Origin of the sequence: Streptomyces sp. NPDC005722 (genome assembly GCF_040630935.1) — a bacterium.
Taxonomy (GTDB): Bacteria; Actinomycetota; Actinomycetes; order Streptomycetales; family Streptomycetaceae; genus Actinacidiphila.
Genome location: NZ_JBEXYN010000022.1, coordinates 1 through 54,810 on the forward strand (window position 1 = coordinate 1; position 54,810 = coordinate 54,810).

The 54,810-nt window shown below is 73.3% G+C and carries 51 protein-coding genes, 7 tRNA genes and 1 pseudogene; 19 read left to right on the forward strand and 40 right to left on the reverse strand.

Annotated elements, in window-relative coordinates; all coding sequences use genetic code 11:
• Positions 1-115: 115 nt before the first annotated feature.
• From ABZ479_RS23890 to pgsA, 14 genes are all read right to left on the reverse strand, one after another.
• A complete protein-coding gene (locus ABZ479_RS23890; RefSeq protein ID WP_499603368.1) occupies positions 116-676 on the reverse strand; it encodes an adenine phosphoribosyltransferase in 561 nt (186 codons plus the stop codon).
• 55 nt (positions 677-731) lie between these two features.
• On the reverse strand, positions 732-1,868 hold the full coding sequence (gene secF, locus ABZ479_RS23895) for a protein translocase subunit SecF (RefSeq protein ID WP_500463479.1): 1,137 nt from the start codon (positions 1,866-1,868) through the stop codon (positions 732-734).
• Positions 1,868-3,640, reverse strand: a complete 1,773-nt coding sequence (secD, locus tag ABZ479_RS23900) for a protein translocase subunit SecD (RefSeq protein WP_500463480.1) — start codon at positions 3,638-3,640, stop codon at positions 1,868-1,870. The genes secF and secD overlap by 1 nt, the downstream gene beginning before the upstream one ends.
• Positions 3,641-3,743: 103 nt before the next feature.
• Positions 3,744-4,169: a preprotein translocase subunit YajC gene (gene yajC / locus ABZ479_RS23905; RefSeq protein ID WP_500463481.1), complete on the reverse strand. Its 426-nt coding sequence runs from the start codon at positions 4,167-4,169 to the stop codon at positions 3,744-3,746.
• A 161-nt stretch (positions 4,170-4,330) separates the two neighbouring features.
• On the reverse strand, positions 4,331-5,395 hold the full coding sequence (gene ruvB, locus ABZ479_RS23910) for a Holliday junction branch migration DNA helicase RuvB (protein WP_500463482.1): 1,065 nt from the start codon (positions 5,393-5,395) through the stop codon (positions 4,331-4,333).
• Between the two features lie 30 nt (positions 5,396-5,425).
• Positions 5,426-6,040: a Holliday junction branch migration protein RuvA gene (ruvA, locus tag ABZ479_RS23915; RefSeq protein ID WP_500463483.1), complete on the reverse strand. Its 615-nt coding sequence runs from the start codon at positions 6,038-6,040 to the stop codon at positions 5,426-5,428.
• On the reverse strand, positions 6,037-6,567 hold the full coding sequence (ruvC, locus tag ABZ479_RS23920) for a crossover junction endodeoxyribonuclease RuvC (protein ID WP_499603374.1): 531 nt from the start codon (positions 6,565-6,567) through the stop codon (positions 6,037-6,039). Before ruvC ends, ruvA begins: the two co-directional genes overlap by 4 nt.
• Before the next feature lie 132 nt (positions 6,568-6,699).
• Positions 6,700-7,452, reverse strand: a complete 753-nt coding sequence (locus tag ABZ479_RS23925; RefSeq protein WP_500463484.1) for a YebC/PmpR family DNA-binding transcriptional regulator — start codon at positions 7,450-7,452, stop codon at positions 6,700-6,702.
• A 61-nt stretch (positions 7,453-7,513) separates the two neighbouring features.
• A complete protein-coding gene (gene pdxT / locus ABZ479_RS23930) occupies positions 7,514-8,113 on the reverse strand; it encodes a pyridoxal 5'-phosphate synthase glutaminase subunit PdxT (protein WP_499603376.1) in 600 nt (199 codons plus the stop codon).
• A 102-nt stretch (positions 8,114-8,215) separates the two neighbouring features.
• Positions 8,216-9,130: a pyridoxal 5'-phosphate synthase lyase subunit PdxS gene (pdxS, locus tag ABZ479_RS23935; protein WP_500463485.1), complete on the reverse strand. Its 915-nt coding sequence runs from the start codon at positions 9,128-9,130 to the stop codon at positions 8,216-8,218.
• A 148-nt stretch (positions 9,131-9,278) separates the two neighbouring features.
• Positions 9,279-9,827, reverse strand: coding sequence for a LemA family protein (locus tag ABZ479_RS23940; RefSeq protein WP_499603378.1), 549 nt, complete (start codon positions 9,825-9,827; stop codon positions 9,279-9,281).
• A gap of 630 nt (positions 9,828-10,457) precedes the next feature.
• The gene (locus ABZ479_RS23945) at positions 10,458-11,648 is read right to left on the reverse strand and encodes a glycosyltransferase family 4 protein (RefSeq protein ID WP_500463486.1); all 1,191 of its coding nucleotides are present in this window, start codon (positions 11,646-11,648) and stop codon (positions 10,458-10,460) included.
• Positions 11,645-12,628, reverse strand: coding sequence for a phosphatidylinositol mannoside acyltransferase (locus tag ABZ479_RS23950; RefSeq protein WP_500463487.1), 984 nt, complete (start codon positions 12,626-12,628; stop codon positions 11,645-11,647). The genes ABZ479_RS23945 and ABZ479_RS23950 overlap by 4 nt, the downstream gene beginning before the upstream one ends.
• Positions 12,625-13,284, reverse strand: a complete 660-nt coding sequence (gene pgsA / locus ABZ479_RS23955) for a phosphatidylinositol phosphate synthase (protein WP_499510809.1) — start codon at positions 13,282-13,284, stop codon at positions 12,625-12,627. Before pgsA ends, ABZ479_RS23950 begins: the two co-directional genes overlap by 4 nt.
• A gap of 250 nt (positions 13,285-13,534) precedes the next feature.
• Here pgsA and ABZ479_RS23960 point away from each other — a divergent pair, with 250 nt between their 5' ends.
• Together ABZ479_RS23960 and ABZ479_RS23965 are read left to right on the forward strand one after the other, a co-directional pair.
• Positions 13,535-15,739, forward strand: coding sequence for an elongation factor G-like protein EF-G2 (locus tag ABZ479_RS23960; protein WP_500463488.1), 2,205 nt, complete (start codon positions 13,535-13,537; stop codon positions 15,737-15,739).
• Positions 15,740-15,917: 178 nt separating this feature from the next.
• Positions 15,918-17,561, forward strand: a complete 1,644-nt coding sequence (locus ABZ479_RS23965; RefSeq protein ID WP_500463489.1) for an AbeC-like domain-containing protein — start codon at positions 15,918-15,920, stop codon at positions 17,559-17,561.
• A 25-nt stretch (positions 17,562-17,586) separates the two neighbouring features.
• Here the strand turns inward: ABZ479_RS23965 and ABZ479_RS23970 are convergent, their stop codons facing one another.
• Positions 17,587-18,147, reverse strand: a complete 561-nt coding sequence (locus tag ABZ479_RS23970; protein ID WP_499603387.1) for an HIT family protein — start codon at positions 18,145-18,147, stop codon at positions 17,587-17,589.
• Positions 18,148-18,213: 66 nt separating this feature from the next.
• Here ABZ479_RS23970 and ABZ479_RS23975 point away from each other — a divergent pair, with 66 nt between their 5' ends.
• Positions 18,214-18,888 carry a potassium channel family protein gene (locus ABZ479_RS23975; RefSeq protein ID WP_500463490.1) on the forward strand — a complete coding sequence of 225 codons (675 nt, stop codon included), beginning with the start codon at positions 18,214-18,216 and terminating at the stop codon, positions 18,886-18,888.
• A gap of 37 nt (positions 18,889-18,925) precedes the next feature.
• Here the strand turns inward: ABZ479_RS23975 and thrS are convergent, their stop codons facing one another.
• The 3 genes from thrS to ABZ479_RS23990 form a co-directional block, all read right to left on the reverse strand.
• Positions 18,926-20,908: a threonine--tRNA ligase gene (gene thrS / locus ABZ479_RS23980; RefSeq protein WP_500463491.1), complete on the reverse strand. Its 1,983-nt coding sequence runs from the start codon at positions 20,906-20,908 to the stop codon at positions 18,926-18,928.
• A gap of 131 nt (positions 20,909-21,039) precedes the next feature.
• Positions 21,040-22,227, reverse strand: coding sequence for a hypothetical protein (locus ABZ479_RS23985; protein ID WP_500463492.1), 1,188 nt, complete (start codon positions 22,225-22,227; stop codon positions 21,040-21,042).
• Positions 22,227-22,793, reverse strand: a complete 567-nt coding sequence (locus ABZ479_RS23990) for a DUF4365 domain-containing protein (protein WP_499603391.1) — start codon at positions 22,791-22,793, stop codon at positions 22,227-22,229. Before ABZ479_RS23990 ends, ABZ479_RS23985 begins: the two co-directional genes overlap by 1 nt.
• A 171-nt stretch (positions 22,794-22,964) precedes the next feature.
• Here ABZ479_RS23990 and ABZ479_RS23995 point away from each other — a divergent pair, with 171 nt between their 5' ends.
• Complete coding sequence (locus ABZ479_RS23995; protein ID WP_500463493.1) at positions 22,965-23,705, forward strand: exonuclease domain-containing protein; 741 nt, start codon at positions 22,965-22,967, stop codon at positions 23,703-23,705.
• Positions 23,706-23,766: 61 nt separating this feature from the next.
• Here the strand turns inward: ABZ479_RS23995 and ABZ479_RS24000 are convergent.
• Positions 23,767-23,838, reverse strand: a tRNA-Val gene (locus ABZ479_RS24000).
• A gap of 37 nt (positions 23,839-23,875) precedes the next feature.
• Positions 23,876-24,361, reverse strand: a complete 486-nt coding sequence (locus ABZ479_RS24005) for an SRPBCC family protein (protein ID WP_500463494.1) — start codon at positions 24,359-24,361, stop codon at positions 23,876-23,878.
• Positions 24,362-24,441: 80 nt separating this feature from the next.
• Here ABZ479_RS24005 and ABZ479_RS24010 point away from each other — a divergent pair, with 80 nt between their 5' ends.
• The gene (locus ABZ479_RS24010) at positions 24,442-26,799 is read left to right on the forward strand and encodes an SCO7613 C-terminal domain-containing membrane protein (protein ID WP_500463495.1); all 2,358 of its coding nucleotides are present in this window, start codon (positions 24,442-24,444) and stop codon (positions 26,797-26,799) included.
• A gap of 55 nt (positions 26,800-26,854) precedes the next feature.
• Complete coding sequence (locus ABZ479_RS24015) at positions 26,855-27,607, forward strand: HAD family hydrolase (RefSeq protein WP_500463496.1); 753 nt, start codon at positions 26,855-26,857, stop codon at positions 27,605-27,607.
• Here ABZ479_RS24015 and ABZ479_RS24020 read toward each other — a convergent pair.
• The 3 genes and pseudogenes from ABZ479_RS24020 to ABZ479_RS24030 all read right to left on the reverse strand — a co-directional run.
• Positions 27,594-27,746, reverse strand: a pseudogene (locus ABZ479_RS24020) (carbohydrate ABC transporter permease); the annotation flags it as partial. The gene ABZ479_RS24015 and the pseudogene ABZ479_RS24020 overlap by 14 nt on opposite strands.
• 243 nt (positions 27,747-27,989) lie before the next feature.
• Positions 27,990-28,061, reverse strand: a tRNA-Val gene (locus ABZ479_RS24025).
• A gap of 49 nt (positions 28,062-28,110) precedes the next feature.
• Entirely contained in the window at positions 28,111-28,584 is a 474-nt protein-coding gene (locus ABZ479_RS24030) for a TIGR02611 family protein (protein WP_500463497.1), read from the reverse strand.
• Positions 28,585-28,774: 190 nt separating this feature from the next.
• Here ABZ479_RS24030 and ABZ479_RS24035 point away from each other — a divergent pair, with 190 nt between their 5' ends.
• Together ABZ479_RS24035 and ABZ479_RS24040 are read left to right on the forward strand one after the other, a co-directional pair.
• On the forward strand, positions 28,775-29,188 hold the full coding sequence (locus tag ABZ479_RS24035) for an SsgA family sporulation/cell division regulator (RefSeq protein ID WP_003959770.1): 414 nt from the start codon (positions 28,775-28,777) through the stop codon (positions 29,186-29,188).
• Between the two features lie 156 nt (positions 29,189-29,344).
• A complete protein-coding gene (locus ABZ479_RS24040; protein WP_499603398.1) occupies positions 29,345-29,929 on the forward strand; it encodes a CGNR zinc finger domain-containing protein in 585 nt (194 codons plus the stop codon).
• Here ABZ479_RS24040 and ABZ479_RS24045 read toward each other — a convergent pair.
• Positions 29,908-30,042 carry a hypothetical protein gene (locus ABZ479_RS24045; protein ID WP_499603399.1) on the reverse strand — a complete coding sequence of 45 codons (135 nt, stop codon included), beginning with the start codon at positions 30,040-30,042 and terminating at the stop codon, positions 29,908-29,910. The genes ABZ479_RS24040 and ABZ479_RS24045 overlap by 22 nt on opposite strands.
• Positions 30,043-30,185: 143 nt before the next feature.
• Positions 30,186-30,650 carry a hypothetical protein gene (locus ABZ479_RS24050; RefSeq protein WP_500463498.1) on the reverse strand — a complete coding sequence of 155 codons (465 nt, stop codon included), beginning with the start codon at positions 30,648-30,650 and terminating at the stop codon, positions 30,186-30,188.
• 126 nt (positions 30,651-30,776) lie between these two features.
• Here ABZ479_RS24050 and ABZ479_RS24055 point away from each other — a divergent pair, with 126 nt between their 5' ends.
• Positions 30,777-31,283 (forward strand): DsbA family protein, encoded by a 507-nt coding sequence (locus ABZ479_RS24055; RefSeq protein WP_499603402.1) that lies wholly within the window; start codon positions 30,777-30,779, stop codon positions 31,281-31,283.
• A 148-nt stretch (positions 31,284-31,431) separates the two neighbouring features.
• Here the strand turns inward: ABZ479_RS24055 and ABZ479_RS24060 are convergent, their stop codons facing one another.
• The 3 genes from ABZ479_RS24060 to ABZ479_RS24070 form a co-directional block, all read right to left on the reverse strand.
• Positions 31,432-32,265 (reverse strand): GNAT family N-acetyltransferase, encoded by an 834-nt coding sequence (locus tag ABZ479_RS24060; RefSeq protein ID WP_500463499.1) that lies wholly within the window; start codon positions 32,263-32,265, stop codon positions 31,432-31,434.
• Positions 32,266-32,326: 61 nt separating this feature from the next.
• Positions 32,327-33,190 (reverse strand): aminotransferase class IV, encoded by an 864-nt coding sequence (locus tag ABZ479_RS24065; RefSeq protein WP_500463500.1) that lies wholly within the window; start codon positions 33,188-33,190, stop codon positions 32,327-32,329.
• Positions 33,177-34,244 carry a chorismate-binding protein gene (locus tag ABZ479_RS24070; RefSeq protein WP_500463501.1) on the reverse strand — a complete coding sequence of 356 codons (1,068 nt, stop codon included), beginning with the start codon at positions 34,242-34,244 and terminating at the stop codon, positions 33,177-33,179. Before ABZ479_RS24070 ends, ABZ479_RS24065 begins: the two co-directional genes overlap by 14 nt.
• A gap of 202 nt (positions 34,245-34,446) precedes the next feature.
• Between ABZ479_RS24070 and ABZ479_RS24075 the strand changes: the two genes are divergently transcribed.
• From ABZ479_RS24075 to ABZ479_RS24095, 5 genes are all read left to right on the forward strand, one after another.
• A tRNA-Gly gene (locus tag ABZ479_RS24075) sits at positions 34,447-34,519 on the forward strand.
• Positions 34,520-34,546: 27 nt separating this feature from the next.
• Positions 34,547-34,617, forward strand: a tRNA-Cys gene (locus tag ABZ479_RS24080).
• 4 nt (positions 34,618-34,621) lie between these two features.
• Positions 34,622-34,693, forward strand: a tRNA-Val gene (locus ABZ479_RS24085).
• Between the two features lie 46 nt (positions 34,694-34,739).
• Positions 34,740-34,811 (forward strand) — tRNA-Val (locus ABZ479_RS24090).
• Between the two features lie 29 nt (positions 34,812-34,840).
• A tRNA-Val gene (locus ABZ479_RS24095) sits at positions 34,841-34,915 on the forward strand.
• 41 nt (positions 34,916-34,956) lie between these two features.
• Here the strand turns inward: ABZ479_RS24095 and ABZ479_RS24100 are convergent.
• From ABZ479_RS24100 to ABZ479_RS24115, 4 genes are all read right to left on the reverse strand, one after another.
• Positions 34,957-35,250 (reverse strand): TFIIB-type zinc ribbon-containing protein, encoded by a 294-nt coding sequence (locus ABZ479_RS24100; protein ID WP_500463502.1) that lies wholly within the window; start codon positions 35,248-35,250, stop codon positions 34,957-34,959.
• Positions 35,251-35,257: 7 nt separating this feature from the next.
• The gene (locus ABZ479_RS24105; RefSeq protein ID WP_500463503.1) at positions 35,258-36,265 is read right to left on the reverse strand and encodes a phosphotransferase enzyme family protein; all 1,008 of its coding nucleotides are present in this window, start codon (positions 36,263-36,265) and stop codon (positions 35,258-35,260) included.
• A 192-nt stretch (positions 36,266-36,457) separates the two neighbouring features.
• The gene (locus ABZ479_RS24110; RefSeq protein WP_499603408.1) at positions 36,458-36,661 is read right to left on the reverse strand and encodes a hypothetical protein; all 204 of its coding nucleotides are present in this window, start codon (positions 36,659-36,661) and stop codon (positions 36,458-36,460) included.
• A 264-nt stretch (positions 36,662-36,925) separates the two neighbouring features.
• Positions 36,926-37,168: a DUF8836 family protein gene (locus tag ABZ479_RS24115; RefSeq protein ID WP_037733380.1), complete on the reverse strand. Its 243-nt coding sequence runs from the start codon at positions 37,166-37,168 to the stop codon at positions 36,926-36,928.
• A gap of 207 nt (positions 37,169-37,375) precedes the next feature.
• On the opposite strand from ABZ479_RS24115, the gene ABZ479_RS24120 reads away from it, so the two are divergent.
• From ABZ479_RS24120 to ABZ479_RS24130, 3 genes are all read left to right on the forward strand, one after another.
• The gene (locus tag ABZ479_RS24120) at positions 37,376-38,614 is read left to right on the forward strand and encodes a serine/threonine-protein kinase (protein ID WP_500463573.1); all 1,239 of its coding nucleotides are present in this window, start codon (positions 37,376-37,378) and stop codon (positions 38,612-38,614) included.
• A gap of 984 nt (positions 38,615-39,598) precedes the next feature.
• Positions 39,599-40,783: an acyl-CoA dehydrogenase family protein gene (locus ABZ479_RS24125; protein ID WP_500463504.1), complete on the forward strand. Its 1,185-nt coding sequence runs from the start codon at positions 39,599-39,601 to the stop codon at positions 40,781-40,783.
• The gene (locus ABZ479_RS24130) at positions 40,780-41,904 is read left to right on the forward strand and encodes an acyl-CoA dehydrogenase family protein (protein ID WP_500463505.1); all 1,125 of its coding nucleotides are present in this window, start codon (positions 40,780-40,782) and stop codon (positions 41,902-41,904) included. Before ABZ479_RS24125 ends, ABZ479_RS24130 begins: the two co-directional genes overlap by 4 nt.
• 1 nt (position 41,905) lies before the next feature.
• Here ABZ479_RS24130 and ABZ479_RS24135 read toward each other — a convergent pair whose 3' ends face one another.
• The 5 genes from ABZ479_RS24135 to ABZ479_RS24155 all read right to left on the reverse strand — a co-directional run bounded on the left by ABZ479_RS24135 (position 41,906) and on the right by ABZ479_RS24155 (position 50,668).
• Positions 41,906-42,724 (reverse strand): TrmH family RNA methyltransferase, encoded by an 819-nt coding sequence (locus tag ABZ479_RS24135; RefSeq protein WP_499603411.1) that lies wholly within the window; start codon positions 42,722-42,724, stop codon positions 41,906-41,908.
• Between the two features lie 46 nt (positions 42,725-42,770).
• Positions 42,771-44,024: a uroporphyrinogen-III C-methyltransferase gene (gene cobA, locus ABZ479_RS24140; RefSeq protein ID WP_500463506.1), complete on the reverse strand. Its 1,254-nt coding sequence runs from the start codon at positions 44,022-44,024 to the stop codon at positions 42,771-42,773.
• A 1,242-nt stretch (positions 44,025-45,266) separates the two neighbouring features.
• Positions 45,267-48,458, reverse strand: coding sequence for a nicotinate-nucleotide--dimethylbenzimidazole phosphoribosyltransferase (cobT, locus tag ABZ479_RS24145; RefSeq protein WP_500463507.1), 3,192 nt, complete (start codon positions 48,456-48,458; stop codon positions 45,267-45,269).
• Between the two features lie 251 nt (positions 48,459-48,709).
• Positions 48,710-49,924 (reverse strand): precorrin-6y C5,15-methyltransferase (decarboxylating) subunit CbiE, encoded by a 1,215-nt coding sequence (cbiE, locus tag ABZ479_RS24150; protein WP_500463508.1) that lies wholly within the window; start codon positions 49,922-49,924, stop codon positions 48,710-48,712.
• Positions 49,925-50,023: 99 nt separating this feature from the next.
• Positions 50,024-50,668 (reverse strand): GNAT family N-acetyltransferase, encoded by a 645-nt coding sequence (locus ABZ479_RS24155; protein WP_500463509.1) that lies wholly within the window; start codon positions 50,666-50,668, stop codon positions 50,024-50,026.
• Positions 50,669-50,881: 213 nt separating this feature from the next.
• On the opposite strand from ABZ479_RS24155, the gene ABZ479_RS24160 reads away from it, so the two are divergent.
• Both ABZ479_RS24160 and ABZ479_RS24165 read left to right on the forward strand, forming a co-directional pair.
• Entirely contained in the window at positions 50,882-51,649 is a 768-nt protein-coding gene (locus tag ABZ479_RS24160) for a class I SAM-dependent methyltransferase (RefSeq protein WP_499603416.1), read from the forward strand.
• 42 nt (positions 51,650-51,691) lie between these two features.
• Positions 51,692-52,078: an MmcQ/YjbR family DNA-binding protein gene (locus ABZ479_RS24165; protein WP_500463510.1), complete on the forward strand. Its 387-nt coding sequence runs from the start codon at positions 51,692-51,694 to the stop codon at positions 52,076-52,078.
• A gap of 34 nt (positions 52,079-52,112) precedes the next feature.
• On the opposite strand, the gene ABZ479_RS24170 is transcribed toward ABZ479_RS24165, so the two are convergent.
• Genes ABZ479_RS24170 through ABZ479_RS24180 form a run of 3 tightly spaced genes read right to left on the reverse strand, consistent with a single transcriptional unit; the run spans position 52,113 to position 54,731 of the window.
• Positions 52,113-52,940, reverse strand: coding sequence for a MetQ/NlpA family ABC transporter substrate-binding protein (locus ABZ479_RS24170; RefSeq protein ID WP_500463511.1), 828 nt, complete (start codon positions 52,938-52,940; stop codon positions 52,113-52,115).
• 37 nt (positions 52,941-52,977) lie between these two features.
• Positions 52,978-53,697, reverse strand: coding sequence for a methionine ABC transporter permease (locus ABZ479_RS24175; RefSeq protein ID WP_499603421.1), 720 nt, complete (start codon positions 53,695-53,697; stop codon positions 52,978-52,980).
• Complete coding sequence (locus ABZ479_RS24180; protein WP_499603423.1) at positions 53,694-54,731, reverse strand: methionine ABC transporter ATP-binding protein; 1,038 nt, start codon at positions 54,729-54,731, stop codon at positions 53,694-53,696. Before ABZ479_RS24180 ends, ABZ479_RS24175 begins: the two co-directional genes overlap by 4 nt.
• Between the last annotated feature and the right edge of the window lie 79 nt (positions 54,732-54,810).

The window sequence follows — 54,810 nt, forward strand, 5'->3', positions numbered from 1 at the left end:
CACACCACCACCCAACAGCATTTTCAACCACAAAACTGCATACGAGATGGTTGGGTGTGTGTCTGGAGTTCAGAGGTGTGCTATTCCGATCTCCCGCCTCCGGCGAGCCAGGGGCTCAGACGGCGATCAGCGCCTCCAGGGGGGCGCCGGCGAGGGACGGGGCGAGGCGGGCGCGCCCGCCGAGGAAGCCCAGCTCCAGCAGGACCGCGAGGCCCGCGACCTCGGCCCCGGTCCGGCGGATCAGCTCCATGGACGCCTCGGCCGTGCCGCCGGTGGCGAGCACGTCGTCGATGACCAGGACCCGGTCGCCGGCCGAGAAGGCGTCCTGGTGGACCTCGATCTCGGCGGTGCCGTACTCCAGCTCGTACGCCTGTCCCAGCGTGGCGCCGGGCAGCTTGCCCGCCTTGCGGACGGGCACGAACCCGAGCCCGGCGCGGGCGGCGGCCGGGGCGGCGAGGATGAACCCGCGCGCCTCGAGGCCGACGACCTTGTCGGCGCCGTGCCGGGCGCAGAGCCCGGCCAGTGCGTCGATCAGCGCGTTGAACGCCGCGGGGTCGGCCAGCAGCGGGGTGATGTCCTTGAACACCACACCCGGCCTCGGGTGGTCGGGCACGTCCCGGATGCGGCTGAGCAGCAGGCTGCGCAGCCCCTCCGGGGTGGCGTCCGTCGTGGTCATCGGCTGTGTTCCTCGGTGCTTCGTCGCTGTGTCTCGTCCGCCGTCCGCGCCGTCCTCAGCGGCGCTTGCCGGAGGGACGGTTGCGGCCGCGGTTGTTGCGGGCCGGCTGGGTGCGCTGGCTGCCGACGACGGCGCCCGCGTGGGCGTCCTCCTCCGGCTCGCCGTCCGCGTCCTCGGGGGACGCGTCCTGCGCCTCGTCCGCGGCGTCGCCGCCGCGGCGGGCGTCGGCGGCGCGCTTGGCGAGCACGCGCTTGCGCAGCGCCTTCATCTGCGGGTCGCGCTCCTTGAGGTCCGCGACCAGCGGGGTCGCGATGAAGATCGAGGAGTACGCACCGGCGGTGAGGCCGACGAAGAGCGACAGGGCGATGTCGTTGAGCATGCCCGCGCCGAGCAGGCCGCCACCGACGAAGAGCAGGCCGCCGACCGGCAGCAGCGCCACGACCGTGGTGTTGATCGAACGCACCAGGGTCTGGTTGAGGCTGCGGTTGGCCAGCTCGCTGTAGGTGTAGCGGTTCTGCTTGGTGATGTCCTTGGTGGACTCCTTCAGACCGTCGAAGACGACGACGGTGTCGTAGAGGGAGTAGCCGAGGACGGTCAGCAGACCGATCACCGTGCCCGGGGTGACCTCGAAGCCCACGATCGCGTACACGCCGATGGTGATCGTGAGGTCGTGGATGAGGGCGATCAGGGCGGCCACGGCCTTGCGCCACTCGAAGGCGATCGCCAGGTAGATCGTCACCAGGACCATGAAGATCACCAGGCCCTGGAAGGCCTTCTTGGAGATCTCGTCGCCCCAGCTCGGACCGATGATCTGCGGGTCGATGTCGTTCGCCTTGACGTTGAGGTCCGTGGCGATCTCGCCCTGGATCTCCTTCGCCTCGTTGAGCGAGATGTCGCTGATCTGGATGCGGACGGCGCCGGAGCCGAGCTTCTGCACGATGGCCTGGTGGCCGCCGGTGTTGTCGGCGACCTTCTCCTGGACCTGGCTGACCGACATCTCGGTCTTCGGGGTGGTGAAGACCGCGCCGCCGGAGAACTCGATGCCGAGCTTGAGGCCGTTCACGGCGAGACCGACGATCGCCGCGATGGTGATGAGGACCGAGACCCCGTACCAGAGCTTGCGGTGACCCACGAAGTCGTAGGAAATCTCGCCTCGGTGCAGGCGGTGCCCGAGGTTGCCGAGCCGGGACATCAGGCCTCCTTGACGTCGGTACGGGCCGCGGGGCGGCGGGTGCGGCGCAGCGGGGGGTTGACGCCCAGGGCGCGCGGGTCGAGCCCGGACCAGGGGTGACCGCCGGCGTAGAACTTCTTGCGGGCCAGGATCGTCATCAGCGGCTTGGTGAAGAGGAACACCACGGCCACGTCGAGGAGCGTCGTCAGACCCAGGGTGAACGCGAAGCCCTGCACCTTGCCGACCGAGACGACGAACAGCACGGCGGCGGACAGGAACGACACGAAGTCCGAGACGAGGATCGTGCGGCGGGCGCGCGGCCAGCCGCGGGCGACGGCCGGCTGCAGGGAGCGGCCCTCGCGCAGTTCGTCACGGATGCGTTCGAAGAACACGATGAACGAGTCGGCGGTGATGCCGATGGCGACGATGGCACCGCAGACCGCCGGCAGGTTCAGCGCGAAGCCGATGGCCGGGCCGAGCAGCGTCATGATCGCGTAGGTGAGGATCGCCGAGACGATGAGGCTCAGGATCGCCACGAAGCTCAGGCCGCGGTAGTACGCGACCAGGTAGAGCACGACCAGGGCGAGGCCGACGCCGCCGGCGATGAGGCCGCCGTGCAGCTGCTCGCCACCGACCGCCGCCGACACCTTGGTGACGTCCGACTTGTCGAAGGTCAGCGGCAGCGAGCCGTAGGACAGGACGTTCGCCAGCTCCTCCGAGCTCTCCTGGGTGAAGCTGCCGTAGATCTCGGCGCTGCCGCTCAGGGTCTGGTTCACCGAGGGGGCGGAGACGACCTCGTTGTCCAGCACGATCGCGAACTGGTTGTTCGGCGGCTGCTGCTGCGAGAGCTGCGAGGTGATCTTCGAGAAGGCCTTCGAGCCGGTGCCGTCGAAGTTCAGGGTGACGACCCAGCCGTTGCCGCCCTGGGTGTCGAACTGCGCGGCGGCCTTGCTGACGTTCTTGCCGTCGACCGCGGCGGGACCGAGGGCGTACTTGGCGCCGCCGTCCTGGCTGCACGCGACGATCTTGTCGGTCGGCTTGGCCTTGAGGTTGAGGTTGGCGCGCGTCTTCGCGTCGGAGCAGTCCAGCGCGGCGAGCTTCGCCTGGAGGTCCTCGGGGATGGAGGTGTCCAGCGTGCTGCCGGGCGCCGCGTTCGCCGGGGCCGACGGGGTCGGCACGGGCGCGTTCGAGGCGGGGGCGTCCGAGGCCGGTGCGGACGGCGTCGAGGAGGCCTTCAGCGCGTCGGTGACGGCGCGGCCCTGCGTCGAGGCGCTCGCGGACGGGGTGCCGGAGACCTTGGCACCGGTCGACGCGGTCGCGGACGGCGAGGCCGGGGACGAGGGCGAGCCGGAGGGGCTGCCGCTCGGCGAGGCCGGGGTCGGCGGGGTGTTGGCCACCTCGGCGAGCACGGGCCGGAAGTAGAGCTGGGCGGTGGTGCCGACCTGCTGCTCGGCCTGCGCGGCGTTGGTGCCCTTGGGGATGTTGACGATGATGTTCCGGTCGCCCTGGATCTGGCTTTCGGCTTCCGAGACACCAAGACCGTTGACGCGCCGGTCGATGATCGACTTGGCGGTCTCCATGTTGGTCTTGTTGATCGCGCCGGCCTGGTCGCTCTTCGCCGTCAGCGTGATGCTCGTACCGCCGGCGAGGTCGATGCCCAGCCGGGGGGTGGTGTGGCCGGAGAGGAACATCCCTCCGGTGAGCGCCACGATGGCCAGCAGGATCACTGCCAGCGCCCGCCCGGGGTATCCCTGGCTCCCCGAGGGCCTACGGCCCCTCTTCGGTGCTGCCACCTTCTCGATTCTCCCTGTCCAACCGCCCTGCGACCTGCGCGCAGCGGGGCGGCACGATGAGTAGTACGAACTTGCCGACCGTGCAAAAGTACCGGGCGGGCCGTTACTTCTTGTCGGTGCCGTCCGTCTTGGGGGCGTCCTCGGTCACGGGCTCGTCGGCGGACTTGCTCAGCTGGACGGGCTCGTCGGCCTTCTCGGCCTCGTCCGCGTCCTCGGCGTCGTGCGCCTCGAGCTCCGGCTCCGGGTCGATGCCGTGGACGATGCGGTCGAACTCGGCCTGGTCGAGGACCGCGGCGATGGCGTTCTTCGCGAAGTGCGCGTGGACACCGTCGGCCAGCTCCAGCAGGACCGTGTCCTCGTTGACCTCCTTGACGACGGCGTACATGCCCCCGATCGTCCGGATGCCCGAACCGGGAGCCATCTGGTCACGCATCTGCGTGGCCTGGCGCTGCCGGTTCTTCGCGGAGCGGGTCATCAGCAGCATGACACCGATGATCAGGACGAAAGGCAGGATTTGAACCAGATTCATGGTGTCTTGACGATCCTTCGCACGGCCGCAGGGGCCTGGTCTACGGGATTGTGGGTGTCGGTCCCGGAGGCACGACGTCGGCGGAGTCTAAGCGTTCGTTCGCCGGTGGAACAACGCCAAGCATTACACCGAGGTTCCTGCGGCGGCGAGTCTCCCCGCCGTCAAGGGCCGAACAGCCCGTCTTGCCCGGGTCCGGCGCCCTGTGGCGGCACGAGTCCGAGGTGTGCCCATGCGGCGGGTGTGGCGACCCGGCCACGGGGGGTGCGCGCCAGCAGTCCCTCGCGCACCAGGAACGGCTCGGCCACCTCCTCCACCGTCTCCCGCTCCTCCCCCACGGCCACCGCCAGTGTCGACAGCCCCACCGGGCCGCCGCCGAAGAGCTTCAGCAGGGCCTGCAGCACGGCGCGGTCCAGCCGGTCCAGGCCGCGGCCGTCGACCTCGTACACGTGCAGCGCCTGCGCGGCGACCTCGCGGGTGATCACGCCGTCGGCCTTCACCTGCGCGAAGTCCCGTACGCGGCGCAGGAGTCGGTTGGCGATGCGCGGGGTGCCGCGGGAGCGTCCGGCGATCTCGGCGGCGCCCTCGGCGTCGATGCCGACGTCGAGCAGGCGCGCGGAGCGGTGGATGACCCGCTCCAGTTCGGCCGGGGCGTAGAACTCCATGTGGCCGGTGAAGCCGAAGCGGTCGCGCAGCGGCGGCGGCAGCAGACCGGCCCGGGTGGTGGCGCCGACCAGGGTGAACGGCGGGAGTTCCAGGGGGATCGCGGTGGCGCCGGGGCCCTTGCCGACGATGACGTCGACCCGGAAGTCCTCCATCGCCATGTAGAGCATCTCCTCGGCGGGCCGGGACATCCGGTGGATCTCGTCGAGGAAGAGCACCTCGCCCTCGGCCAGGGAGGAGAGGATCGCGGCCAGGTCGCCGGCGTGCTGGATGGCGGGCCCGGAGGTGATGCGGATGGGGGCGCCCATCTCCGCCGCGATGATCATCGACAGGGTGGTCTTGCCGAGCCCGGGGGCGCCGGAGAGCAGGACGTGGTCCGCGGTGCCGCCGCGCTGCCGGGCCGCCTTCAGCACCAGGTCGAGCTGCTCACGGACCCGCTCCTGGCCGACGAACTCCTCCAGCGCCTTGGGCCGTAGCGCCGCCTCGACGGCCTGGTCCTCACCGTCGGCGGCGGCGCCGACGAGACGGTCGGCGGTGGTCGGTTCGGACTCGTCGTCCCAGTTCACTTCGGTGCGCCTTACGCTCGGCGGGCTAGGTCAGCGGGCTCGGTTCAGGGTCTGCAGGGCGGCCCGCAGGAGGGCCCCGACCTGCGGATCGGCGCTCGCCTCGGCCTGCGGGGTGACGGCGGCCACGGCCTCCTCCGCCTCGCGCGGCTGGTAGCCGAGGCCGATCAGCGCGGCGTGCAGCTGCTCGCGCCACGAGGCGGGCCCGGCGGCGACCGCGGGGCGGGCGCCTCCCGCCGTGCCCACGGGGGCGCCGAGGCGGTCCTTGAGCTCGAGCAACAGCCGCTGGGCGCCCTTCTTGCCGATGCCCGGGACGGCGGTGAGGGCCTTCTCGTCACCGGTGGCGACGGCCATGCGCAGCGCGTCCGGGCTGTGCACGGCGAGCATGGCCTGGGCCAGCCGGGGGCCGACGCCACTGGCGGTCTGCAGCAGTTCGAAGACCTGGCGCTCGTCGTCGTCGGCGAAGCCGTACAGGGTGAGCGAGTCCTCGCGGACGACGAGCGAGGTGGCGAGGCGGGCCGGCTCGCCCACGCGCAGTGCGGCGAGGGTGCCCGGGGAGCACTGGACGGCCATCCCGATGCCGCCGACCTCGATCACGGCCGTGTCGGGGGCGAGGGCGGCGACCGGCCCGCTGACGAAGGCGATCATGTGCTGGGCTCCTGGGTTCGTGCTCGGGCGACGGCCTGCTGGAGGCGGTTGGTCGCGGTGCCGCGCCAGATGTGGCAGATGGCGAGCGCCAGCGCGTCCGCGGCGTCGGCGGGCTTGGGTGGGGCGTCGAGCCGCAGCAGGCGGGTGACCATGGCGCCGACCTGGGCCTTGTCGGCCCGGCCGCTGCCGGTGACGGCGGCCTTGACCTCGCTGGGGGTGTGCAGGTGGACCGGCAGCCCACGGCGGGAGGCGCACAGGATGGCGACGGCGCTGGCCTGGGCGGTGCCCATCACGGTGCGCACGTTGTGCTGGCTGAACACCCGTTCCACGGCGACCGCCTGGGGCGCGTACTCGTCCAGCCAGGCCTCTATGCCGCGCTCGACCAGCACCAGGCGGTGGCCGATGTCGGCCTCCGCGGGGGTGCGGACGACGCCGACCCCCGCCATGCGGAGCGGCTTGCCCGGCGCCCCGTCCACCACGCCGATGCCGCACCGGGTCAGCCCCGGGTCCACGCCCAGCACACGCACCGCGCCCCTCCCTCGGACAGCCGTTCAGCGGATTCCTGGAGGCTATCGGGTGCCACCGACAACGACGGCGGCCCGGTGGGGGTGTGTCCTCCCCACGGGCCGCCGTCCCGCCCTGCGTCCTTGACGGACGGATCAGGCGTCGACCTTCTCCATGACCTCGTCGGAGACGTCGAAGTTGGCGAAGACGTTCTGCACGTCGTCGCTGTCCTCGAGCGCGTCGATGAGCTTGAAGATCTTGCGGGCGCCCTCCTCGTCCAGTTCCACCTGCATGGTGGGGACGAAGTTGGCCTCCGCGGAGTCGTAGTCGATGCCCGCCTCCTGGAGCGCGGTGCGGACCGCGACCATGTCGGTGGCCTCGCTCAGCACCTCGAAGGACTCGCCGAGGTCGTTGACCTCCTCGGCGCCCGCCTCCAGGACCGCGCCGAGCACGTCGTCCTCGGAGAGCCCGGCCTTGGGGACGATCACGACGCCCTTGCGGTTGAACAGGTACGACACCGAACCCGGGTCGGCCATGGAGCCGCCGTTGCGGGTCATCGCGACGCGGACGTCGGAAGCGGCACGGTTGCGGTTGTCGGTGAGGCACTCGATGAGCACCGCGACACCGTTGGGGCCGTAGCCCTCGTACATGATCGTCTCGTAGTCGGCGCCGCCCGCCTCGAGACCGGCACCGCGCTTGACCGCGCTGTCGATGTTCTTGTTGGGCACCGAGCTCTTCTTCGCCTTCTGGATGGCGTCGAAGAGGGTCGGGTTACCGGAGATGTCGGCGCCGCCCGCACGGGCGGCCACCTCGATGTTCTTGATCAGCTTCGCGAAGAGCTTGCCGCGCTTGGCGTCGATCACGGCCTTCTTGTGCTTCGTCGTAGCCCATTTAGAGTGGCCGGACATCAGCCTGTCTCCTTCACGTCACCGATTGCTTCACGAACACTGCGATCCTACCGGGATCGCCTCACCGCGCGGCGCGCACCATGTCGACGAAGTAGCGGTGGACCCGGTGGTCGCCGGTCAGTTCGGGGTGGAACGAGGTGGCCAGCAGGTTGCCCTGCCGGACGGCGACGATCGTGCCGTCCTCGAGACGTGCCAGCGTGGCGACCCCGCTGCCGGTCGACTCGACCCAGGGTGCGCGGATGAAGACGCCCTCGACGGGGCCGCCTTCGACGCCCTCGACCTCGACCGCCGTCTCGAAGGACTCGTTCTGCCGGCCGAAGGCGTTGCGGCGCACGATCATGTCGATCCCGCCGAAGGTCTCCTGGTCGTCCCTGCCGTCGAGGATCTTGTCGGCGAGCATGATCATGCCGGCGCAGGTGCCGTAGACCGGCAGGCCCGCGCGGACGCGGTCGCGCAGCGGCTCCATCATGCCGAAGAGCGTGGCGAGCTTGGACATCGTGGTCGACTCGCCGCCCGGGACCACCAGGCCGTCCACCTCGGCCAGTTCCTCGGGGCGCCGCACGGGGCGGGCGAGGGCGTCGGCCTCGGCGAGCGCCACCAGGTGCTCGCGGACGTCGCCTTGCAGGGCGAGGACGCCGATGGTCGGGGTGCTGCTGGACACGGTGCGGGGACCTTCCGGGACGTCGGGTGGGGCAACGGGCGATGGGCAGGCCGTCGCGGGCCTGCCCATCGCGGGGGCGCGTGGCGCGTGGCGCGGGGGCGCCTACCAGCCGCGGTTGGCGTAGCGCTCGGCCTCGGGGAGGGTGTCGCAGTTGATGCCGACCATGGCCTCGCCCAGGTTGCGGGAGGCGTCCGCGATGATCTTGGGGTCGTCGTAGAAGGTGGTGGCCTTCACGATGGCGGCGGCGCGCTTGGCCGGGTCGCCGGACTTGAAGATGCCGGAGCCGACGAAGACGCCCTCCGCGCCGAGCTGGCGCATCAGCGCGGCGTCGGCCGGGGTGGCGACACCGCCGGCGGAGAACAGCACGACCGGCAGCTTGCCGAGCTCGGCGACCTCCTTGACGAGCTCGTACGGGGCGCGCAGCTCCTTGGCGGCGGCGTACAGCTCGTGGTTGTCGTAGCCGCGCAGGCGGGCGATCTCGTTCTTGATCTGGCGCAGGTGACGGACGGCCTCGACCACGTTGCCGGTGCCGGCCTCGCCCTTGGAGCGGATCATGGCCGCGCCCTCGGCGATGCGGCGCAGGGCCTCGCCCAGGTTGGTGGCGCCGCAGACGAAGGGGGTGGTGAAGGCCCACTTGTCGGAGTGGTTGACCTCGTCGGCCGGGGTGAGGACCTCGGACTCGTCGATGTAGTCGACGCCGAGCGACTGCAGGACCTGGGCCTCGACGAAGTGGCCGATGCGGGACTTGGCCATGACCGGGATCGAGACGGCCCCGATGATGCCCTCGATCATGTCCGGGTCGGACATGCGGGCCACGCCGCCGTCCTTGCGGATGTCGGCCGGGACCCGCTCCAGCGCCATGACGGCGACGGCACCCGCGTCCTCGGCGATCTTGGCCTGCTCGGGGGTGACGACGTCCATGATCACGCCGCCCTTGAGCTGCTCGGCCATGCCGCGCTTGACGCGCGCGGTGCCGGTCTCGGGGGACTCGGGGGTGCTGGGAAGCGTGGTGGACACGGGGACCTCACTCGGAGACTCAACTGCGGGGTGGTGGCAGCCGGCGGCGTTCCCCGGACCCCTCACGGCCGGCCGGCGGAACACCGATGGTTGCTCTGTGTTTCATCGTGGACCGCACCAAGTGGACCGCAAAAGGGCCAATCGCTCCTCAGTGGCCTGCCACCCCCTCGACGGTGAGGACGAGCGGCGGCTCGTCGTCCATCTCGAAGGTCACCGGCCGCGGGGCGTGTCCCGCGAGCCGGAACCAGCGCACCTTGCGGTGCGAGCGCAGCGCCCTGGCCGCGCGGACGGCGTCGTTGTGGAAGCGCCGTGCCATCGGCACCCGGCGCACGGCCTGGGTCAGCTCGTGGGTGGCCGCGTCGCCGCCGGGGGCGGCCCGTACGGCGTCGACCGCGTCGGCCTCGGCGAATACGGCGCGCAGCGCCTGGCTCAGTTCGCTCTCGGCCACCTCGCGCTGCTCGTCCTGCGCCTGCCGGGCGGAGTGCGCGGCCTCGTAGAGCACGATGCTCGCCGCCGGGTCCAGCACCCCCGCGGTGGCCAGCTCCTGCGCCACGGAGGCCCGGCGCAGCAGCTGCGCGTCCAGCGCGGCCCGGGCGGCGTCGATGCGGGCGTGCAGGCGGTCCAGCCGCCCCGCGGTCCAGCTCAGGTAGAGGCCGACGGCGACCAGCGCCACGGCGACCCAGATGAAGGTGGTCACGGACCGCAAGGCTACCGGTGCGCCCGGTACGACCCCCGGGCGCCGCCGAACTGGCGCGTAGCGCCGGGCACCGGACAGCACGGGCCGCACGGCGGGCGGTGGATTCCTGGACCGGACGGGAGAACGGCCGCGTCCGACGCGTCGCCCGGGACGAGGGCCGCTCCTGTGGTGCGGCCGCGCCGAGCACGGTCAGCGGTTTCCGGGGCAGCACGCCGGCGGTCCGGTGCCGCGTGAGGGCGCCGGGCGCGCAGGTCGCTCGACGGTTCGTGTGCCGCGGCGCCGCCGCCTATGTGACGGTCCTGGCGGCCAGGTGCCGCTCAGGCGTGGTGGCGGAGCCTTGTGGGGTGCCCGGGTCCGCTCGCGAGCCTCCGCCCGGACATCGGGCCACCGGAACGTCGCACGTGCACCTGCCGCGCTACGGACGCCCGGGGCGCCGCGGCACCGCCACCGGCCACTGCCGCCAACCGCCGGACCCGTGCACCGGCCGCACCAGGATCACCGCGTCAGGCGCGCACCAGGGGGACCACGCACCGTGGGCCTACCGCCGGGCGACCGGTGTGCGCCCGCCACACCCCTCAGGCGCCCCAGCCAGGCGCTGACGGGGACCGCCGCCACCCCCGCCGGGGGGCGTCAGTCGCGGGCGAAGCCGAAGCGGGCGCGCAGGCCGACGCGTTCGTCGGCGGCGACGGAGGCGGCGGCGCCGGCCGTGACCGTCTCGTACACGGCGAGGATGTCGGCGGCCACGACCGACCAGTCGAAGCGCCGCACGTGCCGGGAGCCCAGCTCGCGCAGTTGCGCGCGGCGCTCGGCGTCGCCCAGCAGGCGCACGGCGGAGGCCGCCAGCGCGTCCGGGTCCTCGTTGGGGAAGAGTTCGCCGGCCGCGCCTCCGTCCAGCACCTGGCGGAAGGCGTCCAGGTCGCTGGCGAGCACCGGCGCGCCGGCCGACATGGCCTCGACGAGGATGATCCCGAAGCTCTCGCCGCCGGTGTTGGGCGCCACGTACAGGTCGACGCTGCGCAGCAGACGCGCCTTGTCCTCGTCGCTGACCATGCCGAGGAACTCGACCCGGTCGCGCATCTGCGCGGGCAGGTCCTCGACGGCCTCGGCCTCGTCGCCGCGCCCGGCGACCAGCAGCCGGGTGCGCGGCCGCTCGGCGAGGATCTTCGGCAGGGCCCTCATCAGCACGGGCAGGCCCTTGCGGGGCTCGTCGATCCGCCCGATGAAGCCGATGGTCCGCTCCCCCTCCGCACCGGGGTCGCCGCCGCCCTGCCACTCCGTCTTGGGCTCGGCGTCGGCGAAGAAGCCCACGTCGACGCCGTTCGGGATGACGACGGCGTCACCGCCCAGGTGCTCGACGAGGGTGCGCCGGGCGTACTCGCTGACCGCGATCCGGGCGCTGATCTTCTCCAGCGCCGCCTGCAGGATCGGGTACGCGGCGATCATCGCGCGGGAGCGGGGGTTGGAGGTGTGGAAGGTGGCCACGATCGGCCCCTGCGCCGCCCAGCAGGTCAGCAGCCCGAGGGAGGGCGAGGAGGGCTCGTGGACGTGGATGACGTCGAAGGCGCCCTCGTGGAGCCAGCGGCGCACCCGCGCCGCCGACAGGAAGCCGAAGTTGAGCCGCGCGACCGAGCCGTTGTACGGCACGGGGACGGCGCGTCCGGAGGAGACGACGTACGGCGGCAGCGGGGTGTCGTCGTCGGCGGGCGCCAGGACGGAGACCTCGTGGCCGAGCGCGATGAGGTGCTCGGCGAGGTCGCGGATGTGGAACTGGACGCCGCCGGGGACGTCCCACGAGTACGGGCTGACGATCCCGATCCTCAAGGCTTCTCCGTTCCGGAGCGGTCGGTGGGGTCGCCGGACACCGGGGAGGACGCCGTGCCCGGGCCCCCGGGTTGCCCGGCCGGGGCGTCCGCCCGCGGTTCGAGGTCGGCGAGCCACAGCCGCTGCAGCATGTGCCAGTCCTCGGGGTGCTCGGCGATGCCGGCGGCGAAGACGTCCGCCAGGCGCTGCGTCATGGCGGCGGTGCGCTCCGCCCGCGTGCCGCCCCCGGGCACCTCGATCGGGGCGTGCACCTGGCCCTGGAGGTTGGGCGAGTCGTCGTACCACAGGGTGACCGGCAGCAGCAGCGCGCCGGTCTGCTGCGCGAGGAGGGCGGGTCCCGCGGGCATGCGGGTGGCCTCGCCGAAGAAGTCCACCTCGACGCCGGAGGACGACAGGTCGCGGTCGGCGACCAGGCACACCAGGCCGCCGCCGCGCAGCCGCCGGGCCAGCGCGCCGAAGGCGGCGCCGCCGGTGTGCGGCAGCACCTCCATGCCGAGGCCCTCGCGGTAGGCCACGAAGCGGTCGTACAGGGTCTCGGGCTTCAGCCGCTCGGCGACGGTGGCGAAGGGCACCCCGAGGCTGGTGGTCACCCAGGCGCCGGCGAGGTCCCAGTTGGCCATGTGCGGCAGGGCGAGGACGACACCGCGGCCGGAGGCAAGGCCCTCCTCGAGGTGGTGCAGGTCCTTGCAGTCGAACGAGGTGCGGATGCGTTCCTCGCTCCAGGCCGGCAGCCGGAAGGACTCCATCCAGTAGCGCAGGTAGGAGCGCATGCCGGCCTTCGACAGCTCGCGCAGCCGCGTCCCGTCGGCGTCGGGCACGACCCTGGCCAGGTTGGACTCCAGGCGCTGCACGCCCTTGCCGCGGCGGTTCCAGGCGAGGTCGGCGACGGAGCGGCCGAGCCGTGCCGCGGCGGGCTCCGGCAGCCGCTTGACCGCGCCCCAGCCCAGTCCGTACAGCGCGTCGGTCAGCCGGTCCTTCACGCCCTGCCGCTCCCTTCGTGCGCCGCCGCGTCGGCCTCGAAGGCCTCGCGGCGCACGGTGATCACCCGCTGCACCAGCGTCACCAGGCTGCCGACGGCCACGATCCACAGGGCGATCGGCAGCAGCCACTGGATGCCGGGCACCCCGAACTTGTGGAGCCCGGCGAAACCGCAGGCCACCAGTGAGATGACCAGTCGCTCGGCCCGCTCGACCAGGCCGTTGACGGCCACCGGCAGTCCGATGCTCTCACCGCGGGCCTTGGTGTACGAGACCACCTGGCCGCTGGCGAGGCAGAAGATCGTCACCGCGCACAGCACGAGGTCGTCGCCGCCCCCGGCGTACCAGAGCGCCAGCCCGCCGAAGATCGCCGCGTCGGCGACCCGGTCCAGGGTGGAGTCGAGGAAGGCGCCCCAGCGGCTGGAGACGCCGGCCTGGCGGGCCATGTTGCCGTCGACCAGGTCGGAGAAGACGAAGAGGGTGATGACGACCGTGCCCCAGAAGAACTCGCCCCTGGGGTAGAAGACCAGCGCTCCCGCGACCACGCCTCCCGTGCCGATCAGCGTGACCGTGTCGGGGCTGACGCCCCGGCGCAGCAGGAACGCGGCGAACGGTGTGAGGACACGCGTGAAGAAAGCACGCGCGTACTTGTTCAGCATGGCCTTCCCGGAGGGGTTCGGTGGGTGCCCCGGCGCGGCCCCGTCGGCCGCCCGGCTGGCCCATCGTAGCCAGGAGCGTTCCGGCGCAGCTCCGTGGCTCCCGTCCTACCGCGGCACGTACGACGTATGGACGCACCGTGACGGTCGTGGGAAGGTCGAATTACCGCGGGCGTCACATGCAGACCGCCCCTGGCGGGTGGTCTCCCGTGGCGCCAGTCCCCATGCCGTGACGGACCGGGAGGCGAGGCACATGGGCGACAGGAGAGATGCAGGTCCGGGAGCCGCCGGAAGGGCATTGGCGGCCGGCCGGCCCGAGGACGTGCGCAACGTGGTGCTGGTCGGCCACAGTGGCTCCGGGAAGACGACGCTGGTCGAGGCGCTCGCCCTGGCGACCGGGGCGGTGAACCGCGCCGGGCACGTGGCCGACGGCGGGACCGTCTCCGACCACGACGAGATCGAGCACCGTCAGCAACGCTCGGTACAGCTCTCGCTGGTACCGGTGGAGTGGGACGGGATCAAGGTCAACCTGCTGGACACCCCCGGGTACGCCGACTTCGTGGGGGAGCTCAGGGCCGGTCTGCGGGCCGCGGACGCGGCCCTCTTCGTCGTCTCGGCGGCGGACGGCGTCGACGGCGCGACCCGGATGGTCTGGGAGGAGTGCGCGGCGGTCGGCATGCCGCGCGCGGTCGTCGTCACGCACCTGGAGGCGGCCCGGGCCGACTTCGACGAGATGACCGAGACCTGCCGCGAGGCCTTCGGCGGCGACTCCCCCGACACGGTGCTGCCGCTGTACCTCCCGCTGCACGGCGAGGAGAGCGCGGACGGCCACGCTCCCGTGACCGGGCTCATCGGCCTGCTGTCGCAGCGGGTCTACGACTACTCCTCCGGCAAGCGCGAGGATCGCCCGCCGGACGAGGGGCAGCTGCCGGAGCTGGACGACGCGCGCGCCCGGCTCATCGAGGGGATCATCGCCGAGAGCGAGGACGAGACCCTCATGGACCGCTATCTGAGCGGCGAGGAACTCGACCTCAAGACGCTGGTCCAGGACCTGGAGCGCGCCGTGGCGCGCGGCTCCTTCCACCCCGTGCTGGCCGCCGCGCCGGCCGCCGAGGGCTGCCGGCAGGGCATCGGCACCGTGGAGCTGCTGGAACTGATCACCGGCGGCTTCCCCACACCGCTGGAACGCGAGGTCCCGCAGGTCACCACCCCCCAGGGCACCTCGCACGCACAGCTCACCTGCGACCCGGACGGGCCGCTGGCCGCCGAGGTCGTGAAGACCTCCTCCGACCCGTACGTGGGGCGGATCAGCCTCGTACGGGTCTTCTCCGGCACCCTGCGCCCCGACGAGACGGTCCACGTCTCGGGCCACGGGCTGGAGGACCGCGGCCACGAGGACCACGACGTCGACGAGCGCGTCGGCGCCCTGTCCTCGCCCTTCGGCAAGCAGCAGCGGACGGTGCCGCACTGCGTCGCGGGCGACCTGGCCTGCGTCGCCAAGCTGACCCGCGCGGAGACCGGCGACACCCTCTCCGCCAAGGACGACCCGCTGCTCATGGAGCCCTGGCTGATGCCGGACCCCCTGCTGCCGGTCGCGATCCAGGCGCACAGCAAGGCCGACGAGGACAAGCTGTCCGTCGGCCTGTCCCGGCTCGTCGCCGAGGACCCCACGATGCGGCTGGAGCAGAACCCCGACACCCGGCAGGTCGTGCTGTGGTGCCTGGGCGAGGCCCACATGGACGTGGCGCTGGAGCGGCTGCGCACGCGGTACGGCGTGCAGGTCGACGCGGTGCCGCACAAGGTGGCGCTGCGCGAGACCTTCGGCGAGAGGTCGACGGCGCGCGGACGGCACGTCAAACAGTCGGGCGGGCACGGCCAGTACGCCATCTGCGACATCGAGGTCGAGCCGCTGCCGGTGGGCTCCGGCATCGAGTTCGTCGACAAGGTCGTCGGCGGCGCGGTACCACGGCAGTTCATCCCCTCGGTGGAGAAGGGCGTGCGCACCCAGGCCGCCAGGGGCGTGGCCCTGGGCTTCCCGGTCGAGGACATCCGCATCACCCTGGTCGACGGCAAGGCGCACTCGGTGGACTCCTCCGACGCCGCCTTCCAGACGGCGGGCGCGCTCGCCCTGCGCGAGGCGGCCACGCAGTGCCGCATCCACCTGCTGGAACCGGTCAGCGAGATCCGGGTGATGGTGCCGGACGAGTACGTCGGCCCGGTCATGAGCGACCTGTCCGGGCGCCGCGGCCGGGTGCTGGGCACCGAACCGGTCGGCCTGGGACGCACATTGGTGCGGGCCGAGGTACCGGAGATCGAGATCGGGCGCTACGCGGTCGACCTGCGGTCGCTGTCGCACGGCACCGGACGGTACGGCCGCAGCTACGCCCGGCACGAGCCGATGCCGCCGCAGCTGGCGCAGAAGCTGAGGGAGCAGCACGCGCAGGAGTCCGGCAAGTAACCCCCGCACGGGGGAGGTTGACGGCCCGGCGGACGATCTTCTTCCGCCGGGCCGATGACGCACGTCACACGCCCCGTATACGCTGGGTGGGCGGCGTCGCAGGTGTGCCGGTGCCGCGGCCGGGGAAAGGGCCGGGCGGGTTCACTTCCGCGCGGGCGGGGACCAGAAGGGGGCGGCAGTGACCGACGGTTTCGACTTCCTGAGCCCGGGCGCGCAGATACCGCTGAGCGGTGTCGACGGCCAGACGGGGGCCACCCAGGCGCTCGCGTCGGCCGCGTACCGCGACAGCCCCCTGGAGGCCCTCTCGGCGGCCGACGAGGGCATGTCGTCGGTCAAGGAGCCGAAGGTCAAGCTGCTGCGGGCGAACCTGGGCGAGGCCTTCGCCCGCGCCGTGCAGAACCGGATGCTCGGCGCCAAACGCAACGAGCTGGTGCAGTCCTTCGGCGCGGAACCGCAGACCGTCGTCGAGCACTGCCTGGCCGCCAACCGGATCCGCCAGGAGCGCGACAACAAGCTGACGGCGGTCATGGCCGTGTTCGGCCTGCTCTTCCTGCCCGGCATGCTGATCTGGCTGGGCGCCTTCCAACTCCGGGCCGTCGTGCGGAAGTCCGAGGGTTCCCGGGCCGGGCTGCTCGGCTCGGTGGTACTGGTCGTGGTCGGCTTCTTCGCCGTCCTGTTCGTCCTCAACCCGCCGCTGACCGGCTTCTGGTCGCAGTACCTGCGGGTGATGATGGTGGCGCCGGTGCTCGGCTGGTTCTGGGCCAAGAGAATCTGCGAGCAGACCGCCAAGGACCTGCGCGACCGCTGGGCGGGACTGGTCTCCGGCAGCGGCGTGGGCGCCAAGATCCCGGAGGCGGTGCCGCGCAACCCCAACCAGACCAAGGCCGAGACCCTGCGCCAGAACCTCGCCAAGCTCTCCGCCGAGCAGCGGAGCAACGTGGTGTTCTACGCCGGGCCCAAGGGCGTGCTCGGCATGGGGGCCCGCTGGGGCGCCTGGCGCATGGCCGAGGAACTCACCCCGCGCGAGGGCCTGAGCGAGATCCACCCGTTCCGCAGCTGGGACGTGATCAAGGCGATCCACGGCCGGCTACGCGACCTGCAGCGCGGCCCGCTGCACACCGGCGGCTTCCCCAAGCCCATGGTGCAGCACTGGGTCGTCTCCCACGTCGGCGCGGGCGCCAAGAAGATCACCCGGCCCACCGGCTCGAACGTCGACGGCTACACCGTCCGGGACTTCGAGATCCAGCGGATCTGCAACGAGCAGCAGTTCGACAAGGGCGACCGGCACTACCTGGGCGTGCAGTTCGTGGTCTGGGACGGCCAGCTGGTGATCACCATGATGGTCACCGTGACCGTGCTGGCGAGCACCCTGCGCGTCGAGGTGACCGGGCACGTCCTCGGGCCCGTGCACGGCCTGTTCACCACGGCTCCGGAGGCCAAGGAGAAGGAGGTGGCGCACCCCTACAAGTTCTGGGAGACCAAGAAGGTGCAGCTGCCCCTCGTGGCGAGCGACGAGGTCGTCCGGCTCGCGGCCCGCGCCCCCCTGACGCGGTTCCCCACGATCCTCGACCACCTCGGCGGCAAGATCGCCCTGCCCGAGCCCTTCGGCTTGCGGCACAGCTGGGCGTCGGCGCCCTGGACGAACCGCTTCATGGCCGACGACGCGCTGCGCGCCGCCACCCCGGTGCTGCGCGCGGTGCACTCCGCGACCATCACCGTCATGAGGGAGAACGGGGTGGACGTCGAGAGGTTCGACAACCGCTCGTCCATCCTGAGCAACATGGTGCAGGACGCCTCGCCCAGCGAGGCCGACGTCTACTGACGCGCCCCGCCGCGGGCCGGCCCGGTCAGCCGGCCGGCCAGGCGTCGGCGAGCATCTTGCGGGTGTCGGCGAGGAGCTGCGGCAGCACCTTGGTGTGGCCGACCACCGGCATGAAGTTGGTGTCCCCGCCCCAGCGCGGCACCACGTGCTGGTGCAGGTGCGCGGCGATCCCGGCACCGGCCACGGTGCCCTGGTTCATGCCGATGTTGAAGCCGTGCGCGCCCGAGGCCGAGCGCAGCGCGACCATGGCGCGCTTGGTGAACTCGGCGAGCTCGGTGGTCTCCGGCCCGTCGAGGTCGGTGTAGTCCGCGACGTGACGGTAGGGCACCACCATCAGGTGGCCGCCGTTGTACGGGTAGAGGTTGAGGACCGCGTACACGGCGTCGCCGCGCGCGATGACCAGCCCGTCCTCGTCGCTCATCTCCGGAATCACGCAGAAGGGGCAGCCGTCCCCGGCCCCGGGGCCGGTCGGCTTGTTCTCGCCCTGGATGTACGCCATGCGGTGCGGCGTCCACAGGCGCTGGAACGCGTCCTGCGTCCCCACTCCGTTCTGCAGTTCCGGCTCACTCGTCATGCCTTGCAGCATATGGCGTCGTCGCGGCCCTGCGTGTCGCCGGGGGCACACCCGGCCGCGGGGCACGATGCTGGCCCCATGCCCATGGATGAGGAGCGGCGGCTGCGGGAGTGGGAACGCCGGGGCAGCGTGCCGCTGTCCGTCGCGTCCCTGGTGTTCCTCGTCACGTACGCGGTGCGCGTGCTCGCCCCGGACCTGCCCCCCGGCTGGTCGGACCTGCTGCTCCTGATCACCGTCGTGACCTGGGGGTTCTTCGTCCTGGACTACCTGGTGCGGGTGGCCGTCGCACCGCACCGGTGGAGTTGGGTCCGCCGGCACTGGCTCGACCTGGTCGTGGTCGTCCTGCCGCTGCTGCGCCCGCTGCGCCTGCTGCAGATCTACGGGAGGGTCCAGGACCGCCACATGCAGCCGCGGATCTCCCTGGAGGCCCGGGTGATGTCCTACGCGGGGCTGAGCGCGCTGCTCCTAGGCTTCGCGGCGAGCCTGCAGGTCTACGCGGACGAGCACGACGCCCCCGGCGGGCAGATCCGCACCTACGGCGAGGCGGTGTGGTGGCTGTGCTCCACGATCACCACCACCGGCTACGGCGACGTGGTGCCGGTGACGGTGCGCGGGCGGGTCATCGCGGTGGGCGTGATGTTCCTGGGCGTCGTCCTGATCGGCGCGGTCGTCGGCTCGTTCTCGGCCTGGCTCACCAAGAGCTTCCGCCGCGCCGACGAGCGGCCGGACGCGGACGGGCCCCCGGAGGGCTGACCTCCGGGGGCCCGTCGCCGTGCGTCGTGGCGGCGGATCAGACCTGGACGCGGTCCGCGACGGCCTTGGCGATCTCGGCGATCGCCTCCTCGCGCGGGATGCCGTTCTTCTGCGAGCCGTCCCGGTAGCGGAAGGAGACCGAGCCGGCCGCCATGTCCTCGTCGCCGACGATGACCATGAACGGCACCTTGCTCCGCTGCGCGTTGCGGATCTTCTTCTGCATCCGGTCGGCGGAGGCGTCCACCTCGACCCGCAGGCCCTGCTTCCTCGCCTCGGCGGCGAAGTCCTGCAGGTAGGACACGTGCGCGTCGCCGATCGGGATGCCGACCGCCTGGACGGGGGCCAGCCACGCCGGGAAGGCGCCCGCGTAGTGCTCGAGCAGCACCGCGAAGAAGCGCTCGATGGAACCGAAGAGCGCACGGTGGATCATGACCGGGCGCTGCTTGGTGCCGTCGGCAGCCGTGTACTCCAGGTCGAAGCGCTCGGGCAGGTTGAAGTCGAGCTGCACGGTCGACATCTGCCAGGTGCGGCCGATGGCGTCCTTGGCCTGGACGGAGATCTTCGGGCCGTAGAACGCGGCGCCGCCCGGGTCGGGGACGAGCGGGAGGCCCTGCTTCTCGGCCACCTGCCGCAGCGTCTCGGTGGCCTCCTCCCAGATCTCGTCGGAGCCGACGAACTTCTCCGGGTCCTTGGTGGACAGCTCCAGGTAGAAGTCGGTCAGGCCGTAGTCGCGCAGCAGGTTGAGGACGAAGGTGAGCGTCTTGTCGAGCTCGTCCGCCATCTGCTCCTTGGTGCAGTAGATGTGCGCGTCGTCCTGGGTGAAGCCGCGGGCACGGGTGAGGCCGTGCACGACGCCGGACTTCTCGTACCGGTACACGGTGCCGAACTCGAACAGGCGCAGCGGCAGTTCACGGTACGAACGGCCGCGCGCGTCGAAGATCAGGTTGTGCATCGGGCAGTTCATGGGCTTGAGGTAGTAGTCCACGCCCTCGTCGAGCTGCATGGGCGGGTACATGCCGTCGGCGTACCAGTCCAGGTGGCCCGAGGTCTCGAAGAGCTTCCCCTTGGTGGCGTGCGGGGTGTAGACGAACTCGTAGCCCTCCTCCTCGTGCCGGCGGCGCGAGTAGTCCTCCATCACCCGGCGGACGATGCCGCCCTTGGGGTGGAAGACGGCCAGGCCCGAGCCGATCTGCTCCGGGATGGAGAACAGGTCGAGCTCCGCGCCGAGCTTGCGGTGGTCGCGCTTCTCGGCCTCGACGAGGAAGTCCAGGTACTCCTTCAGCTCGTCCCGGGACGGCCAGGCGGTGCCGTAGATGCGCTGCAGCTGCTTGTTCTTCTCGCTGCCGCGCCAGTAGGCGGCGGCCGAGCGCATCAGCTTGAACGCCGGGATGATCCGGGTGGTGGGCAGATGGGGACCGCGGCAGAGGTCCTTCCAGCACAGCTCGCCGGTCTTGGCGTCCAGGTTGTCGTAGATGGTCAGCTCGCCGGCGCCGACCTCCGCGGAGGCGCCCTCGGCGGCCTCGGCGGCGGAACCCTTGAGGCCGATCAGCTCCAGCTTGTAGGGCTCGTCGGCGAGTTCCTCACGGGCCGCGTCGTCGCTGACGGCACGGCGGGAGAAGTGCTGGCCGCGCTTGACGATCTCCTGCATCTTCTTCTCGATGCGCTTGAGGTCGTCGGGGTGGAAGGGCTTCTCGACGTCGAAGTCGTAGTAGAAGCCGTCCTTGATCGGCGGGCCGATGCCGAGCTTGGCCTCCGGGAAGAGCTCCTGCACGGCCTGGGCCATCACGTGCGCGGTGGAGTGGCGCAGGATGTTGAGGCCGTCCTCGCTGGCGATCCCGACGGGCTCGACCTCGTCGCCGTCGGCGACCTGGTACGCGAGGTCCTTGAGCTGGCCCCCGACGCGCGCGGCGACGACGGTGCGGTCGCCGTCGAAGAGCTCGGCCGCGGTCGTGCCCGTCGTGACCAGCCGCTCTTCCTGCTCCTCGGAATCGCGTTTGATGATCACACGGACGTCTGACACCGGTCTCTCCTGACGTATGTCCCACTGGGCCCGGCAGCGGAAAGCTGCACCGCTGAATCCTACCGAGCCGCGCGGGTGCCCCGCGAAGCGATGGCACCCGGCGGCGCGGCCGCCGTCCGTGGGCGCCCCGGTCAGCCGCCGAAGGAGTCCTCGAAGGTGTCGACGCCGCCGTGCAGTGCCTTCAGCAGCCGGTCGCGGTCGGCCTCGTCGACGTGGACGGGGGCGGGGGCGGACGGGTGGGTGAGGTGGCGGAACCCCGTCCGCCGCTCCAGCCGCCCGGAGAGCCGGACGGGCAGCCCCACCAGGTGTGCCTGGGCGGCGATGCGGTAGCCCTCCTCGGGCAGCCGGACGCGGATGTGGCGGACGTCGGCGCCGGCCAGGACGCGCAGCCGGATGGTGCCGCCCCCGGAGGGCCGCGGCCGGCGGAGCCGGGTGACGGTGCCGGTGACGCGTACGTCGACCGAGGGTTCCTCGCGCACGTAACGGTCACTGGCGGCCTCCAGCGCGGGGAGGTCGCCAGGGGAGAACTCGACCGGCTCCGGTACGGTCGCGAACCCCGCGGGCGGCCCGGCCGACGGTGACCAGGCGAGGGTGACCGCCACGCCCTCCGTGCCGCGCACCATCCGGATCAGGGAGTCGGCCAGTTCGTGGCAGACGCCGAGGCCGACGGCGGCGTCGAAGGCCTCCATGCCGCCGGTCGTCCGCTGGTAGTCCACGGCGTCCCGGGTGGCCTGCAGGGCGCGCAGCAGCGTGGTCACGGTGGCCCGGCCGTCGGGGACCGGCGCGTACGCGGTGAGCTGGTGCCCCGGCGCGTCGCCGACCAGCACCCGCTCCAGGAAGGCGTCGGCGTGCCCGGTGTGCCGCGCGCCGAAGTAGCCGAAGCGGTCGCGTTCGGCGCGGGCGGCGGACATCAGCATGGCGCGGGCCGCGGCCCGCAGTTGCTCCGCCGCCGTCCAGGGCACGGCCGCGCCCGCGGCCGGCGGCGGCTCGCGGTGCCAGCGGACCTCGTCGCCCGGGACGGCGAGCGCGGTCAGCACCTCGCGCGCCGACGGCTCGCCGCAGCGGGCGAGGGCGTCCAGGGCCTCGCCCAGCAGCTCGGCGTGGTCGGCGTAGCGGGCGCCCGAGGTGCGCCGTTCGGGCACCAGCAGGCTCGTACGGGCGGCGGATCCCGGCTCGCCGGGGGGCGTCCAGCGTGTGTAGCGGCCCGGGGCGCCGCCGCGCCGCCGCCAGCCGTGGCGGACGAGCAGCGCGACGAGGACACCGGGGTCGACGCGCTCGGGGTCGGGCGGGACGAGTGCGTCGTCGGCCGTCCGGCTCATCAGGGCCTCCCTCCCGCCCCGACCCGCGTCATGATCTCGCACAGGGCCCGGTCGTCGAAGATCCGCGCGGTGGGTATCCGCACGGTGGTCTTGCGCCGGCCGGTCACCGCCTGGCCGGCCAGGTTCGTCCAGTAACAGCAGTGCCGCAGTTCCAGCCGGTCGTGGCCGGCACGCAGCCACTCCTCCTGGGTGCGCGGCACGAGCATCACCACGAGGATCTTGTGCACCGAGACCGGGTTCCGGGCCAGCTTCACCAGGTGCTCGTTCTCGAGCGTGAAGGCGAAGGTCGGTCCGGGGGGCCGCGGGGCCACCTGGTAGGTGCACTTGAGCTGCACCTTGATCGTTACCTCGTCGTCGACGTCGTGACCGTGCGAACTGTGGCTTATGTGCCAGTCGATGCCGTTGTCCGGGAAGGGCTGGGCGAGCGAGCAGCCGGCGGCTGCCGCCACCGCGTGCAGGTATCCCACCTGGAGGGTTTCCATGCAGCTGGTGGTGGCGAGTCCGCCGCGCAGCGGTGCGTTCCGCTCGGACAGCAGCCCACCCGGGCCGGGCTGCTCGAGCGCCATCGCTCTCCGTGCCTTTCCGGGCCCGGGAATCCTGGCGATCCCCGTTGACTTCTTCATCCCCACCAGCGACAAGTCGCAAACCGTTGCGGTTCGGTGACGTGCGGTCACGGGTACGTACCGTGAGGGGGCCGCCGGCCGCCCACATCCTGCGATCCGCACGGGAGGTGCGCCATGCCGCACTGGTACGACGGCCCGCTGGCCGCCTTCGACACGGAGACCACGGGGGTCGACGTGGAGCACGACCGGGTCGTCTCGGCCGCGTTGGTGGTCGAGGACGCCCCCGGCACACCGGCCAGGACGACCCGCTGGCTGGTGGACCCGGGGGTCCCGGTGCCCGAAGGGGCCCGCGCGGTGCACGGGCTGGACGACGACTACCTGCGGGCCAACGGACGCCGTCCAGGCCCGGTGGTGGAGGAACTGGCACGCGCGCTGGCCGACCAGGCCGCGGCCGGCGTGCCGCTGGTGGTGATGAACGCGCCCTTCGACCTGACGCTGCTCGACCGGGAGTTGAGGCGCCACCGCGGCATGGCGCTCGACGCCTACCTGGTCCGCGGCCCGCTGCGCGTCCTCGACCCCCGGGTCCTGGACAAGCACCTCGACCGCTACCGCAAGGGCCGCCGCACCCTGACCGACCTCTGCGCCCACTACGGCGTGACGCTCACCGACGCCCACGACGCGGCCGCGGACGCCCTCGCCGCGCTCGCCCTCGTACGGGTGCTGGGGCACCGCTTCTCCGCGCGGATAGGCGAGGTGCCACCCACCGAACTGCACGCCCGGCAGGCCCTCTGGCACGCGGGCCAGGCCCGGGGGCTGCAGGCGTGGTTCGCCCGCAGCGGCACCGACGACCGGGTCGACCCGGCCTGGCCGCTGCGGCCGTCGCCGGTACGGGCCCCGCAGGAACCGGCGGCCTAGGCCCGGCCCAGCCGCGGACGACGAAGGGGCCGGTCCTGATGGACCGGCCCCTTCGTGAGGGTGGGCGATACTGGGATCGAACCAGTGACCCCTTCGGTGTGAACGAAGTGCTCTCCCGCTGAGCTAATCGCCCGGGACGACTGAACAATACAGGGCGCGGGCGGCTGCGTTCAAACGGCTTGCCCGCCGGGTGCGCCCTCCGCGCGCAGCCGGGCGGCCAGGCCGCGCCGGCCCTGCCGCATCATCAGGGCGTGGTTGGCCCGGAACAGCGGCCGGCACGGCACGGCCAGCCGCCGCATCAGCGGCTTGTTGACGACCACGTCCTCCTCGAAGAGGAGCCGGGTCCCGCCGCCCGCGCCGTCGGCGCCGTCCGCGCCGACCGTCCAGCGCACCCACCCCTCCAGGTCCCCGTACATCGCCGCCTCCAGGACCCGGGCCCGCGGGTCGCGGCGGGTCTGGTGCGCGGTGACGAACAGGTCGTACGGCAGGACCGAGCGGAAGCGCAGGGTGCCGGCGGTCTCGCCGGTCTGCCGCACCTCGCGGACCTGCGGCCACCAGGCCGGGTACTCGTGCGGGCGCTCCAGGAGGCCGTACACGGCCTCGGGCGGGGCGGCGATCCGCCACAGACTGCGGAAGCGGTAACGGCTCCAGTCCATGAGGCCAGTGTGCGTACTCAGCACGGATCTGAGTACCAGCGCGCATGCCCGGTCGTGTGCGCCGCGCCACACTCCGAGCCATGGAGACGATGCCCCCGCCGCACGACCGCTGCCCCGCGTGCGGCGCCTACCTGCCCGCGACCGCACCGCCCGCCTGCCCGCGCTGCGCGCTGCCCCTGACCGGGCCGGTCGCGGAGGAACTGCGCGAGACCGACCGCGCGCTCCTGCGGCTGGACGCCGAACGCGGCCGTCTCCTCCTGCGGCGCGGGCAGTTGCTGGCGCAACTGCGGCCGCCGTACCCCCCGGCGCCGTGGGGCGCGGGGGCGGGGACGCCGTGGGGTGCCCCGGCGCGGCGCGAGACCTCGCCGCGTGCGGTGCAGAACCTGCTGCTCGCCCTGGGCGGCGTGCTGCTGGCGGTCGCCGCGGTCGCGTTCACCGTCATCAGCTGGGGCCGGCTCGGCATCGGTGGCCGCGCCGCCGTCCTGGGCGCCCTGACGCTCGCGGCGACGGGCGTCCCCGCGCTGCTGCTGCGCCGCACCATGACGGCGACGGCCGAGGTGGTCGCCTGCCTCGGCCTCGTCCTGCTGCTGCTCGACGCCTACGCGCTGCACCGCGTGGCCTTCGGCGGCGTCGACGCACTGCGCTACGCGGCGGTGTCGCTGGCCGTCGTCGGCGCCCTCTGGGCCGGGTACGGGAAGGCGCTCGGGCGGCTCGTGCTGCCGGTGCCCCTCGCCGTGACGACAGGTCAACTCCCCCTGGTGCTGTGGGCGTCGGCGACGGGGTCGGCGTACGGGATCGCCGCGGCCCTGCTCGTCACGGCCGCGCTGGACGCGGCCGGCGCCCTCCTGGCCGGCGGGCGCGGGACGCGGATCACCGCCGCCGTCGCCGGCACTGCCGCCGGTACGGCCGGACTGCTCACCGCGGGCGGGCTCTCCGTCTCCGCAGGCGACGGCGGCTCGGCACTGCGGGCCGGCGCGCTGCTGCTGGGCGCCGCGGCGGTGGCGCTCGCCGTCGCCCTGCGCCGGGCCGTGCCCACCGCCGTCTCCGGGATGCTGTCCGGGGTCGCGGCGCTCGCGTTCGTCGGCGCGGCCGGCGGGGTCGTGCGGACCGCCGTGACCGCCGACTGGATCGTGCCGGGGTACCTGCTGTGCGCGGCGCTCGTCCTGGGCGTCGCCGCCTTCGCCGTCCCGGCCCGGCTCCGCCCGGTGGCCGCGGGTCTCGCCGCCGGTGCCGCCGCGGTGCACATCCTGGCGCTGCTGTGGGCGCTGCCTCCGCTGGCCGTGGGCGTGCTGACCCCGGACGCGTGGGAGGGGCCGTACAGCGCCGTCGCGGTGGCCGGCCTGCTCGCCGCCGAACTGGCCGCGGCGGCACGGCTGCACCGCGGCACCCCGTACGCCCCGCTCGCCGCCTCCGGCGCCCTGGTGACGGCCGCGGCCGCCGTGTGCGCGCCCGCGCCGTTGCCCGTACGCCTCGTCGTCGTGGCCGCGCTGCTCGCCCTGTCGGCGCGGGCGCTCACCTGGACCGCCCTGGCCGGCGCCTGCGGGCTCGCAGCGACGGCCGTCGCCTGGGCGCACCCGGAGCGCACGACGACGCTCACGGTCCTCGCCGTGCTGCTGCTCTGCTTCGGGGCGCTGTACGCCGTGGCGTCGAGCACCCGGGTGGTGACCGCGCCCGCCGTGGTCGCCTGCGCGGCGGGCCTCGCCTGGACCGGACTGCCCGTCCACGCGGCCGCGTTCACCCTCCTCGCGATGGCCGCCGCCGCCCAGGCCGCCGCCCTCCGCGCCCCCGGCCGCCCCTTCGAGCACCCCGGCCACGCCGCCGCCCTCCTCGGGATCGGCCTCACCGCCGACGACCCCGGGACCCTCGCCCTGTCCCTCGCCCTCGCGGGCGTCCTCACCGCGGCCGTCGCCGCGCTGCGGGCCGACCGGCGCCGGCTCGGGTACGTCGCGACCTGCCTGATGATCGCGGCCAGTTGGGTGCGCCTCGCCGCGTCCGACGTCGGGGCCCCGGAGGCGTACACGCTGCCCGTCACCGCCGCCGCCCTGGCCGTCGGCTTCCTGCGGCGGCGCCGCGACCCCGCGTCCTCGTCCTGGGCCGCCTACGCCCCGGGCCTCGCGGCGACACTCCTCCCGAGTCTCGCCGCCGCCTGGGGCGACCCCGGCTGGGTCCGCCCCCTCGCCCTGGGCGCGGCCTCCCTCGCCGTCCTGCTCCTCGGCGCACGGCACCGGCTGGCGGCGCCGCTCCTGCTGGGGGCGGGCGTGCTCGCGCTCGACGCGCTGCACGAACTGGCGCCCTACGTCGCCCAGGCCCTCGGCACGGTCCCCCGCTGGGTGCCGCTCGCCCTGGCAGGCGTCCTCCTGCTGGCGGTCGGCGCGACGTACGAACGGCGCCTGCGCGACGTACGCCGCGTCCGCGACGCGCTGGGACGACTGCGGTAGTCATCGTGCGAGGGGGGCGTGGTCGCGTGCGTGACGCACTGGTACAACGGCGGCCGTGACCGGACACGCGCGCCCCAGGGAAGACACGCCCACCTTCAAGGCCGTCCTCCTGGACTGGGTGGGAACGCTCATCGTCCCCAAGTGGGGCCCCGAGCACGGCGCTCCCAAGGGCGGGCCGTGGATCGAAGGGGCGTTGCGGCGCCTCGCCCGGGACACCTCGCCGGCCGAGGTCGGCCGGATCAGCGCGGCACTCGCCGCGGCGATCGGGCGGCCGGAGGTGGCGCGGGCGATGACCGGCGCGGACGCGTCCGTGGAGACGTACCGCGCCGGGTTCGCGCGCTGGGCCTCGGCCGCGGGTGTCGACGAGCCCCTGAGGGACGCCCTGTACGACGAGCTCGCGCGGCCGGACGTCGGTCTGTTCGCGGCGGACGTGGAGCGGACGCTCGCGACCCTGAAGGCCGCCGGGGTGCGGGTGGCCGTGGTCAGCGACGTCCACTTCGACATCCGGCCCTGGTTCGTGGAGGCCGGCCTCGACGGCTGTGTCGATCGGTTCGTGCTGTCCTTCGAGCACGGTGTCTGCAAGCCCGATCCCGCCCTCTTCCGGCTGGCGTTGGACGGGATCGGGGCGGGCCCGGGAGAGGCGCTGATGGTCGGGGACCGCTCCGCCTACGACGGTGCTGCGGTCGAGGCGGGCATCGCGACGCTGCTGCTCCCGCCCCTCACCGAAGCCACCGAGGAGCGCCTGCACCTCGTGCTCGCGTCCTGCGGCCTGCCGCGGACCCGTCCGGAAACCGCAGGGGTCCGCTGAAATCCTTCGCGGGCCGGCACAAAGGGAGCGCAAAGCTCCAGAAGATGCGGAGGCGCGCGGCCTCGTCCCAATTCCGGGGGAGATTGCGCATGAATTGCGCCACGGGAAAGAGGAAGAACGCGTCGGCGGTGACGAATTCCCGCTACGGCGACGGAACGTAACGGTCGGTCAGGCCGCGGGTTGCTCCCCGGCGCCGGCCTCGGGGCCACGGCTCAGGCGCGGCCCAAGCGGAGGCCGGCGGAAGGCCGGTCCGCGCACACGAACGCCGCCGCTTCCCCGCCGGGACGGTCCGCGGCGGCCCGGGGCGTCGTCGGGTGCTCCGCGGGCGCACACACGACAAGGGCCCGGAAGCCGTTGCCGACTTCCGGGCCCTCGGTCGGGGTGGGCGATACTGGGATCGAACCAGTGACCCCTTCGGTGTGAACGAAGTGCTCTCCCGCTGAGCTAATCGCCCTGGTGCGGGGACAACATTACCGCATGTCAGCGGGTGCCCCCGACCACCTTCAGTGCAGGTCGGCCTTCCAGGGCATCACGAAGCCGAAGCGCCACACGTAGTACCCCAGCAGCACGCCGATGATCACCAGCCCGATGACGGTCAGCGTCACGTTCCGCCGCCGCACCTTCGGGTCGAGCGCCTTCTGTGCCGCCTCCGTCACCTTCCGCTTCGTCCAGCGCAGGACCAGCTGGGCCCAGACGAACTCGGTCGCCCAGACCGCCATGCCGGCGAAGATCACCACCCAGCCGGGCCCCGGCAGCGGGAGCAGGACGACGCCCGCCCCGACGATCGCCAGACCCACCAGGAAGACCCCGACCTGCCAGCTCACGTGCAGTGCGCGGGAGCGCCGGATGAAATGCGGCGCCCTCGACCCCAGCGGGCGCTCGGAGCCCTCAGGCTCAGTGTCCCCGCCGTCCCCGTTGTCGACGGCCGCGGGATCCATGGCCACAGCCACCTCCCGCTCGTCACTCTCCGCAGTCATGTTCCCAAACTTACCCGAAGCCACCTCGTCACCGGAATGGCTCGCCGGGGAGGAAAAGAACTCGGCCGGACGAGGTACCGGAACCCTCACAAACCCGTCAGAGGGGTTTACAACGTCCCCGCAGGTGGCATGTCGATTTCGCCGACGTGCGAATCCCCGAGCGCACACTGAGCGAAAGGCCCTGGCGCTTATGAACACCACGGTCAGCTGCGAGCTGCACCTGCGCCTCGTTGTGTCGAGCGAATCGTCACTGCCCGTACCCGCGGGCTTGCGGTACGACACGGCCGATCCCTACGCCGTGCACGCCACCTTCCACACCGGTGCCGAGGAGACAGTCGAATGGGTGTTCGCCCGCGACCTGCTCGCCGAAGGTCTGCACCGGCCCACCGGCACCGGCGACGTCCGGGTCTGGCCGTCCCGCAGTCACGGCCAGGGCGTCGTGTGCATCGCCCTCAGCTCTCCGGAGGGGGAGGCGCTGCTCGAGGCCCCGGCGCGGGCCCTGGAGTCGTTCCTCAAGCGGACCGACGCCGCGGTGCCCCCCGGCACCGAACACCGCCATTTCGACCTGGACACCGAGCTCTCGCACATCCTCGCCGAGAGCTGAGTCCACCGACCGTCCGTCGCCGTACGCATCTCGGGGGTACGGCGCGGACCCGACCTGCCGGAGCCGTCGTCGGGGAGCAGCACGCTCCACGACGACGGCTCTCGCGCTACAGTCACCGGAACGCCCGACCCACCAGGCCAGGGAGAGAGCGATCCCGTGCTGATCAACCATGACACCAGGTGCGCACTCGACTGCGTGGTGGATCTCATCAACACCACTCCGGAGAGTGACGGGCGCGAGGGTCTGGCCGACCTCGCGGCGCTGCGCGCCTTCGTGGAGCGCAACGAGGTCAGCGAGGTGGGAACACTCGACGAGGACGACCTCGTCGCGGTACGCGCCGTCCGGCAGCTCTTCGCCCAGGTCTTCTCCGCGCCCGGCACGCCCGAGGCAGCGGCACTGATCAACTCGCTCGTCGCCGAGGCCGGCACCACGCCCCGGCTGACCGACCACGACGGCTACGACTGGCACGTGCACTACTTCGCCCCGGGCGCCTCCCTCGCCGAGCACCTGGCCGCCGACTGCGGGATGGCCCTGGCCTTCCTCCTCGTGGCCGGGGAGCGGGAGCGGCTGCGCCGCTGCGACGCCCCGGACTGCCGGCGCGCCTTCGTCGACCTGTCACGGAACCGCTCGCGCCGCTACTGCGACAGCCGCACCTGCGGCAACCGGCTCCACGTCGCCGCGTACCGGGCGCGCCGCCGGGAGGCCGTCGCCGTGCCGGCTCAGAACGGCCAGAGGTCGTAGATCCCGCCCAGGGCGAGCAGACCGCCGATCACGGTCAGGAACAGCATCAGCGGCGGCTGGGAGAGCGCGAACAGGCAACCGCGGGGCTCGTCGTCGTCTGCTTCGGCTTCCATGGCCTTACGGTGTGCTGGGAGGGACGCGAACTCGCACAACCGTACGCCCCCGGACACGCCAAATCCCGCTCAGGGGGCGGTAGTTGAGGTCCGCCACGGCGATGATGACGCAACGTCGCCACCCCCTGCCACCAACACGCCGCTCAGATGCCCCTGCGCTTGAGGATCTCCTCGATCTCACCGAATTCGGCCAGGTCGGGATCGGTCTTCGCCTTCTTCGGGACCGGTTTCTTCCCCTGTGCCAGAGCGGGCGCCCCCGCCCCCGCACCGGCCCCCGCACCCGGCGCGACCGCCCGGCCCGCCTTCGGCTCCGCGACGCCCTTGCGGCGCCGGGCGACCCGCGCGAGGACGTACAGCACCACCGACAGGGCGAGCACGGCGAAGCCCGCCCACACCGAGGGCTTGAACACCAGGTCCACGGCCCAGTCGGCGACGGCCCGGACGACGGTCCCGGCCAGCGAGACCAGGCCCGTCATGTACAGGCCGACGGGCAGCAGCGCCACCGCCGCGATCATCGTCGCCCTGCGGAACCTGCGCCGGTACGCGGTGAGCAGGGCGATCGCCAGGCCCGCCGCGGACAGCGCGACACACACGGTCGAGGTCAGCATGCGGAGCTCCTCCGAAAGGGTCTGCTCGCTCCATCGTGCACCCGTCGCCCACCTGCGGGCCACGGCCCGGCGGCAACCTCAGGGTGATCTCCGGGACGGCTCCTCCCCCGGTGGGAGACTGACCCCATGAACGAAGCGACTCCCCGCACCGTCGTCCTCGAGTACTGGTGCGAACTCCAGTGCCCCGACTGCGCCACCGCGCTCACCGACCTGCACGCCCTGCGCGAGCGCTACGGCGACGCCCTGGAGATCCAGCTGCGGCACTTCCCCCTGGAGAAGCACAAGCACGCCTACGCCGCCGCCCAGGCCGCGGAGGAGGCCTTCGCCCAGGGCCGCGGCTGGGAGTACGCCGAGGCGGTCCTCGCCCGCACCGAGGACCTCGGCGAGCGGGGCGAGGCGCTGCTGGTCGAGATCGCGGCCGGTCTGGGGCTCGACGCGGAGGAGGTCGACACGGCGCTCGTCGACGGGCGGCACCTCCTCGTCGTCGACGCCGACCACGCCGAGGGCAAGGCCATCGGCGTCACCGGCACCCCCACCTACGTCATCTCCGGCGAACGCCTCGACGGCGGCACGTCGCAGGAGGGCCTCCGCGCCCGCATCGAATCCCTCGCGGACGCCGCCCTGGGGCGCTGACCATCCCGCGCACCTCGTCCGGCCGCCGGTCGCCCGGAGGGCCGGAGGGGGTGCGGCAGGGCGCCCCGCGGACGGGCGGGCGGGGTGCCCGCCCGAAGGCGCAGCGCACCCGCACGCGACGACGCGCCTCAGCCACACCCACCGCCGCTCAGAGCAGCGGCTTCGCCAGGTGCACCTCCGTCACCGCGTACCCCAGCGCCCCGTAGAGCGCCTGCGCCGCCTCGTTCCCGGCGAAGACGTTCAGCCCCAACCACTCCAGGCCCGCGGCCACGCACTCCCGCTCGGCGGCGAGCATGAGGGTACGCCCGTGGCCCCGCCGGCGGTGGGCCTCGGCGACGTGCACGTGGAGGACGAACCCCGTGTCCTCGTCCCTGCGCCCCACCCACAGGTCGCCGACCGCCTCCCCGGTCCCGCCGTCCTCCAGCACCCTCAGCACCGCACCCGGCGTCGCGAGTCCCGCGGTGAGGGCGGCCCGGTCGTCCGCCTCGGCCTTGGCGAGGGCCTCCGCCTGCGGCACACCGTGCCGCGTCCAGGACCGTACGTACTCCTCCCGCTTGCGGGCCGCCCACCCCGGGTACTCCGCCTCGGTCATGGGCCGCACGACACTGCCCTCCGGCAGCGCCGGCGGCACGTCGGGCAGCGCCTTGAGCATGGTGCGGTTGCGGACGACGTAGCCGAGCACGCCCGCGAGCCGGAGCGCGGCCGTGTCCTGCGTCCGCACCGAGACCTCGATGCGGCGGCAGCCCCAGCCGCGCAGGACCTCCTCCGCGGCGAGCGCCGCGACCGTGCCGCGGCCGCGGCGCTGCTGGTCGGGGTCGACGCGCAGCGCGACGATGCGCCCGGCGGCCGGCCCGAACCGGGCGTCGGTGGACAGGGTGGTCTCCCCCACCGGGCGCCCGTTGACGCAGACGTGGAAACGGCGGGCGCGTACTCCGCCGCGCCAGCGCTGCTCGGGCTCGGCCGGGCGCAGGGTGGTGGTCATGGTGTGGAGTTCTACCGGGTCGCCGCGGTCACGTCACGGGTTCGACCGCCCGGGCCCACGCTCAGGGGTTGGGGTGCTCCGCAGAGCGCTCCGCGAAGACGCGCATGGCCTTGGCCGTGACCGGGCCGGGACGGGCCCCGGTGGCCAGTTCGCGGTCGTCGACCCGGTGGACGCCCTGGACGTCGCGCAGCGAGGAGGTCACGAAGATCTCCTCCGCCTCGGCGAGCACCTCGAACGGCAGGTCGGCCTCCTCCGCGCCGGCCCACTCCACGACCAGTTCGCGGGTGATCCCGGCGAGGCACCCGGAGGCGAGCGGCGGGGTGAGGAGCGTGCCGCCGAGCACGACGAAGACGTTGGAGCCGGTGCCCTCGCAGAGGCGTCCCTGCGTGTTGGCGAACAGCGCCTCGGAGGCGCCGTGCTGGTGGGCGCGGGCCAGGGCGACGACGTTCTCCCCGTACGAGGTGGTCTTCAGCCCGGCGAGCGCGCCCTTCTCGTTGCGGGTCCAGGGGACGGTGACGACGGCCGTCGTGTCCGGGCGGACGGTCGCGGCGCCGAGGGCGACGACCAGGGTGGGGCCGGTGGTGCCGCGTTCGGAGCCGAGCGGCGAGGTGCCCCCGGTGTAGGTGACGCGGAGCCGGCCGTGGGCCACCGGGTTGGCGGCGAGGACCGCCTCGCAGGCGTGCCGCACCTCGTCCAGGTCGGGCTCGGGCAGGCCGAGGCCGCGCGCGGAGCGGGCCAGCCGGCGCAGGTGCCGGTCCATCGCGAAGGCACTGCCCCCGGTGGCCTTGAGCGTCTCGAAGACGCCGTCCCCGACGGTCAGGCCGTGGTCCATGACGGACACGGACGCCTCGTCGGTCTCGCGCAGCGCGCCGTTGACCCAGATCGCGCCGGCGGTGGTCGTGCTCACGGTGTCACTCTGCCCCATGGTTCCGTTCGCCTTCGTTCGAGTCGTACGTACCCGACGCTACCGCCAGCAGCCGGGATGCCTTCAGTTCCGTCTCGTCCCACTCCCGCTCCGGGTCGGAGCCCCAGGTGATCCCGGCGCCGGTGCCGAAGCGCAGCACGGGGCCGCCGGGGGCGGCGCGGTCGATCCAGAAGGTGCGGATGCCCACGGCGAGCTCGCCGGTACCGCGGTCGGCGTCGACCCAGCCGATGCCGCCGCAGTAGGGGCCGCGAGGGGCGGTCTCCAGTTCGGCGATGACGCGCAGGGCGCTGGACTTGGGCGCTCCGGTGACGGAACCCGGCGGGAACGCCGCGTCCAGCAGCGCGGCCCACCCGGCGCCCTCGCGCAGTTCGCCGCGCACCGTGGAGACGAGGTGGACGAGACCGGGGTGCTTCTCCACGACGCAGAGCTCGGGGACGGTCACGGTGCCGGTGGCGCAGACCTGCCCGAGGTCGTTGCGGACCAGGTCGACGATCATGACGTTCTCGGCGTGGTCCTTGGGCAGCAGGTCGGCCTCGGTGCGGCCGGTGCCCTTGATCGGACCGGACTCGACCACCTCGCCCCGGCGGCGCAGGAAGAGTTCGGGGGACGCGCTGGCTACCTCTATGCCGTGCGCGGGCAGCCGGACCGTCCCGGCGTACGGGGCGGGGTTGCCGCGGGCGAGGACGGCGGCGAGGGCGTCGATGTCGGCGTCCGGGTCGGGCAGCGGCGCGGTGAGCACCCGGCAGAGGTTGGCCTGGTAGACCTCGCCCGCCGCGATGTACTCGCGGATCCGGCGCACTCCGGCGGTGTACCCGGCGCGGTCCAGCGAGGACGTCCAGTCGCCGCGCGCGGGGCCCTTCCAGAGCCGGCGGGGCGGCGCCGCGGCGGGTTCCCGCCGCACGTTCCCGAAGCGCGCGCAGACCGTCCCGCCCTCGAATCCGGCGACGACGGCCCAGAAGCCTGAGGAGTCCAGCGCGGCCGGGTCGGTGGTGACATCCCGCAGGTCGGAGGCGACGAGGCCGCCGAATCTGGCGAGGGGCTCGAGGTCGGGCACGGGGCTTCCCAGGTCGGTCCGGAGGGGCGAGTGCGAGTCTAAGTCGGCGGCGACGGACCAGATGCGCTGGTCACCGACCCGGCACGCTGCGCAAACGCGTTTTGGTGGCGGAGCCGTAATCCGCTAGAGTTCAACTCGTCGCCGGGACGCGGAAGCGCACCGGCGGAGGTCCCGCCCGGGTGCGAGCTCCGGGGGAGACGCTGCGGACGTGGCTCAGTTGGTAGAGCATCACCTTGCCAAGGTGAGGGTCGCGAGTTCGAATCTCGTCGTCCGCTCGAAGTGGGGGTCACCGCCCCCGCGCTGGTGGAGTGGCCGAGAGGCGAGGCAACGGCCTGCAAAGCCGTCTACACGGGTTCAAATCCCGTCTCCACCTCTGAGGACGATTAGCTCAGCGGGAGAGCGCTTCCCTGACACGGAAGAGGTCACTGGTTCAATCCCAGTATCGTCCACTGGGCCCGGAAGGGCCTTCCCCAGCGCTTCGGCACGGGGTCCCGAGCGCGATTAGCTCAGCGGGAGAGCGCTTCCCTGACACGGAAGAGGTCACTGGTTCAATCCCAGTATCGCGCACGCTGCACCAGCACCACCCGCAGTACCGAGGACGATTAGCTCAGCGGGAGAGCGCTTCCCTGACACGGAAGAGGTCACTGGTTCAATCCCAGTATCGTCCACCAGCACCCGAGGGCCGGAGCGTTCGCTCCGGCCCTCGGTCGTTTCACGACGAGAAGAGCATGTGGGCCCAGCTCTGGTGCTTGTGGTGGCCGTGGTGACCGCCGTGGTGGCCGCCGCCGTGCGGGGCACCCCAGGCCGGCGCGGCGTGCTGCTGCGGGTACGCCTGCGGGTAGCCCGCGGGCGGCGGGGCGGGCTGGGCGTACTGCCCCTCCATGCGGGTCAGCGCCTCGAGCTCCCCGTAGTCCAGGAAGATCCCCCGGCAGTTGCCGCACTGCTCGATCTGGACGCCGCTGCGGGTGAACGTCTGCATCGGGCCATGACACTTGGGACAGAGCATCGTCGGCTCATCTCCTCGTTCGCGCCGGCCGGGGGTCGTCCCCCGGCGTAGAACTGCACTTTACTTCCGCGATTCGGCGGCAGGTGTCGAGGACGGACTGTTCCGTCCCGTCGAGCACGCGGCCCTCCTGCGCGGCCTTGGCGACGGCTGTCGCCGCGGTCTGTACGGCCAACGCCCGTGCCGCCACGTCGAGATGCGGCCACGGGTCGCCGTCCGCCTGGACGGCGGGGCCACCGCCGGCGCGGTACGCGCCGAGGAAGCGGCCCCAGTCGGCGGGGTCGAGCAGCCCGGCGGCGAACCACATCGCGGGCCGGGCCAGGTCCCAGGCGGGCTCGCCCAGCCCGAGGTCGTCCACGTCTATCAGGCACCACGGGCCGTCGGGGGCCGGGTGGCGCACCAGTTGGCCCATGTGCAGGTCGCCGTGGCACAGCACCTGCCGGGGCTGCGGGGCCTCGCCGCGGGCCCAGGGCGGCAGGCCCTGCCAGGCGGCCAGCACCGCAGGGTCGCCGGCGCCCGCCGCGAGCATCCTGGCGACCGCGCGGGCCGCCCTGACCGGGCCGCGCATCCGCGGCAGCGGGCCGGGCAGCCGGGCCGGCGGCACCGTGTGCAGCCGGGCCAGGAGCGCGCCGGCCTCGGCCCAGGGCGCGGAGTCCGGGTCGTCGTGGGCGACGGGCTCGCCGAGGGGCCACAGGCTCACGGTGCGGCCCAGGAGCACGGTGCTCAGCGCGCCCCCGTGGTCGGGCAGCGGCGCCGGGGGCAGCAGGACACCGTGCAGCAGCGGATCGGCGGCCACCCGCAGCCGCAGGGCGAGTTCCCCGGGATCGGTGCCCGGGGCGTGCGCCTTGGCGACGAGCCGGCCGCCGCGGACGACGGTGACGTCGGGCCGTTCGGCGAGGACGTCGGTGGCCTCGGGCCGTTCGGCGGGGACGCCGGAGCGCACCTGGCCGGGCACACGCGAGGCCGCTGCCGCGACCGCCCCCAGGGCGTGCGTCAGCGGTGCTCCGCTGCTGCTCACTTCCTCCCCCACCGCCCGTGTCACCGGCCCACTGTGCGGCAGCGCGCCGCCCACTGGCAATGCCGGGTGCGATGCCCGGGTACCGCCACAGGTACCCGGGCATTCGTGCCGTCCGCCGTACCCCCGTCCCCACGGGGTTGTTCACCGGTCCTCACGGACCCGGACCGCTCATCCGGGGCCGCGGGGCGTCTGTCAGCGCCCCATCAGACCGGCTACGGACGACGCCTGTGTGACCACCGCGTCCCAGCCGCCGAAGGCCACCGCGAGCAGCACCGCGAGCGGCAGCACCATCGCCACCGCCACCAGCGGATGCCGGGTGCCCGACGGGCGTATGCCGAAGGCGGCGATCCTGCGGCCGCGCGTCGGCCGCACCGTACGGCTCACCGTGTTCGCCATGGCCCTCTCCCGGGTCGTGGTCCGTGATCATGCACAGTTGTCTGGGCGGCGGGCGTTTGACCTCGGGGGACGAGTGCTCCGCCCGCCGCTTGACCTCAACACTAGGCGCGGGGCGGGCAGCGGTCGTCATGCCCTCGTACCGCTTCCCTGGCCTCCCCGAGGATGACTCGGGGACCGGCCGCGTACTCCCCTGGGTGGAGGGATCCGGCCGCACCCCCGGGACATCCCCGAGGGGATGTCCCGGGCGGCTGCGGCCGGGGCCCGTCAGGCCCGCTCCTCGTCCTCCGCGTCGCCGGTCGGCATGGGCTGTTCGACCAGGGCGAGGACCCGGGTGGCCATGAAGCGCGCGGTGCGCACCACGGAGCCGGACCTGGTGACTTCGCTCACTTCCACCACCCCTCGGCGGACCGCGGTCTCGACCCTGCGGCCCGCCCTGGTGGCGACCACTTCGTACGTCCTTGTCGTGTCGCCGGCGTCGACGACTATCTCCACTCGATCACCCTTCATGGCGTCAATCCCCCTTGCCCGACGGACTGTTGACGGCATGACGAAATTCCGGGCCGTCAGCGGCCGGAATCTTCCCCACTCTTCAAGGATCCCATCCGGCACTGACAATCCGCCGCCCCGCGCGGGCGCGGCCTCGCGGCGCGACGGTCGGTCAGTCCGTAAGCTGTCGGGGTCAGACTGGCCAGGCAGGCAGCGGGGATGGACGACATGGCGATGATGCGGCTCCGGCGCGAGGACCCGCGTGTCGTCGGCTCGTTCCGGCTGCACCGCCGGCTGGGCGCGGGCGGCATGGGCGTCGTCTACCTGGGCGCCGACAAGCGCGGCCAGCGGGTCGCGCTGAAGGTCATCCGCCCCGAACTGGCCGAGGACCAGGAGTTCCGCTCCCGCTTCGCCCGCGAGGTGTCCGCCGCGAGACGCATCCGCGGCGGCTGCACGGCCCGGCTGGTCGCCGCCGACCTGGAGGCGGACCGCCCGTGGTTCGCCACGCAGTACGTGCCCGGGCCCTCGCTGCACGACAAGGTCGCACGGGACGGCATGCTCCCGGCGGCGGAGACCGCCACCATCGGCGCCGCCCTGGCGGAGGGACTGGTCGCCGTCCACGAGGCCGGGGTCGTCCACCGCGACCTGAAGCCCTCCAACATCCTGTTGTCGCCCAAGGGCCCGCGGATCATCGACTTCGGCATCGCCTGGTCCACCGGCGCGAGCACCCTCACCCACGTGGGCACCGCCGTCGGCTCCCCCGGCTTCCTCGCGCCGGAGCAGGTACGCGGGGCGGCGGTCACCCCGGCCACCGACGTCTTCGCCTTCGGCGCGACGCTGGCGTACGCGGCGATGGGCGACTCGCCCTTCGGGCAGGGCAGTTCCGAGGTCATGCTCTACCGGGTCGTCCACGAGGAGCCGGACCTCACCGGGGTGCCGGACTCACTGGCCCCGCTGGTGTACGCGTGCCTCGCCAAGGACCCTGAGCAGCGGCCCAGCACCGTCCAACTCTCCGAGCGGCTGGCCGAGATCGCCGCCCGGGAGGCACGCGGCCTGGGCGCGGTGACCGGCCGGCGCGACATCGTGCCCAAGGCGTCCGGTCCGCGTCCTGAGCGGCCGACGGGGCCGCGGGCGCAGGCGTACGCGGAGCAGCAGACCGAGCGGCGGACGGCGACGGGCACGCCGGCGGCGCCCCCGCGCACCCCGGCCTCCCCGCGGACGCCCGCCGCGCCCCGCACCCCGGCCCGGACCGGACCGGGGCGCACCCCGGCCCCCCGCACTCCCGCGGGCCGCCGACCGGGCGCCGACCGGCGGCTGTTGCGGCAGCGGCTCATCGTCTTCGTCACCGTGACGCTCCTCGTCGCGCTCGGCATCGCCGCGGCGCAGGGGTGCCAGGGGCCCAGCCGGGGGATCGGCTTGTTGCCGGGGGGCGGGGCGGGCGTGGCGAGCGTGCCGCACGTGCCCTAGCGGGGCTCCGCTGTGGGCGACTACGCCGTGCCGCCCGGTTGTTGTGTGCGGCTTTGCGCCTGCGGCGGGCTGCCTCCCGCCCTCCCCCAGCCTTCGGCCGGGGGGACCCCCATGGGCCCACCCCGCCACACACCCTCCGGCCGGTTTGCGCGCGCAACGGCCGGTGGAGGGTATGGAGGCAGGCCGGGGCGCCCCGAACCGCCCTGTGACCCCCTGCGGCCCTACGGTTCAAGCCCACATCATTCGGCACCGAATCCCACCGCGCCTCTCCCCTCCGGCCGGTGTGGCCGCATTACGGCGGTGGGGGGAACGTAGGCAGTCCGGGGATGCCGCCCACCTCTGCGGCGGGCCCCGTCCCTCCCCTTGGGCGGGCGCCGTTCTCGCGTGGGCGATGACAGCCGGTGAGGGGTGCGTCGGACACGTGCGGTGCCCCCGGACTGACTTCTGACCATCCGGCCGCCGCGACTGCGGGTGCTTCGGGGCGCTGTCGGGCGGACGGCGGGAGATCGGGCCCGCTTTCAGCGGTATAGCCGTCGGAAGAGAGCCCGATGTCCGATCGGGGAAGCACCCGCAGACGCCGGTTACGGCGGGCGCGCCACCCACGAACGGTGGGCGTGGTCACCGGCCATCTATACCCGCGGACGGCAACGAGACCCGAGCCAGACGAACAACCAGCCCCGCTCCGGCGCCTGAACCCCAACCGACCACCGACCCGCACACCGCACACAAGGCAGGCCCCCCCTCCCACCCGCAGCCGGCATCTTTGCGCCCGCAGGGCGCGAGACGGCGGTCGCTGTCGAGACGCGCCAACCGCGCCGGATGGGGGCACCTCCGGCCGCAGGCTGGGGGTGGGCGGAAGAGAACCCCAACAGCAACCACGACGGCGCCGCACACAACGTCCCGGGGGGGGTGACGAAAGTGCGCCCCGTGGGTTAATTTCTAAGCGCTTGCTTAGGCTACCCATACGCGGAGGGACGCATTCGCATGACGGTCACACCGGAGGTGCTGCGCGAGCGTGTGCGCGCGCTGCTGGCCTCTCACGATCCGGCGGCGACGGCCCGCCCGGACTTCCTGCGGGCCCGGTTCGACGCCGGGCTGGCGTGGGTGCACTACCCGGAGGGCCTCGGCGGCCTGGGCGCGCCCCGCGCGATGCAGGGGGTCGTGGACGCCGAGCTGGGCGCCGCGGGGGCGCCGGACAACGAGCCGCGGCGGATCGGCATCGGCCTCGGGATGGCCGCCCCCACCGTGCTCCGGTACGGCACGCAGGAGCAGAAGGCCCGCTTCCTGCGCCCGCTGTGGACCGGGGAGGAGGTCTGGTGCCAGCTGTTCAGCGAGCCCGGCGCCGGATCGGACCTGGCGGGCCTGCGCACCAGGGCCGTACGCGACGGCGACGACTGGATCGTGACCGGCCAGAAGGTGTGGACGTCCAACGCCCACAACGCGCGTTGGGCGATCCTCATCGCCCGCACCGACCCGGACGTCCCCAAGCACCAGGGCATCACGTACTTCGTGTGCGACATGAGCACCCCCGGCGTCGAGGTGCGTCCGCTGCGGCAGATCACGGGTGAGGCCGAGTTCAACGAGGTCTTCCTGACGGACGTGCGGATCCCCGACGCCCACCGCCTGGGCGAGGTCGGCGACGGGTGGCGGGTGGCGCAGACGACGCTGATGAACGAGCGGGTCGCCATCGGCGGCACGGCGCTCCCCCGCGAGGGCGGGATGATCGGTACCGTCGCCGCGACGTGGCGGGAGCGGCCCGGGCTGCGCACGCCGGACCTGCACGACCGGCTGCTGCGGCTGTGGGTGGACGCCGAGGTCACCCGTCTCACCGGCGAACGGCTGCGGCAGCAGCTCGCGCTGGGCGCCCCGGGCCCGGAGGGCTCGGGCATGAAGCTCGCGTTCGCCTCGCTCAACCAGCGCATCAGCGGCCTGGAGGTCGAGCTGCTCGGCGAGGACGGACTGCGCTACGGCGACTGGACGATGACCCGCCCGGAGATCGTCGACTTCTACGGCCGTGACGCCGGTTACCGCTACCTGCGGGCCAAGGGCAACTCGATCGAGGGCGGGACGTCCGAGATCCTCCGCAACATCATCTCCGAGCGTGTCCTCGGCCTGCCCTCCGAGCCCCGTACGGACAAGGACGTCCCCTGGAAGGACCTGCCGCGATGAGTTCCGACCTGCTCTACTCCGACGTCGAGAACGACCTGCGCGCCGCGGTGCGCGCTCTGCTCACCGACCGGTGCGCGCCGGCGGACGTCCTGGCGCGCTGCGAGGGCGCGGAGCCGTACGACGCCGCGCTGTGGCGGACCCTGGCCCGCGAGGTGGGGGTCGCCGGGCTGCTGGTGCCGGAGAAGCTGGGCGGCCAGGGGGCCTCCGCGCGGGAGGCAGCGGTCGTGCTGGAGGAACTGGGGGCCTTCGTGGCGCCCGTGCCCTTCCTGGGCAGTGCCGTGCTGGCCACCACGGCGCTGCTGGCGAGCGGCACCTCGGAGGCCGACGCACTCGTGGCGCGGCTGGCGGAGGGCGAGCGGACGGCGGCGCTGGCCGTGCCGCTGCCCTCGGCGCCGGGTGCGGACCTCGGCCGGGCGGTGCGGGCCGACGCGGACGGCGTCCTCCGCGGGCGCGTGACCAGCGTCGCCGACGCGACCGCGGCGGACGTGCTGATCGTGCCGGCGACCGGTCCCGACGGGCCCGGGCTGTACGAGGTACCCACCGACGCACCCGGCGTCGCCCTGTCCGTGCCGGTGCCGCTCGACCTGACCCGGCCGATCGCCGACGTCGCCTTCGACGGGGCGGCGGCCCGCCGGGTCGCCGGGCCAGCGACGGCCGCGGCGGCCGTGGAACGGGCGCTGCTGTCGGGCGCCGGACTGCTGGCCTCGGAGCAACTGGGCCTGGCCCAGCGGTGCCTGGACGAGACGGTGGCGTACCTGAAGGAGCGTCACCAGTTCGGCCGGGTCGTGGGCTCCTTCCAGTCCCTCAAGCACCGGCTGGCGGACGTGTGGCTGGAGGTCGTCCAGTCCCGCGCCGCCGCGCGCAACGCCGCCGACGCGCTCGCGGGCGACAGCGCGGACGCCCCGGTCGCGGTCGCCGTGGCACAGGCGTTCTGCGCACCGGTCGCGGTGCGGGCCGCGGAGGAGTGCGTCCAACTGCACGGCGGCATCGGCATGACCTGGGAGCACCCGGCCCACCTGCGGCTCAAGCGCGCCAAGGCCGACGAGATCGCCCTGGGCACGCCCGGCCGCCACCGGGCCGCCCTCGCCGCGCTGGTGGACCTGCCGGCCGCGGCGGGCTGAGTCAGTCCCGGGGGCGGCCGGTCGCCACCGCGTAGAACGCGACGGCGGCGGCCGCCCCCACGTTCAGCGAGTCCACCCCGTGCGCCATCGGGATGCGCACCCACTCGTCGGCCGCGACCAGGGCACGGGTCGACAGGCCGTCGCCCTCGGCGCCGAGCATCAGCGCCGCGCGCTCCAGCCGGTGCGGGGCTGCCTCGTCGATGTCGGCGGCCTTCTCGTCGGGGGTCAGCGCGAGCAGCTTGAAGCCCGCCTCCCGGACCGTCTCCAGGTCCCGGGGCCAGTTCTCCAGCCGGGCGTACGGCACGGAGAAGACGGCGCCCATCGAGACCTTCACCGACCTGCGGTAGAGCGGATCGGCGCAGTCCGGGGAGAGCAGGACGGCGTCCATGCCGAGGGCCGCCGCGCTGCGGAAGATGGCGCCGATGTTGGTGTGGTCGTTGACCGACTCCATGACGACGATCCGCCGCGCGTCGCCCAGCAGGTCGGCGGCGACGGGCAGTTGCCTGCGCTGCATCGAGGCGAGGGCGCCGCGGTGCACGTGGTAGCCGGTCACCTGCTCGGCGAGCTCCGGGCTGACCGCGTACACCGGCGCCGGGACCTCGTCGATGACGTCCCGCATGACGTCGACCCACTTGGCCGACAGCAGCATGGAGCGCATGCGGTAACCGGCCTGCCGGGCGCGCCGGATGACCTTCTCGCCCTCCGCGATGAACAGTCCCTCGGCGGGCTCGCGGCGCCGGCGCAGCTCCACGTCCGTCAGGGACGTGTAGTCGCGCAGGCGCGGGTCGTCGGGATCGTCGATGGTGATGAGCTCAGCCACAGGGTGATACTGCCTTGTCCGAAGTGCGGTGCCAACGGCACCGACGTCACTGGTTACCGCCGGTTACGCGATCGCCCACGGCGACGACCTCGCCGATGACGATCACCGCGGGCGGCCGGACGCCCTCCACGGCCACCCGCTCCCCCACCGTCGCGAGCGTCGCGTCGATCCGGCGCTGGGCCGCCGTCGTGCCCTCCTGGACCACCGCGACGGGGGTGTCCGCGCCCCGGCCGTGCTCCACGAGCGCGGCCGCGATCGGGCCGATCCGCTCCACGGCCATCAGCAGCACCAGCGTGCCGCGCAGCCGGGCGAGGGCCGCCCAGTCCACCAGCGAACGCGGGTCCTCCGGCGCCACGTGACCGCTGACCACCGTGAACTCGTGGGCCACGCCCCGGTGCGTGACCGGGATGCCGGCGGCGGCCGGAACGCTGATGGAGCTGGAGATCCCGGGCACCACGGTGCAGGGGATGCCGGCTTCGGCCAGCGCCTCCGCCTCCTCCATGCCGCGCCCGAACACGTACGGGTCCCCGCCCTTGAGCCGCACGACCGCCTTGCCGGCCTTCGCGTGCTCGATCAGCGCCGCGTTGATCGCCTCCTGGGCCATCGCCCGGCCGTACGGGATCTTGGCGGCGTCGATCACCTCGACGTGCGGGGGCAGTTCGTCGAGCAGGTCGCGCGGGCCGAGGCGGTCGGCGATGACCACGTCCGCCTCCGCGAGCAGCCGGCGGCCGCGCACGGTGATCAGGTCCGGGTCGCCCGGGCCGCCGCCCACCAGCGCCACCCCCGGGGTCCTCCCCCGGTGCTGCGGCGCCGCGAGCGAGCCGTCGCGCAGGCCCTCCACGATCGCGTCCCGCACGGCCGCGGATCGCCGCGGGTCCCGGCCGGTCAGGACGGCCACCGTCACGCCCTCGGTCCGTCCGGTCGCCGGGGTCCACGCGGTCGCCGCGTCGGCGTCGTCGCTGCGCACGCACCACACCCGGCGCTCCTCCGCCTCCGCGGAGGCCGCGGCGTTCGCCTCGGGGTCGGTGGTGGCGATCAGCGCGTACCAGGCGTCCGCGAGGTCGCCGGGCCGGTAGCGGCGGCGCTCCCAGCGGATCTCGCCGGCGGCGGCCATCGCGTCCACGGACGGCGTCGCGGACGGGGAGACCAGGACGACGTCGGCCCCGGCCGCGACCAGCGGGGGCAGCCGTCGCTGGGCCACCTGGCCGCCGCCGAGGACGACCACGCGCCGGCCCGTGAGGCGCAGTCCGACGGGGTAGGCGGGTGCGGGTGGGTCGTTGCGGTCCTCGGCGGCGGTCATGGCGGTGCGGCTCCTAGGGTGTGCCTCGCGGCGCTTGCGTCGCGGCGCTTGCCTCGCGGCGTGACGGGGTGGGGTTGCGGGGCGACCCTGCCCCGCACCAACCCTACGGTGCGGTGGGGCTGGGGCGCAGCGCCCAAGATCACACCTGCGGCGCTACCCGGGGTTCATGGTTGCGGCCTGTTGTTGTGTGCGGGTTGTTTGCGCCTGCGGGCGGCTGCGCCGGGCTGCCCGGTGGTTGCGTGCGGGTGCGTTGTGGGTTCTGTTGGGGGTTCTCCCACCCTCCCGCCCGATTGCCCGGCGCGATTGGTGCGGGTCTCGCACGTTGTGTTGGGGTCGGCGCCGCGCCGGCGCACGTCCTCAACGCTCGCGGTTTACGCCCACATCATTCCGCGCCGGGTCCACCGCTCGTCGTTTCCGGGCGCACCCCGACACACCCCCTCCTGTTGTGTGGGCGCACAACGGCCGGTGGGGGGTCAGAAGGCAATCCGGGGCGCCCCGAACCGCTCACTTGCCCCACGGCCCCACGGGTTCAGCCCGCATCATTCGGCACCGGGTCCGCAGCTCGTTTCCCCCGGCCTTCGGCCAGGGGGAGCCCCCCGACACACCCCCTCCCGCCGTATGGGCGCACAACGGCCGGTGGGGGGTCAGATAGGCAACCGGCGTGACCCGAACCTCTACGTGGCGCCTCACGGCCCCGCGGTTTCAGCCCGGATCGTTCGGTGCCGCTGCTCGGCTCCCCAGCCTTCGGCCAGGGGGAGCACCCCGCCACACGCCCTCCGGCCGGTTCAGGCGCATGACGGCCGGTGGGGGCGGTAGGGCACCCGGGGTGACCCCGGACCGCCCTGCGACCGCACAGCCCCGCTGCCCATCTCCCCGGTCAGGGGCAGCTGGGGAACCGGGGTGCGCCGGACCGCCTTCGAACCCCCCACCGGCCGTTGGTCGCCGTCGATAGGGAGGGGGTGGGGGAGTTGGGGGCACCCCCGGCCGAAGGCTGGGGGAGGGTGGGCGTTCTGGACGCTGACGTGTATTTGATGTGCGGCATCCCGGGTGACCAAGCGCAGGTGCCCGCCATGCACATAAATATGCGGTACAGAATGCCCATCCGGAGGCCCCGCCCCCGGCCCACCCATGCACAGAGCGCACGCCCGCACCAACCATGCCGGATGGGGGTCCCCCCGGCCGAAGGCTGGGGGAGGGAGGGTGGGTGGGCGAAAAAATCTGCGCCCACCACGACCCCCCGCGTCAGGACTTCTCGGTGACCCCGGCAGAGTCGAACGTCGCCACCTCGTGCATCGCCCGCGCAGCACTCTGCACCAGCGGCAGCGCCAGCAACGCCCCGGTGCCCTCGCCGAGCCGCAGGTCGAGTTCGACCAGCGGCCGCAGGCCCAGCTTGGTGAGCGCCGCCCGGTGGCCGGGCTCGGCGCTGCGGTGGCCGGCGATGCAGGCCGCGAGGACCTCCGGGGCGATGGCCCGGGCCACCAGGGCGGCCGCGCCGGCGCTGACGCCGTCGAGGATGACCGGGGTCCGCAGGGAGGCCGCGCCGAGCAGCAGGCCGACCATGGCCGCGTGCTCGAGGCCGCCGATCGCCGCGAGGACCTCGGTCGGGTCGGACGGGTCGGGCCGGTGGAGTTCGAGGGCGCGCCGCACGACGTCGATCTTGCGGGCGTGCATCTCGTCGTTGATGCCGGTGCCGCGCCCGGTGACCTCCGCCGGGTCGACCCCGGTGTAGACGGAGATCAGGGCCGCGGAGACAGTGGTGTTGGCGACCCCCATCTCCCCGGTGAGCAGCGCCTTGTTGCCCGCGGCGACGAGGTCGCGGGCGGTCTCGATGCCGACCTCGATCGCGCGCAGGGCCTCCTCGCGCGACATGGCGGGCCCGGCGGTCATGTCGGCGGTCCCGGGACGGATCTTGCGGGGCAGCAGGCCGGGGGTGCTGGGGAGGTCGGAGGCGACGCCGACGTCCACCACGCACACCTCGGCGCCCACCTGGTTGGCGAAGGCGTTGCACACGGCCCCGCCGCCGAGGAAGTTGGCGACCATCTGGCCGGTGACCTCCTGGGGCCAGGCGGTGACGCCCTGGGCGTGCACCCCGTGGTCACCCGCGAAGATCGCGACGGCCGCGGGCTCCGGGATCGGCGGCGGGCACTGCCGGGACAGCCCGCTGAGCTGCGCTGAGATGATCTCCAGCATGCCGAGCGCGCCGGCCGGCTTGGTCATCCGCTTCTGCCGCTCCCAGGCCTCGCCGAGCGCCTTGGCGTCCAGCGGGCGGATGCCGCGCAGGGTCTCCTCCAGGAGGTTGTGCGGCTCCTCGCCGGGCAGCGCCCGGTTGCCGTACTCCTCCTCGTGGACGACCCAGGACAGCGGGCGGCGCTTGGACCAGCCGGACTGCACCAGTTCGGGGTCCTCGGGGAACTCGTCGACGTAGCCGACGCAGAGGTACGCGACGACCTCGAGGTGCTCGGGCAGGCCGAGTTCGCGGACCATCTCCCGCTCGTCGAAGAAGCTGACCCAGCCGACGCCGAGGCCCTCGGCGCGGGCGGCCAGCCAGAGGTTCTCCACGGCGAGCGCCGACGAGTACGGGGCCATCTGCGGCTGGGTGTAGCGGCCCAGCGTGTGGCGGCCGCCGCGGGTCGGGTCGGCGGTGACGACGATGTTGACCGGGGTGTCGACGATCGCCTCGATCTTCAGCTCGCGGAACTGCTTGGCCCGGCCCTTGGGGAGGGACTTGGCGTACGCGTCGCGCTGCTGCATGGCGAGTTCGTGCATGCGCTCCCGGGTCTTGGCGGAGCGGATGACGACGAAGTCCCACGGCTGGGAGTGGCCGACGCTCGGCGCCGTGTGGGCCGCCTCCAGGACGCGGATCAGCACCTCGTGCGGGATCGGGTCCTTGCGGAAGCCGTTGCGGATGTCGCGGCGCTCGCGGATGACGCGGTGCACGGCGTCCCGGACCGCGGGGTCGTAGCCCTCGGCGGCGGGCAGCAGCGGCTCCGGGTCCTGCTCCTCTTCGGCCTGCGGCGCCTCGGGCTCCTCGGCGGCCTGCGGTTCCGCGGGCTCCTCGGGCGCCGCCTGCGGCTCGGGCTCGGGCTGCGCCTCGGGCTCGGGCTGCGGCTCCGCGGCGACGGCCGGGGGCTCCTCCACCACGACCGCGACGGGGGCGAGGGCGGGAGCGGGTTCAGGTTCGGCGACCGGTTCGACGGCGACCGGCTCCTCGGGCACCGCGACGGGCGCGGGAGCGGGCTCCACCGGGGCCTCGACGACGGGCTCGGGCACCACGACCGGCTCCGGCGCCACGACGGGCTCGGGCACCTCCGGGACGACCGGTGCCGCGGGCACCTCGGCGGCCGGCTCCATGCCGAACGGCAGGGGCTCGTCCGGGGTTTCCAACGGCGGCACGGGCACGGCCACGGCCACCGGCTCGGGTTCCGGCACGGCCACCGGCTCCGGCGCGGCCACGGCGGCCACCGGCTCGGGTTCGGGCTCGGGCGCCGCGGCTGCGGGCACGACGACCTCGGGCGCGACGACCTCGGGCGCGGCAGGCGTCTCGTCGCGGGGGATGTCCAGGTACTCGGGGCCCACGGTGGGCGGCCCGGACTGGCGCAGGGGCGCGGCGACCGGCTGCGGCACGGGCGTGGGGGCGGCCGGGGTGGCCGGGGTGGCCGGACCGCGGTCGGCCAGGGAGCGGACGATGCCGCCGCCGTTGGACGGGTCCGGGATCGGGGGGCCCATGTGGAGGGGGCGGCGCGGCGGTACGGGGGCGGCCGGGGCCTCCTCCTGCACCTGTGCCTGCGTGGGCACATGGGGCTGCGGGGCCGGCTCGGCCTCCAGGACCGGGTCCTCGGCGGGCTCGGGCTGGGCGAAGGGCTCCGCCGCCACGGGCACCGTCTGCTCCGCCGCGAAGGGCGCGGGCTGTTCGGCCGACACCTGCTCAGGTACCGGGGCCCCCGGTACGAGCGGCACCTCGGTACGGACCGCGGAGTAGTCGAGGGAGACGGAGTCGCGGCCGCCGCTCTCGTGGGCGTCGTGCTCGACGCCCACGGGCGCCGCGGGCATCCCGTGCGGGATGTGCTCGACCGGAACGGCGACGGGGGCGGGGGCCTGCGCCGGGACCGGCACGGGCGGGGCCGGCGGAGCGGGAGCCGGAACGGGTGCGGCGACCTGGACCGGCGGCGGGACGGGCTGCGGGTCGGCCCAGGACCCCTGCAGACCCGGCATCAGCAGCATCTCCTCGTCCTCGTCGACCGGCAGGACGCCGGACGGCTGGTCGAGGTACTGGTACTCGGGGGGAACCGGCGCGGTGAGCGGATCGACGTCCCACGAGGGGACGGCGTGCTGCTGCGCGCCACTGCCGGGAAGGTCGGCGTGCGGCTGCAGAACCGCTTCTTCGCCTGCGTTCTCCGGCAGTCCCTCACCCGGGACCTGGCCGGTGTCAGTCATGCGTGCCCCTCGCCCATCGGTTTCGCTCCTTCCATCGCTGCGCCGAGCACACTGCCCACAGAGAGAACGAGCGTGGGCGGCAACCGGCACGACGACGGCGATTGACCGGTACTGATCATTACTGATCAGCCCTCACGCGACGTCAATGCGCGACGACGGCACAGCGGTCAGTCAGCCTACCGTGCGTGTGCCCGCACGCGCCCAGGGGGGTTCACCTCAAACCGGTGCCAATACGGGCGCAACCCACCGGCTCACCTGCGGTGTCCGAGGAGCGCGAAGACCACCGTGCGCTCCCGCTCGGACCACTGGTCGTTCAGCTCCACTGCCTGCAACAACGCGCGTTCCACGGTGTATCCGCCCTCGTCCAGGGCGCGACTGACGGCTTCGGCCTCGTCCCGGTTCGCGGCGCTCGCGGCGATTCGCTCCGGCCGGCGTGCGGCGCAGGCCGCGACGACCTCCGCTCCGCCGCCCCCGATGCGCACGATGTCCGGTTCCGGAAGGTCCTCCAGCACGTGCGGCGCACGGCCGTGGACGACGCGCACCTGCACCCCGAAGTCCCGTGCGGTGTCCTCGATCCGCTCGCACGCCGCGGCGTCGGCCTCGACCGCGATGACGGCCGCGCCGAAGCGCGCCGCCTCCACGGCGACGGCCCCGCCGCCGGCGCCGATGTCCCAGAGCAGGTCGCCCGCCCGCGGCCCGAGCCGGGCCAGTTGCAGGGCACGCAGCTGCGCGGGGCCGTCCTCGGGCGCGTAGCGCTCGGCGGGCAGCGCCCAGCCCCGTACGCGGTCGGACGAGTCGGGGTCCCCGCCCGCCAGCCAGGCGGACCGCGCGGTGGCCGGGACGGGCACGGGGCCGGCGGCCGGGGCGGCGCCGACGACGAGGACGACGTTGGGGTCCCGCCAGGTGTGGTCGGCCACCTTGTCGGAGGTGAGCACGGTGACCTGCTCGTGCTCGGTGCCGAGGGCCTCGCAGATCACGAAGGTGCGGTGCTCGTCGCCGAGGAGCAGGGCGAGTTCGGCGGGTCCCGCGCCGGGCGCGGTCAGCACGGCGACCTTGGGGTGGGCGCGGCAGACGTTGACGGCCCGGCGCAGGGTGCGGGTGTGCGCGACGACCACCCGGGCGTCGTCCCAGGGCATGCCGGCCCGCGCGAAGGCCTGGGCGACCGAGGAGACGCCGGGGACGACCTCGACCTCCAGCCCGTACTCGGGGGTGCGCAGGGCCCGCACGACCCCGAAGAAGCCGGGGTCGCCGTCGGCGAGGACGACCGCGGTGCCGCGGTGCCGCGCGATGCGGCGGGCGGCCAGGTCGATGCTGCCCAGTACGATCCGCTCGGCGTCCTCCGGCACGAAGGGCAGTGCCAGGTGGTGCCGGGTCCCGGCCACCAGCGTGGCGGCCGACAGCGCGGAACGCGCCGCCTCGCCGGGTGGTGAGCCGTCCCACCCGATCACCGTGACACGGTCGGCCATCGTCGTCCTGCCTCCTGGGCGCGTCGCGGTGTGGTGCCCGGGTGAGGTGATCCCGGGGTGTGCACAGTACCCCGGCCAGGATCTTGCGCCAGCGGGTGCTCACTGCCAGTCGGCGTACGCCCCGTAGTCGGAGCCGTCGGCGGACTCCTCCGAGAGGCCGTCGAGGTCCTCGGGAAGCAGGCTCCACACGATCAGGTCGGTGCGGATCTCCTCCCAGCGGCCGTCGGCCTCCCCGTCGGGGCGGGTGCGGACCAGGCCGGCGCCTCGCAGTACGCCCTCGCTGATGCAGCCGATCTTCTGCGCGACCTGCTGGGAGGCGGCGTTGTCGGCGGCGGTGCGCAGTTCCAGGCGCTCGAACTTCTGGTCGTCGAAGAGCCACTGGGCGGCGGCCTGGACGGCCTCCGCGGCGTAGCCCTCGCCGCGCGCCCAGGGGGCGATCAGGTAGCCGGCCTCGCTGCTGCGGATGCGCCAGTCGGTGCGCTGCAGGTGGACGGTGCCGACGAGCCGCTGGGTGAGGAACTCGGTGACGGCGAGCACGATGCCCCGGCCCTCCGCGCGCTCGGCGGGGGCGAACTCGGCGATGAAGGAGCGGGCGTCCGCCTCGGTGTACGGGTGCGGCACGGAGGTCCAGGCGATCACGGACTCGTCGTTCATCATCTCCGCCAGGGCGGGGACGTCGGACTCCTCGTACGTGCGCAGCACCAGCCGCTCCGTACTGATGGAGATCTCCGGGAAGCTGGTCATTCGACGCTCCGTAGCCAGGGCATGTGTGAAGTGCACAGCATGCAGCATCCACCGGTTCACCCGCAGGACCGGGTCGCTGCGGGGGCCTGCGCGGCCGTCGCCCCAGGGTACGTCCAACCATCGGCACGACGGGAGCAGTTGGTGTGCTGTTCCCCGGCTTTTCCGCAGGTCCGCCACGCCCGTGGTCATGGGGTCCTGCTACCGTCTGCCCGCGTGACGGTGCACCACGCAGCAGGAGTCGGATATCAGCGGGCCGCGGGTGTGTACGAGCGGTCGCGGCCCTCGTACCCCATGGCGGCCCTGGCCGAGTTGGCGGACGCGCTGCCCCTCGAGGCGGGCCGTACGGTGGTCGACCTGGGCGCCGGCACCGGCAAGTTCACCCGTCTGCTGGCCCTGACGGGCGCGGAGGTGATCGCGGTCGAGCCGGTGGCGGAGATGCGGGAGCGGCTCGCGGAGCTGCTGCCGGGGGTGCGGGTGACGGGAGGGACGGCCGAGGCCACGGGCCTGCCGGACGGGTGCGCGGACGCGGTGGTGGCGGCGCAGTCCTGGCACTGGTTCCAGGAGGAGGAGGCGCTGGCGGAGGTCGAGCGGCTGCTGCGGCCGGGCGGTTCGCTGGCGCTGGTGTGGAACACCTACGACACCTCGGTCCCGTGGGTGCGCGACTACCAGGACATCGTCTTCCGGCTGGCGCCGCGTGACCTGCCGAGCCCGCTGGACGGCGGCTGGCGCAAGGCATTCACCGGCCGCGCGGGCTGGTCGCGGATGCACGAGCGGCACTGGCCGAACCTGCACTCGACGACGGTGACGGACGTGGTGGAGCGCATGACGTCCTCCAGCCACATCGCGGTGATGGACCCGGCCGAGCAGGAGCGGGTGCGGGCCGAGGTCGAGGCGGTGCTGGCCGGGCACGACGCCACGCGCGGCAAGGACGCCGTGGAGATGCCGTACACCACGGACGTGTACTGGGTGCGGCGCCGCTGAGCGGTCGCCCCCGCTGTCGGTGGGGCCCTGTTGAATGGGCGCATGGACGCGGACCGGCTCAGGGGTCTCTGCCTCGCCTTCAACGGCGCCGTGGCGGAGAACCCCTTCCCGCGTGACCCGGAGGTGACCGTCTTCAAGGTCGGCGGGAGGATCTTCGCCATCAGCGCGCTGGGGGGCGAGCCGCTGAAGGTGAGCCTGAAGTGCGACCCCGACCTCGCGGTGCGGCTGCGGGCGGAGCACCCGGCGATCGTGCCGGGATGGCACCTGAACAAGCGCCACTGGAACACGGTGACGCTGGAGGGTTCGCTGCCCGACACGATGGTGCGGGAGCTGGTCGAGGACTCCTACGACCTGGTGGTGGCGCGGCTGCCACGCGCGGAGCGGCTGCGGCTGGACTGGCCGGGTGAGGCGGGGGACGGGGCGCGCTGAGCGCGCTGTCCGGCCCCCGCCGGGGCCCGGTGGCTCAGGAGGGGATGACGGAGCCGGCGTACGTGTCCTCGATGAACTTCTTCACCTCGGGCGTGGTGAGCAGCTTCTTCAGCTTGAGCACACGCGGGTCCTTCTCGTTGCCCTCCTTGACGGCGAGGAAGTTGCCGTAGGGGTTGTTGTCGGCGGACTCCAGCACCAGGGCGTCGTCGGCGGGCTTGAGCCCCGCGGAGATGGCGTAGTTGCCGTTGATCACGGCGGCGTCGACGTCCTGGAGGGAGCGCGGCAGCTGGGCGGCCTCGAGCTCCTTGAACTTCAGGTCCTTGGGGTTGCCGGTGATGTCGGCGGGGGTGGCCTCGTTGCCGACGCCGTCCTTGAGGGTGATCAGGCCGTTGGCGGCGAGCAGCTTGAGGCCGCGGGCCTCGTTCACCGCGTCGTTGGCGACGGCTATCGTCGCACCGTCCTTGATCGCGTCCGCGGACTTCAGCTTGTCGGAGTACAGGCCCAGCGGCTCCAGGTGCACCGTGACGACGGGCACGATGTGGGTGCCCTTCTTCTTGTTGAAGTCGTCCAGGTAGGGCTGGTTCTGGAAGTAGTTGGCGTCGACCGAGCCGTCCTCGGTGGCGGTGTTCGGCGTCACGTAGTCGCTGAACTCCTTCACCTCGAGCTTGAGCCCGGCCTTGGCCGCCAGCTTGTCCTTGACGAAGTTGAGGATCTCCGCGTGCGGGACGGGGCTCGCGGCGACGACGAGCGGGTCGCTCGCGCTGTCCTTCTTGGTGCCGGAGTCCCCGCCGCAGGCGGTCAGGCCGAGGGTGAGGCCGGCGGCGGCGAGGACGGCGGTCGTGATCTTGATGCTGGTACGCACGAAAAGTGCCTTTCTGGAACGGTGTTGCCTTGCGGTGTCAGGAGGCTTCGGGGGTCGCGGCCGGGCGCAGGAGGCGCAGCCGGGGCGCGGTGGAGGTGCGGCCGCGGTGCGAGGCGGCGCGGGCGGCGAGGTCGCCGGCGAGCTGGACGACGGTCACGATGACGATCAGCACGCCGATCGTGACGAGCATCAGCGAGGTCTCGAACCGCTGGTAGCCGTAGCGGATGGCGAGGTCGCCGAGGCCGCCGCCGCCGATGGTGCCGGCCATGGCGGAGTAGCCGATGAGCGCGATCACGGTCGTGGTGAGCCCGGCGATCAGGGAGGGCAGCGATTCGGGCAGCAGGGCCTTGCGGACGACGGTCCAGGTGCTGCCGCCCATGGCCTGGACGGCCTCGACGAGTCCGCCGTCGACCTCGCGCACGGAGGTCTCCACCAGCCGCGCGAGGAACGGTATGGCGCCGATGGAGAGCGGGACGACCATGGCCTCGGCGCCGATGGTGGTGCCGATCACCCAGCGGGTGAAGGGCAGCACGGAGATCATCAGGATGAGGAAGGGCAGTGAGCGGCCGAGGTTCACGACCGCGCCGACGGCCTTGTTGACCGGGGCGTTGCGCAGCAGTCCGCCGCGGTCGGTCAGTACCAGCAGGACGCCCAGCGGCAGTCCCCCGGCCAGCGCGATCAGCGTGGACCAGCCGACCATGATCAGGGTTTCCCAACAGGCCTGCGACAGCAGCGGCTGCATCTGCGACCAGGTCACTTCGCGGCCTCCTCGACCAGCTCGTGACCGGCGGCCGGGGCGACGTCGACCTGGAGGCCCTTCTCGCGGAGGAAGCCGATCGGCACCACGTTGTCCTCGAAGGCGCCGGGCAGCTCGATCCGCATCCGGCCGACCTGGCGGCCGCCGATGGTCTCCAGGGCGGCGCCCAGCACGGAGATGTCGATGTTGTAGGTGCGGGAGAGCTGGGAGATGACGGGCTCGGTGGCGGCCTCCCCGTGGAAGGTGAGGTCGACCACGGTGCGGCCCTCACCGGACGGCTCGCCGCCGACCGGGAAGAGTTCGTGGGCCAGTTCGGAGCCGGGCGTGGCGAGCAGGTCGGTGACCTTGCCGGATTCCACGATGCGGCCTCCCTTCATCAGCGCGGCGGAGTCGCAGACGGCCTTGACGACGTCCATCTCGTGGGTGATGAGCAGGACGGTCAGGCCGAGCTGCTGGTTGAGGTCGCGCAGCAGTTGCAGGATCGAGCGGGTGGTCTCGGGGTCGAGCGCGGAGGTGGCCTCGTCGGAGAGCAGCACCTTGGGGTCGCCGGCCAGGGAGCGGGCGATGCCGACGCGCTGCTTCTGGCCGCCGGACAGCTGCGCCGGGTAGGCGCGGGCCTTGTCGGCCAGGCCGACCAGGTCGAGCAGTTCGAGGGCCTTGCGGCGGCGTTCGCGGCCGCTGACCCCGAGGATCTCCAGGGGCAGTTCGACGTTGTCGCGGACGGTGCGCGAGGACAGCAGGTTGAAGTGCTGGAAGACCATGCCGATGCCGGTGCGGGCGGTGCGCAGCGCGGAGCCGGCGCGGTCGGAGCGGCCGGCCAGCGCGGTCAGGTCGCGGCCGGCCACCTCGACGGTGCCCGAGGTGGGCCGCTCCAGCAGGTTCACGCAGCGGATGAGCGTGCTCTTGCCCGCGCCGCTGCGTCCGACGACGCCGTAGACCTCGCCCTCGCGGACGTGCAGGTCGACGCCGTCGAGGGCCACCGTCTCCCGGTCACGGGAACGGTAGACCTTGGTCAGGCCCGTTGTGGTGATCACTGGATTTCCGTCACTGTCGAGTGCGCGGCGGACGAAAGCCGCACACGGGGCGTATGGACCGCGGACATGGCATGGCTCC

Excerpts from the sequence above, each read along its gene's own strand:
- ABZ479_RS24065 (WP_500463500.1), bottom strand. The coding sequence starts at position 33,190 with ATGGGGCAGAGTGACACCGTGAGCACGACCACCGCCGGCGCGATCTGG.
- ABZ479_RS24050 (WP_500463498.1), bottom strand. The coding sequence starts at position 30,650 with ATGCTGACCTCGACCGTGTGTGTCGCGCTGTCCGCGGCGGGCCTGGCG.
- pgsA (WP_499510809.1), bottom strand. The coding sequence starts at position 13,284 with ATGCTGAACAAGTACGCGCGTGCTTTCTTCACGCGTGTCCTCACACCG.
- ABZ479_RS24045 (WP_499603399.1), bottom strand. The coding sequence starts at position 30,042 with ATGGAAGCCGAAGCAGACGACGACGAGCCCCGCGGTTGCCTGTTCGCG.
- ABZ479_RS23890 (WP_499603368.1), bottom strand. The coding sequence starts at position 676 with ATGACCACGACGGACGCCACCCCGGAGGGGCTGCGCAGCCTGCTGCTC.
- ABZ479_RS24060 (WP_500463499.1), bottom strand. The coding sequence starts at position 32,265 with ATGACCACCACCCTGCGCCCGGCCGAGCCCGAGCAGCGCTGGCGCGGC.
- ABZ479_RS23970 (WP_499603387.1), bottom strand. The coding sequence starts at position 18,147 with ATGCTGCAAGGCATGACGAGTGAGCCGGAACTGCAGAACGGAGTGGGG.
- ABZ479_RS24010 (WP_500463495.1), top strand. The coding sequence starts at position 24,442 with ATGGAGACGATGCCCCCGCCGCACGACCGCTGCCCCGCGTGCGGCGCC.
- ABZ479_RS24100 (WP_500463502.1), bottom strand. The coding sequence starts at position 35,250 with ATGCTCTGTCCCAAGTGTCATGGCCCGATGCAGACGTTCACCCGCAGC.
- ABZ479_RS23960 (WP_500463488.1), top strand. The coding sequence starts at position 13,535 with ATGGGCGACAGGAGAGATGCAGGTCCGGGAGCCGCCGGAAGGGCATTG.
- ABZ479_RS23985 (WP_500463492.1), bottom strand. The coding sequence starts at position 22,227 with ATGAGCCGGACGGCCGACGACGCACTCGTCCCGCCCGACCCCGAGCGC.
- ABZ479_RS24155 (WP_500463509.1), bottom strand. The coding sequence starts at position 50,668 with ATGACCAGCTTCCCGGAGATCTCCATCAGTACGGAGCGGCTGGTGCTG.
- ABZ479_RS24030 (WP_500463497.1), bottom strand. The coding sequence starts at position 28,584 with ATGACTGCGGAGAGTGACGAGCGGGAGGTGGCTGTGGCCATGGATCCC.
- ABZ479_RS24130 (WP_500463505.1), top strand. The coding sequence starts at position 40,780 with ATGAGTTCCGACCTGCTCTACTCCGACGTCGAGAACGACCTGCGCGCC.
- ruvA (WP_500463483.1), bottom strand. The coding sequence starts at position 6,040 with ATGATCGCCTTCGTCAGCGGGCCGGTCGCCGCCCTCGCCCCCGACACG.
- ABZ479_RS23975 (WP_500463490.1), top strand. The coding sequence starts at position 18,214 with ATGCCCATGGATGAGGAGCGGCGGCTGCGGGAGTGGGAACGCCGGGGC.
- ABZ479_RS24055 (WP_499603402.1), top strand. The coding sequence starts at position 30,777 with ATGAACGAAGCGACTCCCCGCACCGTCGTCCTCGAGTACTGGTGCGAA.
- secF (WP_500463479.1), bottom strand. The coding sequence starts at position 1,868 with ATGTCCCGGCTCGGCAACCTCGGGCACCGCCTGCACCGAGGCGAGATT.
- ABZ479_RS23925 (WP_500463484.1), bottom strand. The coding sequence starts at position 7,452 with ATGTCCGGCCACTCTAAATGGGCTACGACGAAGCACAAGAAGGCCGTG.
- ABZ479_RS24120 (WP_500463573.1), top strand. The coding sequence starts at position 37,376 with ATGGCGATGATGCGGCTCCGGCGCGAGGACCCGCGTGTCGTCGGCTCG.
- ABZ479_RS24005 (WP_500463494.1), bottom strand. The coding sequence starts at position 24,361 with ATGGACTGGAGCCGTTACCGCTTCCGCAGTCTGTGGCGGATCGCCGCC.
- cobA (WP_500463506.1), bottom strand. The coding sequence starts at position 44,024 with ATGACCGCCGCCGAGGACCGCAACGACCCACCCGCACCCGCCTACCCC.
- ABZ479_RS24125 (WP_500463504.1), top strand. The coding sequence starts at position 39,599 with ATGACGGTCACACCGGAGGTGCTGCGCGAGCGTGTGCGCGCGCTGCTG.
- yajC (WP_500463481.1), bottom strand. The coding sequence starts at position 4,169 with ATGAATCTGGTTCAAATCCTGCCTTTCGTCCTGATCATCGGTGTCATG.
- ABZ479_RS24110 (WP_499603408.1), bottom strand. The coding sequence starts at position 36,661 with ATGGCGAACACGGTGAGCCGTACGGTGCGGCCGACGCGCGGCCGCAGG.
- ABZ479_RS24165 (WP_500463510.1), top strand. The coding sequence starts at position 51,692 with ATGGACGCGGACCGGCTCAGGGGTCTCTGCCTCGCCTTCAACGGCGCC.
- cobT (WP_500463507.1), bottom strand. The coding sequence starts at position 48,458 with ATGACTGACACCGGCCAGGTCCCGGGTGAGGGACTGCCGGAGAACGCA.
- cbiE (WP_500463508.1), bottom strand. The coding sequence starts at position 49,924 with ATGGCCGACCGTGTCACGGTGATCGGGTGGGACGGCTCACCACCCGGC.
- ABZ479_RS23995 (WP_500463493.1), top strand. The coding sequence starts at position 22,965 with ATGCCGCACTGGTACGACGGCCCGCTGGCCGCCTTCGACACGGAGACC.
- ABZ479_RS24115 (WP_037733380.1), bottom strand. The coding sequence starts at position 37,168 with ATGAAGGGTGATCGAGTGGAGATAGTCGTCGACGCCGGCGACACGACA.
- ABZ479_RS24035 (WP_003959770.1), top strand. The coding sequence starts at position 28,775 with ATGAACACCACGGTCAGCTGCGAGCTGCACCTGCGCCTCGTTGTGTCG.
- ABZ479_RS23990 (WP_499603391.1), bottom strand. The coding sequence starts at position 22,793 with ATGGCGCTCGAGCAGCCCGGCCCGGGTGGGCTGCTGTCCGAGCGGAAC.